This window comes from Microbacterium sp. ZXX196 (genome assembly GCF_009709595.1).
GTDB lineage: Bacteria > Actinomycetota > Actinomycetes > Actinomycetales > Microbacteriaceae > Microbacterium > Microbacterium excoecariae.
The window spans coordinates 224,944-279,013 of record NZ_WMEE01000003.1 but is presented as its reverse complement, the minus strand read 5'-3'; the positions used below and the strand labels follow the sequence as shown (position 1 = coordinate 279,013).

Here is a 54,070-nt window from a genome sequence, read left to right as displayed (position 1 = left end):
CACCTCGCGGTTGGACGGCAGCGAGCTCGTCTACAACCAGCCGAACCCGTACCTGCCGGATCTCGTGGTGTGCCGCCCCGAGATCCGCGACAGCGTCATGGACGCGATCGGCGCGGCGCTTGCGTCGCCGTCGGAGTGAAAGGAGTCACGTGTCCTCGTCAACGAGTTACTCGATTTCCCAGCTGAGGCAGTTGGAGGCGGAGTCGATTCATATCATCCGGGAGGTGGTGGCGCAGCTGTCGAAGCCGGCGTTGCTGTTCTCGGGGGGTAAGGATTCGCTGGTGATGTTGCATCTGGCGATGAAGGCGTTCGCGCCGGCGCGGTTGCCGTTTCCGGTGGTGCATATCGATACGGGTCATAACTTCGATGAGATTCTCGAGTTCCGGGATCGGTTTGTGGAGAAGCATGGGTTGCGGTTGATCGTGGGGTCGGTGCCCGAGGCGATCGAGTCGGGGCTGGTGCAGGAGGAGCCGAACGGTTCGCGGAACCGGATCCAGACGCCGGTGTTGCTGGACACGGTGGAGAAGCACGGGTTCAACGCGATGTTGGGTGGTGCTCGCCGGGACGAGGAGAAGGCGCGCGCGAAGGAGCGGGTGTTTAGTTTCCGGGACGAGTTCGGGCAGTGGGATCCGAAGAACCAGCGTCCGGAGATTTGGAATCTGTATAACGGGCGGGTGCATCAGGGCGAGTCGATTCGGGTGTTCCCGTTGTCGAACTGGACTGAGTTGGATATTTGGCAGTACATCCACGAGGACGGGGTGGAGATCCCGGATATTTATCTCGCGCGGGAGCGGGAGACGTTCGTGCGGGGCGGGATGGTGTTCGAGGCGAACCGGTTCTGTCAGCCGAAGGCGGGCGAGGAGGTCTCGACGCGTGTGGTGCGGTATCGGACGGTGGGGGATGCGACGTTGACGGCGGCGGTCGAGTCGGATGCGGACACGGTCGAGAAGGTGATTGCCGAGGTCGCGGCGACGCGGATCACGGAGCGGGGGGCGACGCGTGGGGATGACCGCGTGAGCGAGGCCGCGATGGAGGACCGGAAGAAGCAGGGGTACTTCTAAACCATGGATATGCTGCGTTTTGCGACCGCGGGGTCGGTCGATGATGGCAAGAGCACGCTGATTGGTCGGTTGTTGTTCGACTCGAAGTCGATCTTCGAGGATCAGTTGTTGAGCGTGGAGGAGACGAGTAAGTCTCGCGGGAACGAGTATGTGGATCTGTCGCTTCTGACGGATGGGTTGCGGTCGGAGCGGGAGCAGGGCATCACGATTGATGTCGCGTACCGGTACTTCGCGACGCCGAAGCGGAAGTTCATCATCGCGGACACGCCGGGGCATGCGCAGTACACGCGCAATATGGTCACGGGGGCGTCGACGGCGGATCTGGCGATCGTGTTGGTGGATGCGCGTAAGGGTGTGATCGAGCAGTCGCGGCGTCACGCGACGATCGCGTCGTTGTTGCGGGTGCCGCACGTGGTCCTCGCGGTGAACAAGATGGATCTCGTGGATTTTGACGAGAAGGTGTTCGAGGAGATCCGGCAGGATTTCCTGGATTTCTCGTCGAAGTTGAACATCACGGATATCACGGCGATTCCGATTTCGGCGTTGAACGGGGACAACGTGGTCTCGCGGAGCGAGAACACGCCCTGGTATCAGGGGCCGGCGTTGTTGCATCACTTGGAGACGGTGTATATCGGGGCGGATCGTAATCTGCAGGATGTGCGGTTCCCGGTGCAGTACGTGATTCGTCCGCAGCAGAAGGACGTGATCGATTACCGGGGGTTCGCGGGTCAGGTCGCGAGCGGGTTGATGAAGACCGGTGACGAGGTGGTCGTGTTGCCGTCGGGGCTGACGTCGACGATCGCGGGGATTGATACCGCGGACGGGGAGATCGAGGAGGCGTTCCCGCCGATGTCGGTCACGGTGCGGTTGGCGGACGAGATCGATATTTCGCGGGGGGATGTGATCGCGCGTCCGAATAATCAGCCGATCGTGTCGCAGGACATCGACGCGACGATCTGCTGGATGGATGATGCGCCCCTGGTGAAGGGGAAGAAGTACGCGGTGCTGCATAACTCGCGTGAGGCGCGGTGTGTGGTGAAGGAGTTGCAGTACGAGCTCGATGTGAACACGCTGCATCGTGATCAGGAGGCGACGCAGCTGGGGCGGAACGCGATCGGTCGGGTGACGTTGCGGATGACGACGCCGTTGGTCGTGGATCCGTATGCGAAGAATCGTGAGACGGGGTCGTTCGTGATGATCGACGAGGCCACGAACGCGACGGTCGCGGCCTGCACCATCAACAACGCCGAGTAACCGGCGGGAATCGACGCGGCCGGCGCCCCCACGGGGCGCCGGCCGCGTCGCCGTGTCAGCGCCCTTGGCGGGCGTATCGCTCTTCGGCGGCGAGCTTCGCGTCCCGCCACCACCCCTCGTGGTCGCGGTACCACCGGATCGTCTCGGCGAGGCCGTCCTCGAACGACGTGTGCCGCGGCGCCCACGCGAGCTCGGTCCGGAGGCGCGTCGCGTCGATCGCGTAGCGCAGGTCGTGGCCCGGGCGGTCGGGCACGTGGTCGTACGCGTCGCGGGGCTGACCCATGAGCTCGAGGATCGCCTCGACGACCGCGCGGTTGGACCGCTCGCCGTCGGCCCCGATGAGGTAGGTCTCGCCGACCCGTCCGCGCTCGAGGATCGCGCGCACCGCCGAGGAGTGATCGTCGGCGTGGATCCAGTCGCGCACATGCGCGCCGGACCCGTACACGCGCGGCCGCCGCCCGCACAGCACATTCGTGATCTGGCGGGGAATGAGCTTCTCGACGTGCTGGTACGGCCCGTAGCTGTTCGAGCAGTTCGAGATCGTGGCGCGCACGCCGTACGAGCGCACCCACGCGCGCACGAGCAGGTCGCTGGCCGCCTTCGTCGCCGAGTACGGCGAGGAGGGGCGGTAGGGCGACGACGGCGTGAAACGCTCCGTGCCCTCGAGGGGGAGGTCGCCGAAGACCTCGTCGGTGGACACGTGGTGCAGGCGGGTGCCGTGGCGGCGCACCGCCTCGAGCAGGGTGAAGGTCCCGACGACGTTGGAGTCGAGGAAGGGGCGCGGGTCGTCGAGCGCGTTGTCGTTGTGCGACTCGGCCGCGTAGTGCACGACCGCGTCGGCGGCGGCGACGAGCGGATCCACCGTGGCGTCGTCGGCGACGTCGCCGACGACGAGGGAGACGCGCTCGGGCGGCAGCTCCGCCAGGGCCTCGGGCGAGGCGGCGTAGGTCAGCGCGTCCAGGACCGTGACGACCGCATCGGTCTCGGCGACCAGATGTCGCACGAAGCTGGCGCCGAGGAAGCCGGCGCCGCCGGTGACCAGGATCCGCTGCATCGTGTGTCCTCTCCGCCCGGCGTCCGCGCGCGCACCTGCCAGAATAGGCGTCCGGGCGCGTCGGGCGCGGCGCTCGCCCGGCGCTTGCTGTGAGGTTGCTGGCGGGACGCGAGGATCCGCGTGATTCCGGGGCTCGCGGCGCGACACGCCCGGGTTGCGCGTCGGGGTCTGCGCCTGGCAGAATAGACCAGTTCCACATTTCGGCGCCCTGCGCTCGCGCACGCGGCCCGAATCACTGCATCGGCAGTGCACAGGCGGCGCCCACGGCGTCTCGGACCTGGGCCGCGGGCAGAGGAACACCTCACACACCTGCATCGCACGGTTCGCCGCGCGCCTGTGGGCCTGACATGTGAACAAGGCGCATCGCTGCGGGCGGATCCGGTGTGGATCTGCGCGGGAGTCGAGAAGGTGCCGACCCGAAGGGTGTCCGGAGGGTACGTGCGTCCAATGCCCGAGAGGTACGACGCGAAAAGAGAGTGAGCAGACAAATGGCGGGACAGAAGATCCGCATTCGCCTGAAGTCGTATGACCACGAGGTCATCGACACGTCGGCGCGCAAGATCGTCGACACCGTGACCCGCGCGGGCGCGCAGGTCGTGGGCCCGGTGCCCCTCCCGACGGAGAAGAACGTCGTGGCGGTCATCCGTTCGCCCCACAAGTACAAGGACAGCCGCGAGCACTTCGAGAAGCGCACCCACAAGCGCCTCATCGACATCGTTGACCCGACCCCCAAGGCGGTTGACTCGCTCATGCGCCTGGACCTTCCGGCCGACGTCAACATCGAGATCAAGCTCTGAGGTGCGACGTGGCTGACATCAACAACAAGATTTCGAAGGGCATGCTCGGCAAGAAGGTCGGCATGACCCAGGTCTGGAACGAGAGCGGCAAGCTCATCCCCGTCACGGTGATCGAGCTCGCTCCCAACGTGGTGACGCAGGTCCGCACGCCCGAGAAGGACGGCTACAACGCCGTGCAGATCGCGGCGGGCGAGGTCGACCCGCGCAAGGTCACGCAGCCCCTCACCGGCCACTTCGCCGCCGCGGGCGTGACGCCCCGTCGTCAGGTCACCGAGATCCGCACCGCCGACGCCGCGAACTACGAGGCCGGCCAGGAGATCACGGTCGACCAGACGTTCGAGGCGGGCCAGCTCGTCGACGTCGTCGGCACGAGCAAGGGCAAGGGCTTCGCCGGAACGATGAAGCGTCACAACTTCTCCGGCGTTGGCGCCTCGCACGGTGCCCACCGCAACCACCGCAAGCCCGGCTCGATCGGCGCCTCGGCGACGCCGAGCCGCGTCTTCAAGGGCACGCGCATGGCCGGCCGCATGGGCGGCGAGCGCGTGACCGTTCTCAACCTCACGGTGCACGCCGTCGACGCCGAGAAGGGCCTGATGCTCGTCAAGGGCGCGGTCCCCGGTGCGCGCGGCCGCGTCGTGTACGTCCGCAACGCAGTGAAGGGGGCCTGAGGCACATGGCTGACTCGACTCTCGCTCTCGACGTTCTCGGCACCGACGGCAAGAAGACCGGCACGGTCGAGCTTCCCGCTCAGGTGTTCGACGTCAAGACGAACGTTCCGCTGATCCACCAGGTCGTCGTCGCGCAGCTCGCGGCGGCTCGCCAGGGCACGCACTCGACCAAGCGTCGCGGTGAGGTCTCGGGTACCGGCGCCAAGCCGTTCAAGCAGAAGGGCACCGGCCGCTCGCGCCAGGGCTCGATCCGCCAGCCCGAGCACCGCGGCGGTGGCATCGTCCACGGCCCGAAGCCGCGCGACTACTCGCAGCGCACCCCCAAGAAGATGATCGCCGCCGCCCTCGCGGGCGTGCTCAGCGACCGCCTTCGCGGTGAGCGCATCCACGTGGTCGAGTCGTTCGGCGCCGAGGCGCCGTCGACCAAGGCCGCGGCGGGCTTCCTCGCCACGTTCACGTCGCAGAAGAACACGCTCATCGTGCTCGACCGCGACGACGAGGTCGGCTTCCTGAGCGTTCGCAACCTCGCGAACGTGCACGTGATCGCCGCTGACCAGCTCAACGCGTACGACGTCGTCACGAGCGACGACGTTGTCTTCACCCAGGCCGCCATCGACGCGTTCATCGCGATGAAGGCCGGCGCCAAGGAGGTCTCGGCATGACCGCGATCAACAAGGACCCGCGCGAGATCATCTTCGCGCCCGTGGTCTCGGAGAAGAGCTACGGCCTGATCGACGAGGGTAAGTACACGTTCATCGTGGACCCCCGCGCGAACAAGACCGAGATCAAGCTCGCGATCGAGAAGATCTTCGGTGTGAAGGTCGCCTCGGTGAACACCCTGAACCGTCAGGGCAAGTCCCGCCGTACCCGCTTCGGCACCGGCAAGCGCAAGGACACCAAGCGCGCCATCGTGACGCTGAAGTCGGGCACCATCGACATCTTCACGGCTGTCGCCTGATAGCTGGGAAGGATTAGAGGAACGAATATGGCTATTCGCAACTACAAGCCCACGACCCCCGGTCGCCGCGGCTCGTCGGTGGCCGACTTCGCCGAGATCACGCGCTCGACGCCCGAGAAGTCGCTGCTTCGCCCGCTCGCCAAGACGGGTGGCCGCAACAACCAGGGCCGCATCACGACGCGTCACATCGGCGGTGGCCACAAGCGCCAGTACCGCGTGATCGACTTCCGTCGCGCCGACAAGGACGGCATCGACGCGAAGGTCGCTCACATCGAGTACGACCCGAACCGCACGGCGCGCATCGCGCTGCTGCACTTCTTCGATGGCACCAAGCGCTACATCCTCGCTCCGGCGAAGCTGAAGCAGGGCGACATCGTCGAGTCGGGCCCCGGCGCGGACATCAAGCCCGGCAACAACCTGCCGCTGCGCAACATCCCCACGGGTACGGTCATCCACAACATCGAGCTCCGCCCCGGTGGCGGCGCGAAGATCGCGCGTTCGGCTGGCGCCTCGGTGCGTCTCGTCGCCAAGGACGGCCCCTACGCGCAGCTCCGCCTGCCGTCGGGCGAGGTCCGCAACGTCGACGCGCGCTGCCGCGCCACGATCGGCGAGGTCGGCAACGCCGAGCAGTCGAACATCAACTGGGGTAAGGCCGGCCGCATGCGGTGGAAGGGCGTCCGCCCGACCGTCCGTGGTGTCGTCATGAACCCGGTGGACCACCCCCACGGTGGTGGTGAGGGTCGTACCTCTGGTGGTCGTAACCCCGTGACCCCGTGGGGTCAGCCGGAGGGCCGCACCCGCCACGCCAACAAGGAAAGCGACAAGTACATCGTGCGTCGTCGCACCGCGGGCAAGAAGCGTAAGTAGGAGTTTGGGAAGATGCCACGCAGTCTGAAGAAGGGCCCCTTCGTCGACGAGCACCTGCTTCGCAAGGTTGTCTCGCAGAACGAGTCGGGGTCGAAGAACGTGATCAAGACCTGGTCGCGCCGCTCGATGATCGTCCCGGCCATGCTCGGCCACACGATCGCTGTCCACGACGGTCGCAAGCACATTCCTGTGTTCGTGTCCGAGTCGATGGTCGGCCACAAGCTGGGCGAGTTCGCGCCCACCCGTACCTTCCGCGGTCACGTGAAGGATGACAAGAAGGGCCGTCGCCGCTGACGCGGCGACTCGAGGAGGAGAGAGAAATGGTGGAGTCCATCGCACGCGTGCGACACATCCGCGTGACCCCTCAGAAGGCTCGTCGTGTCGTCGCGCTCATCAAGGGCAAGCAGGCCGATGAGGCCCTCGCGATCCTGAAGTTCGCCGCACAGGGCGCTTCGGAGCCCGTGTACAAGCTCGTGGAGTCGGCCAAGGCCAACGCACAGGTGAAGGCCGACGCCGCCGGCGAGTACCTCAACGAGCAGGATCTGTTCGTCAAGAACGCCTTTGTGGACGAGGGAACGACGCTCAAGCGTTTCCGCCCCCGTGCCCAGGGTCGCGCTGACCAGATCAAGAAGCGCACGAGCCACATCACGGTCGTGCTCTCGACGCCCGAGGTCGCCGATGCGGCCCAGGGCAGCAAGCAGAAGGCGAGCAAGTAATGGGACAGAAGATCAACCCTTACGGCTTCCGCCTCGGCATCACGACGGACCACACGTCCCGTTGGTTCGCTGACTCGACGAAGCCGGGCCAGCGGTACGCCGACTACGTTGCTGAGGACATCAAGATCCGTCAGCTGTTGCAGAAGAACCTCGACCGTGCCGGTGTGAGCCGTATCGACCTCGAGCGCACGCGTGACCGCGTTCGTGTCGACATCCACACCGCCCGTCCCGGCATCGTCATCGGTCGCCGCGGCGCGGAGGCCGAGCGGATCCGCACGGAGCTCGAGAAGCTCACGGGCAAGCAGATCCAGCTGAACATCCTCGAGGTCAAGAACCCCGAGGCTGACGCTCAGCTCGTCGCCCAGGGCGTCGCCGAGCAGCTCGCTGCGCGCGTGGCGTTCCGCCGCGCGATGCGCAAGGGGCTGCAGGGCGCCATGCGCGCCGGCGCCAAGGGCGTTCGGATTCAGGTCTCGGGCCGCCTCGGCGGCGCCGAGATGAGCCGCACGGAGTTCTACCGCGAGGGTCGTGTGCCGCTGCACACGCTGCGCGCGAACATCGACTACGGCTTCTACGAGGCGAAGACCACCTTCGGTCGTATCGGCGTGAAGGTCTGGGTCTACAAGGGTGACCTCACGAACAAGGAACTCGCTCGCGAGGAGGCTTCGAAGAAGCCGGCGCGCGACCGTGGTGGCCGTCGTGGGCCGCGTCGTAACGACGCCGCCGAGAAGAAGGCCCCGGAAGGAGCAACGGCGTAATGCTGATCCCCCGCAAGGTCAAGTACCGCAAGCAGCACCACCCCAAGCGCAGCGGCCAGGCGACGGGCGGCACCAAGGTGTCGTTTGGCGAGTACGGCATCCAGGCCCTGACCCCCGCTTACGTGACGAACCGTCAGATCGAGGCAGCTCGTATCGCGATGACGCGTCACATCAAGCGTGGCGGCAAGGTGTGGATCAACGTCTACCCCGACCGTCCGCTCACGAAGAAGCCCGCCGAAGTCCGCATGGGTTCGGGTAAGGGTTCGCCGGAGTGGTGGGTCTCTAACGTCAAGCCGGGCCGTGTCCTTTTCGAGGTCGCGGGCGTCAGCGAGGAGCTCGCCAAGGGCGCGCTCACCCGGGCAATGCACAAGCTGCCGCTCAAGGCACGCATCATCAAGCGCGAGGAGGGCGACGCGTAATGGCGATCGGCACCAAGGAGCTCGCCACGACCGAGCTCGACACGTTCGAAGACCAGCGCCTCGTCGAGGAGCTGCGTAAGGCCAAGGAAGAGCTGTTCAACCTGCGCTTCCAGTCGGCCACCGGCCAGCTGGAGAGCCACGGTCGCATCCGCGCCGTGAAGCGCGACATTGCGCGTCTCTACACCGTGATCCGCGAGCGCGAGCTCGGGATCCGCGCCACGCCGGAGCCCGCGGCCCCGAAGAAGGCCAAGAAGAGCAAGGCGAAGGGCGCCGACGAGTCGGCTCCCGCCGAGGGAGAGGCTGAGTGATGGCCACCGACAAGAAGGCTGAGGAGACCGCCGTCGAGCGCGGTTACCGCAAGTCCGCTCGCGGCTATGTCGTGAGCGACAAGATGGACAAGACGATCGTCGTCGAGGTCGAGGACCGCGTAAAGCACCCCCTCTACGGCAAGGTCATCCGTCGCACGAAGAAGCTCAAGGCGCACGACGAGCAGAACACCGCCGGCATCGGCGACCTCGTCGTGATCAACGAGACCCGTCCGCTGAGCGCCTCCAAGCGCTGGCGCCTGGTCGAGATCGTCGAAAAGGCCAAGTAAGCCCTCGGGCTCGCTTGAAGGAGTAACCAGTGATTCAGAACGAATCTCGCCTCAAGGTCGCCGACAACACCGGCGCGAAGGAGCTGCTCACGATTCGCGTGCTCGGTGGGTCGAACCGCCGTTACGCGGGCGTGGGTGACACCATCGTCGCCACCGTCAAGGACGCGATCCCCGGCGGCAACGTGAAGAAGGGCGACGTCGTCAAGGCGGTCGTCGTCCGCACCGTGAAGCAGACGCGCCGCGCTGACGGCTCGTACATCAAGTTCGACGAGAACGCCGCCGTGATCCTGAAGAACGACGGGGAGCCCCGCGGCACCCGTATCTTCGGCCCGGTCGGTCGTGAGCTTCGTGACCGCAAGTTCATGAAGATCGTCTCGCTCGCCCCGGAGGTGCTGTAAGCCATGGCCAAGATCAAGAAGGGCGACCTCGTCCAGGTGATCACCGGCGCCACGCAGGAGCGCGGCGGCGACCGCGGAAAGCAGGGCACGGTGCTCGAGGTTCTCGGGAACCGCGTCATCGTCGAGGGCGTCAACTACATCACCAAGCACAACCGCGTCGGTCAGACGCAGCGCGGCACCAAGACGGGTGGCATCGAGACCTTCGAGGCTCCGATCCACGTGTCGAACGTCGCGATCGTCGACCCCGAGACCAAGAAGCCGACCCGCGTGGGATACCGCGTGGAGGAGCAGGTCAAGGACGGCGTCAAGAAGACCGTGCGCGTTCGCGTCGCCAAGGGTTCGGGTACGGACATCCCCGACCCCAAGGGAAAGTAAGGGTTAGCACATGAGCACGGACACCGCCGCGCAGGCTGGCAAAATCCAGCCGCGCCTGAAGCAGGTCTACCGCAAGGAGATCCGCCAGAAGCTGCAGGATGAGTTCGGCTACGAGAACGTCATGCAGGTCCCGGGCCTGGTCAAGGTCGTCGTGAACACCGGTGTCGGCGAGGCAGCTCGCGACAGCAAGGTGATCGACGGCGCCGTGGCCGACCTGACGGCCATCACGGGCCAGAAGCCCGTCGTGACCAAGGCCAAGAAGTCGATCGCGCAGTTCAAGCTGCGCGAGGGTCAGGCGATCGGCGCGCACGTCACGCTTCGTGGCGACCGCGCGTGGGAGTTCCTGGACCGCCTGATCTCCCTGGCGCTGCCCCGTATCCGCGACTTCCGTGGCCTGTCGCCGAAGCAGTTCGACGGCAACGGCAACTACACCTTCGGTGTGACGGAGCAGTCGATCTTCCACGAGATCAACCAGGACAAGATCGACCGCGTTCGCGGCTTCGACATCACGGTCGTCACGACCGCGAAGACCGACGACGAGGGCCGGGCGCTGCTGACGCACTTCGGCTTCCCGTTCGTCAAGAACTCCTGATTCGGCCACGCCGAACCAGGTAAAACGCTGAGGATGCCGGATCCGGTTTGGCCGGGTCCGGCATCCTGGCGGACAATCGAATATTGGCTATCCACGTCGTGGAAGGTCGTCTGTCGTGTAACGGCAGCCGAAACCTCATGAACAAAGGACATTTCATATGACCATGACAGACCCGGTCGCAGACATGCTGACCCGTCTGCGCAACGCGAACTCGGCGCACCACGACCAGGTGTCGCTGCCGTCGAGCAAGCTCAAGACGCACATCGCGGACATCCTCCAGCAGGAGGGTTACATCACGGGTTGGGAGGAGTCGGACGCTCGCGTCGGCAAGACCCTCACCCTCACCCTCAAGTACGGCGCCAACCGTGAGCGCTCGATCGCGGGCATCAAGCGCGTGTCGAAGCCCGGCCTGCGCGTCTACGCCAAGTCGAACGAGCTCCCCAAGGTGCTCGGCGGCCTCGGCGTTGCCATCCTGTCCACCTCCAGCGGCCTCCTGACGGACCGCCAGGCCGAGCAGAAGGGCGTGGGCGGAGAAGTTCTCGCCTACGTGTGGTGATCGACAATGTCGCGTATTGGACGTCTTCCCATTGACATTCCCGCCGGCGTCGAGGTGAAGATCGACGGCCAGACGGTTGCGGTCAAGGGCCCCAAGGGCGAGTTCGCCCTCGAGGTCGCTGAGCCCATCCAGGCCAAGATCGAGGAGAACCAGGTTCTCGTCACCCGTCCCGACGACGAGCGCGAGTCGCGTGCCCTGCACGGCCTGACCCGCACGCTCATCAACAACAGCATCATCGGCGTGACGCAGGGCTACTCGAAGTCCCTCGAGATCGTGGGCACGGGTTACCGCGTCCAGCAGAAGGGCTCGAACCTCGAGCTCGCGCTCGGCTTCTCGCACCCCGTCGTGATCGAGCCCCCCGCAGGCATCACCTTCGCGGTCGAGGGCAACACGAAGATCACGGTCAGCGGCATTTCCAAGCAGGCCGTGGGCGAGTGCGCCGCCAACATCCGCAAGATCCGCAAGCCCGAGCCGTACAAGGGCAAGGGTGTGCGCTACGCCGGCGAGCAGGTCCGCCGCAAGGCCGGAAAGGCTGGTAAGTAATCATGGCTGTGAAGTCGAAGTCCGCCGCGCGTTCGCGCCGCCACACTCGCCTTCGCAAGAAGGTCGTGGGCACCGCAGAGCGTCCGCGTCTCGTCGTGACGCGCTCCGCCCGCCACGTCTTCGTGCAGATCGTCGACGACGCGCAGGGTCACACGCTGGCCTCCGCGTCGACGCTCGAGACCGAGCTGCGCTCGGCCGAGTCCGACAAGACCGCTAAGGCCCGCAAGGTCGGCGAGCTTCTCGCCGAGCGCGCGAAGGCCGCTGGCATCGAGGCCGTCGTGTTCGACCGCGGCGGTAACCGCTACGCCGGTCGCGTTGCCGCGATCGCCGAGGGCGCCCGCGAAGGAGGGCTGAGCCTGTGAGTGACAACAAGGAGACCGAAGTGACCACCGAAGCCGGTCAGGCTGCGCCCGAGCAGGCGCAGGCCGAGCAGCGCCAGGAGCGTCGCGGCAACGACCGCGGCGGCCGGGGTGGCCGCGGCGACCGTCGGGGCAACGACCGCAACAACGGTCGCGGCAACGACAGCCAGTTCCTCGAGCGCGTCGTCACGATCAACCGCGTGTCGAAGGTCGTCAAGGGTGGACGTCGCTTTAGCTTCACGGCGCTCGTCGTCGTGGGTGACGGCAACGGCCTCGTGGGCGTCGGCTACGGCAAGGCGCGCGAGGTTCCGCTCGCGATCTCGAAGGGCGTCGAGGAGGCGAAGCGCAACTTCTTCCGCGTTCCGCGCTCGGGCCAGTCGATCCCGCACCCCGTCCAGGGCGAGGCCGCTGCCGGTGTCGTCATGCTGCGTCCGGCCTCGGCCGGTACCGGTGTGATCGCCGGTGGTCCGGTTCGCGCCGTCCTCGAGTGCGCCGGTATCCACGATGTGCTCTCGAAGTCGCTCGGTTCGTCGAACACGATCAACATCGTGCACGCGACGGTCGCGGCCCTGAAGCAGCTCGAGGAGCCGCGTGCGGTCGCCGCGCGCCGTGGCCTCGACTTCGACCAGGTCGCGCCCGCCCGTCTCGTCCGTGCGGAGGCCGAGGCCGCCGCTGCTGCGAAGGTAGGTGCCTGATGGCCGCGCGTCTGAAGGTTACGCAGATCAAGTCCAAGGTGAGCGAGAAGCAGAACCAGCGTCACACGCTGCGCAGCCTCGGTCTCAAGCGCATCGGCGACCAGGTGGTCCGCCCCGATGACGCGCAGACCCGCGGCTACGTCCGTGCGGTTGCTCACCTCGTCAAGGTTGAGGAGATCGACTGATGGCTGAGAACAACGAGCGCCCCGGCGTGCTCAAGGCTCACCACCTCCGTCCCGTCCCCGGGGCCAACACGGCGAAGACCCGCAAGGGCCGCGGTGAGGGTTCGAAGGGTAAGACGGCCGGTCGTGGCACGAAGGGCACGCGGGCGCGTAACACCGTGCGCGTGGGCTTCGAGGGTGGCCAGATGCCGCTGCACATGCGCACGCCGAAGCTGCGCGGCTTCAAGAACCCGTTCCGCACCGAGTACCAGGTCGTGAACCTGGACAAGCTCGCTGAGGTCTTCCCCGAGGGTGGCGACATCACCGTCGCCGACCTCGTGAACAAGGGCCTCGTGCGCAAGAACCAGCTCGTCAAGGTTCTGGGCGACGGCGAGATCGCCGTCGCGCTGAACGTCGCGGTCGACAAGGTGTCGGCGTCGGCGAAGGCCAAGATCGAGGCCGCGGGCGGTTCGATCAAGTAACGCACCCCTGGTGCGTCATACCGGTAGGGCCGGGAGCGACAAGCTCCCGGCCCTTTTCCGTTAGTCTGGTGGCTGGTGTGCGCTCTCCGCGCGCGCACCGTCCGTTCTGGGAGGCAGTTTCTTGTTCAGCGCCATCGCGCGGATCTTCCGCACACCCGACCTCCGTCGGAAGATCGGCTTCACGCTCGGCATCATCGCCATTTATCGGTTTGGCGCGCACGTGCCGGCGCCGTTCATCAGCTACCCCAACGTCCAGAGTTGTCTCGACCAGACGGCCGGCGCGGGCGGCCTGCTCTCCCTCGTGAACCTCTTCTCCGGCGGCGCGCTCCTGCAGCTGTCGATCTTCGCGCTCGGCGTCATGCCGTACATCACGGCCACCATCATCACGCAGCTGCTGCGCGTCGTGATCCCGCACTTCGAGACGCTCCACAAGGAGGGCCAGGCGGGCCAGGCGAAGCTCACCCAGTACACGCGCTACCTGACGATCGCGCTCGCGCTCCTGCAGTCGACGACGCTCGTGACGGTCGCGCGCTCCGGTCAGCTGTTCGGCGTGACCGACATCGCGGAGTGCAACAACCTCCTGACGAACACCAGCTGGTTCACCCAGGCGATGATCATCATCACGCTGACCGCTGGTACGGGCCTCGTCATGTGGATGGCCGAGCTTGTCACGGAGCGCGGCATCGGCAACGGCATGTCGCTGCTGATCTTCACGTCGATCGCGGCGACCTTCCCCGGCGCCCTCGGCGCGATCTGGGCCGCGCGTGGCTTCGAGATCTTCCTCCTCGTGCTCGCGATCGGCATCGTCATCGTCGCGCTGGTCGTGTTCGTCGAGCAGTCCCAGCGCCGGATCCCCGTGCAGTATGCCAAGCGCATGGTCGGGCGCCGCACCTACGGCGGGACCAACACGTACATCCCCATCAAGGTGAACATGGCGGGCGTGGTTCCCGTGATCTTCGCGTCGTCGCTGCTGTACATTCCGGCGCTCATCGCCCAGTTCAACACCCCGACCGACGGATCCGCTCCGCCCGAGTGGGTCTCGTGGATCGGCCAGTACTTCACGACGGGCGACCACCCCCTCTACATGGCGGTGTACTTCCTCCTCATCGTCGGCTTCACGTACTTCTACGTCGCCATCACCTTCAACCCGGTCGACGTCGCGGACAACATGAAGAAGTACGGCGGATTCATCCCCGGCGTTCGCGCGGGGCGCCCGACGGCGGAGTACCTCGACTTCGTGCTCACGCGCATCACGTTCCCCGGGTCGATCTACCTCGGCCTCATCGCGCTCATCCCGCTCATCGCGCTGGCCACGGTGCAGGCGAACCAGAACTTCCCGTTCGGCGGCGCGTCGATCCTCATCATCGTGGGTGTGGGGCTCGAGACCGTCAAGCAGATCGATGCGCAGCTGCAGCAGCGCCACTACGAAGGGCTCCTCCGATGACCACCAGGCTCCTGATCGTCGGCCCGCAGGGTTCGGGCAAGGGCACGCAGGGCGTGCGCATCGCGGAGGCCTTCGGGATCCCCGTCGTCTCGACGGGCGACATCTTCCGCGCGAACATCGCGGGCGGCACGGAGCTCGGCAAGAAGGTCCAGGCGATCACCGACAACGGCGACCTGGTGCCGGACGAGGTCACGAGCGAGATCGTGCGCGATCGCCTCGCGCAGGACGACGCGGCGGGCGGGTTCCTCCTCGACGGCTACCCCCGCAACCGTGCGCAGGTCGCGCACCTCGACGAGTTCCTCGCGGGGCGGGGCGAGGCCCTCGACGCCGTGATCCTCCTGGACGTCCCGCGCGAGGAGTCGATCTCGCGCATCGTGCAGCGCGCGACCGAGCAGGGCCGCACGGACGACACGGAGGAGGCCGTCGCGCGCCGCCTGGCGATCTACGAGAGCGAGACCGCGCCGATCGTCGACACGTACGCCGAGCGCGGGATCGTCGACCGTATCGACGGCGTCGGGTCTCTCGACGAGATCACGGCGCGCGTGTTCGCCGCGCTCGAGGCCCGCGGCCTCGTCGGCACCGCGGCCTAAGGCCTTCCCGTGCGCCCCTTCCGTCGGTCGATCTACAAGAAGCCCGAGCAGCTGCGCGGCATGCGCGAGCCGGGGCGGATCACCGCCGAGGCGCTCGACGCCGTGGCCGCGGCGATCCGCCCGGGCATCACGACGCTCGAGCTCGATCGCATCGCGGAGTCCGTGATCGTCGCACAGGGCGCGCACTCGAACTTCCAGCTCGTCCCGGGGTATCGCCACACCGTGTGCGTCTCCGTGAACGAGCAGGTCGTGCACGGGATCCCGGGCGAGCGCGTGCTGGAGGCGGGCGACATCGTCTCCGTCGACTGCGGCGCCGAGACCGACGCGGGCTGGAACGGCGATTCTGCGCGCACCTTCATCGTGCCGGGGGAGGGGCAGGATCCGGAGCTCGTCCGTCAGCGCGAGGAGCTGAGCGACGTGACCCGCGGATCCATGTGGGCCGGCATCGCGGCGCTCGCCTCCGCGCAGCACCTCGGCCAGGTCGGCGCCGTGATTCAGGACTACATCGAATCGAATCCGCTGCCGTCGACGGGGCAGCCCGCCGGCATCCTCCGCGACTACGTCGGCCACGGCATCGGCCGCCGGATGCACGAGGATCCGACGCTTTTCCACTACGCCACGCCGGGTCGCGGCGCGGAGATCAAGCCGGGCCTGTGCCTGTGCGTCGAGCCGATGATGACGGCGGGGAGTGAGGACGTCTTCGTCGAGGACGACGACTGGACGATCACAACTCTCGATGGATCCAGCGGTGCCCACTGGGAACACAGCGTCGCCGTGCATGCTGGGGGCATCTGGGTGCTCACCGCCGCCGACGGCGGCGCCGCAGGCCTCGCTGACTTCGGCGTGACCCCCACCCCGATCCTTTAAACGGCACCCCGGAGAAGACAGACGAGATGATGGCAGCAGCAGGCAAGAAGAGTAACGGGTTCGCGATCGTGATCTCCGTGATCGTGGTCGTGGCGGTGGTCGTCGTCGGCGGCCTCGTCGTGTGGATGAACAACGCCGCGAGTGCGCCCGCCGAGGCGCCGGCCGCGGGCATCATCAACGAGGACACGGGCGCGATCGCGATCGGCGACGGCGACCAGACGGTCGACGAGTACGTCGACCTGATGTGCCCGTACTGCAGCCAGGCGTTCGAGGCGTACAGCGACACCGTGACGGAGCTGGTGGAGAGCGGCGAGATCACGCTGAACATCCACCCGATCTCAATCCTGGACAACGCCTCGCAGGGCACGCAGTTCTCGACCCGCGCCGCGAGCGCGGCGTATTGCGTGGCCGAGGACAACGGCGACGCCGTCTACCCGTTCTTCGACCTCATGTACCGCAACCAGCCGGCCGAGTCGACCGAGGGCCTGACCGACGACGAGATCGCGGGATACGCGGCCGACGCCGGCGCCGAGGGCGCCGCGGACTGCATCGCGAACGGCGAGTACATGGACTACGTCACCCAGATGACGCAGGAGACCCCGATCCAGGAGGGCGCCTCGGGGATCTCGACGCCCACCGTCGCGGTCAACGGCGAGCTGATCGCGGTCACGATGGATCCGCAGACCGACATCGTCGCGAACCTCGACTGACGCCATTAGCACGTCGCGACGCGCCCGGGTTGATCAACCCGGGCGCGTCGTCTACTATAGATCTTTGGTGCTTTGCGCCTGCGTTTACGCGCGCCGAAGCACCGCCCATCACATTCACCGCAGACCGGCCGGTCTGCCGAGAAGGTTAGCGAGTCTATGGCTAAAGACGGTGTCATCGAGATCGAAGGCACGGTGTCCGAGGCGCTGCCCAACGCGATGTTCCGCGTTGAGCTCACCAACGGGCACAAGGTGCTCGCGACGATCTCGGGCAAGATGCGACAGAACTACATTCGCATCATCCCCGAGGACCGCGTGGTCGTGGAGCTCAGCCCCTACGACCTCACCCGCGGGCGCATCGTCTACCGCTACCGCTGATCGGCCCGGCCGAGAAGTAACGGCCCGGGGCATCCCCCGGGCACGAAGACAGCGATAAGGAACATCATGAAGGTTCAGCCCAGCGTCAAGCGCATCTGCGAGAGCTGCAAGGTCATCCGCCGCAACGGCCGGGTCATGGTCATCTGCAAGTCCAACCCCCGCCACAAGCAGCGCCAGGGCTGACGGACCCGCTCCGGCGGATCCCTCAGGACGACAACTCCACATTTTCGGCAGGATCAGAACCCGCGATGCGCGGGGGACACCTCGGGGCGGAGGCCCGGGCACCGATCCTGCTCCACACCTCCACCAACACACAGGAGATATCGCATGGCACGTCTTGCCGGCGTTGACATCCCGCGCGACAAGCGCGTGGTGATCGCACTCACGTACATCTACGGCGTGGGACGCACCCGTTCGGGTGAGATCCTCGCAGCCACGGGCATCGACGAGAACATCCGCGTCAAGGACCTCTCGGACGACCAGCTCGTCGCACTCCGCGACCACATCGAGGGCACCTACAAGGTGGAGGGTGACCTCCGTCGCGAGGTCGCCGCCGACATCCGCCGCAAGGTCGAGATCGGCTCCTACGAGGGCATCCGCCACCGTCGCGGCCTGCCCGTGCGCGGCCAGCGCACCAAGACCAACGCGCGTAGCCGTAAGGGCCCGAAGCGCACGGTCGCCGGTAAGAAGAAGGCACGCTGAGCGCGTAAAGGTTTAGGAGAACACGATGGCTGCACCGAAGTCTGCCGCGCGCAAGCCGCGCCGCAAGGAGAAGAAGAACGTCGCGCTGGGCCAGGCCCACATCAAGTCGACGTTCAACAACACGATCGTTTCGATCACCGACCCGTCGGGCGCCGTGCTGAGCTGGGCGTCCTCGGGTGGCGTGGGCTTCAAGGGCTCGCGCAAGTCGACGCCGTACGCCGCTGGCATGGCCGCCGAGTCCGCTGCGCGCCAGGCGCAGGACCACGGCGTCAAGAAGGTCGACGTCTTCGTCAAGGGCCCGGGCTCGGGCCGCGAGACCGCGATCCGCTCGCTGCAGGCCGCGGGCCTCGAGGTCGGGTCGATCCAGGACGTGACGCCGCAGGCGCACAACGGCTGTCGCCCGCCCAAGCGTCGCCGCGTCTGAGCATGTTTTGCCGGGGTGTTGCGCGGCGAGCGCGGCGCCCCGGCGAACGTCGTTCCATCTGCGCGCAGTCCGCGCGCACGAGTCACAACTCAAGACCTCATTCACCAAGTGTCATATAGCGGTCACTTGATCGAAAGGAACACATAGTGCTCATCGCACAGCGTCCTACCCTCACCGAGGAGAAGATCTCCGAGTTCCGCAGCCGGTTCGTCATCGAGCCGCTCGAGCCCGGCTTCGGCTACACGATCGGCAACTCGCTGCGCCGCAGCCTGCTGTCGTCCATCCCGGGCGCGGCCGTCACGAGCGTCCGCATCGACGGCGTCCTGCACGAGTTCAGCACGATCCCGGGCGTCGTTGAGGACGTCACGCAGATCATCCTCAACATCAAGCAGCTGGTCGTCTCGAGCGAGCGCGACGAGCCCATCACGGCGTACCTGCGCAAGACGGGTGCGGGCGAGGTCACGGCGGCCGACATCTCGGCTCCCGCCGGCGTCGAGGTGCACAACCCTGAGCTCGTCATCGCCACGCTCAACGACAACGCGAAGTTCGAGCTCGAGCTCACGATCGAGCGCGGCCGCGGCTACGTCTCGGCCGGGCAGAACCGCAACGAGTACGCCGAGGCGGGCCAGATCCCGATCGACTCGATCTACTCGCCCGTCGTGAAGGTCGCCTACCGGGTCGACGCGACGCGTGCCGGCGAGCGCACCGACTTCGACAAGCTCGTGCTGGACGTCGAGACCAAGGCCTCCATCCTCCCGCGCGACGCGGTGGCCTCGGCCGGCCGCACGCTCGTCGAGCTCTTCGGGCTCGCGCGCGAGCTCAACGAAGAGGCCGAGGGCATCGAGATCGGCCCCGCGCCGGTCGAGCAGGTGCTCTCGAACGAGCTCTCGATGCCGATCGAGGACCTCGACCTGTCGGTTCGCTCGTACAACTGCCTCAAGCGCGAGGGAATCAACACGGTCAGCGAGCTCGTCGGCCTCTCGGAGACGCAGCTCATGAACATCCGCAATTTCGGACAGAAGTCGGTGGACGAGGTGCGCGACAAGCTCACCTCGCTCGGACTGTCGCTCAAGGATTCGGTGCCCGGTTTCGAGGGCTCGAACTTCTACGGCGGCTACGACGACGAGACGCTCTGATCCACCCGACTCTTCTGATACTGGAGTAACGAGATATGCCTAAGCCCACGAAGGGTGCCCGCCTCGGCGGCGGCGCCGCTCACGAGCGCCTCATCCTCGCGAACCTCGCGTCGGCGCTGTTCATCAACAAGTCGATCAAGACGACCGAGACGAAGGCCAAGCGCCTGCGTCCCGTCGCCGAGCGTCTCGTGACGTTCGGCAAGCGCGGCGACCTCGCCGCGCGCCGTCGCGCGCTGTCGATCCTCCGCAACAAGGAGGCCGTGCACGTTCTCTTCACCGAGATCGCGCCGCTGGTCGCCGAGCGCGAGGGTGGCTACACGCGCATCACGAAGATCGGCTTCCGCAAGGGCGACAACGCCCCCATGGCCGCGATCGAGCTCGTGCTCGACCCGGTGACGCCGAAGACCCCGGCCGCGCCGAAGGCGGAGGAGGCCCCCGCGGCCGTCGCCGAGGACGAGGTCGAGGTCGTCGAGACGCCCGCCGAGGAGACCGAGGCCCCGACCGAGGCGACGGGCGACGACGTCGCGCAGCCCCTCGAGGACGGCTCGGCCCCCGAGGGCTTCGACGTCAAGGGCAAGAACGCCACGAAGAAGTTCTACGCCCCGGGCGACAGCGGCTACGCGCAGGTCAAGGCCGACGTGTACTTCCGCTCGGCCGAGGCCGCCGAGGCCGCCGGCTTCGCGAACTAATCTCGCGCCACCACGAACGCCCCCGGGATGAGTCCCGGGGGCGTTCGTCGTTCCTCGGAGCGCGCCGCGGATCCGGGTGCAAAAAGGTCCTGAGCGCGACACCGTTCGAAAACGATGCCCCGCTCAGCAGGGCGTGACGGCGAGATTGCTGAAGCGGCAGTGGCTATCAGTATCAGATCGGATCAGGAGCTTGTATTCATCGATACGAAAAATTATCATCGCCGAATGACGATGATGGAAAGGGGAGCAAGGCAACTCGACGACGTGGCGACCGCCGTCTACTCACACCTGTTTCACGCGCTGGGTGAATCCACGCGTCTCGCGGTCCTTCAGCACCTCGCGTGGGGGGAGCACCGTGTGCGCGACCTGGTGGCGCACATCGGTCTGGCGCAGTCGACAGTGAGTAAGCACTTGCGTTTTCTTCTTGAATGTCGGCTTGTGACTGTCCGTCCGGATGGCCGGTCGTCTTGGTACGCGCTTTCCGATCCGGTGGCGATCTCAGGGCTTATCGCCGCGGCAGAGCGGTTTCTGGATGTAACGGGCACAACGGCGGAGCTGTGTGTGCATCTTCGTCATCCCGGGCACAGGAATGGCAATGGAACGGAGGGCGGCTGATGGGCGCAGGGCACAACCACGGTCCCACTGTGGATGAGAGCGTCGAACTGCCCGACGACTATCGCAGGAAACTCTGGATCGCCTTCGGCATCACCGCGACGATCGTGGTCGCGCAGGCCGTCGGCTCCGTCATGACGGGCAGTCTCGCGCTGTTGACGGATACGGCGCACGCGATCACCGATGCATCTGGCTTATTGGTCGCATTGATTGCGGCGACCCTGATGCTGCGCCCTCCGAACTCCAAGCGCACCTGGGGGTTCCGACGTATCGAGGTGATTGCCGCACTCGGCCAGGCGACACTATTGATCGTTGTCGGCTTCTACGCGGCCATCGAGGGAGTCCGGCGCCTGTTCGAGCCGCCAGGGGTTCCAGCCGCAGAGTTACTCATTTTCGGCATCGTGGGCCTGACCGCGAACATCATCGCGATCACGATCCTGTCCTCCAGTCGTGGTGCCAGTTTCAACATGCGCGCAGCTTTCCTTGAAGTCCTCAATGACGCCCTCGGCTCGCTCGGTGTCATCGTCGCCGCGATCGTGATCGCCACGACGGGGTTCCAACAGGCGGACGCCCTTGCCGGCCTGTTCATCGCTGCGCTGATCGTTCCTCGTGCCTTCACGCTGATGCGCGAAACGTTCAGCGTGCTCATGGAGTTCACTCCTCAGGGTCTCGATCTCGACAAGGTCCGCGAGCACATCCTCGAGCTAGAGCACGTCAAGGACGTCCACGACGTTCACGCGTCTACTGTCGCCACCGGACTGCCGACCCTTACCGCGCACGTCGTCGTCGAGGACGCCTGCTTCACTGACGGGCATGCCGCGGAGGTCCTCCATAACGTGAAGGACTGCGTAGCCGGGCACTTCGAGGTGGCCGTGCATCACTCGACCTTCCAAATCGAGACAGAACACATCAGCGAGCACGAGGCAGAAACAATCAAGCACGCCTGACGTGCTGTTGGGGGCCCGAGGCGTGTGACCCCTGATCCTGGACACGCTGATTCCCGCACGACTCCGGCACCGCGACCGCCGGAACGACAAAGCCCCCGGATTCCTCCGGGGGCTAAGTCTTTTTCACGTTTCCTGGATCCGCAGAAAGAGTAGTCTGCACAATCCCCGGTGGCGAGTGAGGGATTCGAACCCCCGAAGCATTCCGCGGCTGATTTACAGTCAGCTCCCTTTGGCCGCTCGGGCAACTCGCCAGGTACGCCCCCGCCCAACTTTTCCAGCCAACCGGATGCGCAAGAAACCATCATACGCACGGATCAGCGCCCGCGAAAATCGACACCGCCGGGCGTGGCAGGGGAGCTCTGCCCTCGCCACCGCGCGGCCGCGGTGGGAGGATGAGGCGAGTCGATTCCGAGGGGGAGACATGTCGACACCACAGCCGTATCCGCAGCCGGATCGACCCGGGGCAGCCGGGTCCTCGCCGATCTTGCGCGGCGTCATGTGGGTGGCGATCGGGGCGCTCATCGCCTCGGCAATCGTGTGCGTCGTCTGGGTGCTGCTCGCGCCCCAGGGCGACGTGATCCCGAAGGCCTTCCTGACCATCCTGCTGCTGGCGGGGTTCGCCGGCGCCGCGCTGCTCGACGCGAGCCTCGCGCCGGGGCGGGAGCCGTGGCTCGTGCTGGCGAGCATGGCGAGCTGGATCGTCGCACTCCTGTGCGGTCTCGCGCTCGTCTGGTCGCCGTGGGACACGTTCCGCGCCATGCTCTGGGTCGGCAACTTCGTGCTCATCGTCGTCCTCCTGCAGCTCACGCTCGTGCACCAGCGTCTGCTGTGGCGCGCGCACGCGAAGTACGTGCGTACCTTCACCCGGATCCTCGCGGTCGTGACGACCGCCCTCGTCGTCGCGCTTCTGGGGATGGCCCTCGTGCCGCTCGCCCTCCCGCGCGCGTTCGACTATCCCGACATCTACGGGCGCATCATGGTGTCGCTCGCGATCCTCGGGGCGGTCGGCACCGCGCTGGTCCCGCTGATCACCGCGCTGTTCGCTCCGCGGGCCGCATCGGTGCCGCCGGCGCCAGCCGCCCCCACTCCGGTGCCCGCCGCGTCCACGGCGCAGCCCGCGCCGGCGCCGGCTTCGCCCGTCTCCGCGCCTCCGGCCGCGCCCGCGGCGGCGGAGCCGCTCCCGTGGCCCACCTATTCCGACGGCGCGACGCCCCTGCCCATGCTCCCGGACGGGCAGCCGGACTTCGCGGCGCAGGCAACGGGCGTCCCCACGCCCGGCGCCCGCGAGTTCGGCCCGGCGCCGCAGGCCGCCCCGCACGCGCCCGGGGCCGGTGCGCCGCACCCCGCGCCGCCGCGGCCGGCTCCGCCCGCCTGAGCGACCGGTAGCGTGGGGGCATGACCCGCGACGAGAATCTCCGCGACCTGGCCCGTGACATCGCGCTCGAGGCGGGCGCACTCGCCGAGCGTCGCCGCGCGGAGGGCGTGCGGGTCGCGGCGAGCAAGACGACGCTCGCGGACATCGTCACGGAGGCCGATCGCGAGGTCGAGGCGCTCATCCGTGGCCGGCTGGCCGCCGAGCGACCCGACGACGGTTTCCTCGGCGAAGAGTCCGGCACGGCCGAGGGCCGCTCGGGCGTGACGTGGGTCGTGGATCCGATCGACGGCACCGTGAACTACGCGTCCGGCATGCCCAGCTATGGCGTGAGCATCGCGGCGGTCGAGGGCGGCGACACGCTCGCGACCTGGACCGCGCTCGCGGGCGTCGTGCACCACCCCGCGCTCGGCGAGACCTACACGGCGGCCCGCGGCAGCGGATCCGTGTGCGAGGCGGGAGAGCGCGCCCAGCGGATCCGCGTGGCCACGGAGTTCCCCGCCGGAGCGCTCGTGGCGACGGGCTTCGGATACGACCCGCGCACGCACGCCGGCGACATCGACACGGTGCGCAGCGTCATGCCGATCGCGCGCGACGTGCGCCGCATCGGCGCCGCCTCGATCGACCTCAGCTACGTCGCGGCGGGACGCATCGACGCCTACTTCGAGCGCGGGCTGCAGCCCTGGGACGTCGCGGCCGGCGCCCTGCTCGTGGTTGAGGCGGGCGGCGCGATCCGCGAGCTTCCGGCGGACCGGTTCGGCCGGCGCATGACGGTCGCCGGCGAGATTGGCCTCGTCGAGCGCATCGCCGACCGGATCTCGGGCGTCACGTCCGACGAGTAGCGTGTGCGGAACGTCCCGTGGGGGATCCCTGGGAGGGGCCGATCCGACTTGGTGATCCGAGCCTGGTCCGCTAGCGTGGTTACCAGTTCGTTACTTTGCTCCCCCGCAACGTGACACACCCGAGTTCGTGCTCCGTGTGGAGCGTGTCTGAAAGTGCGTTCGATTGACTCCTGATTCCCGTACGGCCGAGCCCGCGCCCTCGCGCCGCTCGCGCCGCGCCGCACAGGCGGCGGACGGGCGCGTCGACCGCGCCGCAGAGCGCCCCCTGAGCCGCCGCGAGGTCCGCGAGCGCGAGCAGGCCTCCGCGGCCGTTGCCGCCACGATCGACGAGGCGCGCGCCTCGGACTACGCCGCGCCGCTCGCGCGCGCCGTGCCCGCCCAGGACGGCGCCGAGGCGCCGCACGACGCGTTCGCTGCCGCCGCGGCAGCGCTGAACTTCACGGGCGAGCAGGCGCCGATCCGCGTGGAGGATGAGGCCGAGAAGGCCCCCGCGCCGACGCGTCGTTCCCACGCCTCCACCGCGCTGCGCACGCCCTTCCGGCGGTTCGCTGGCGCCACCGCGTCGCTCGCCTCGGTCGGAGTGGTGGCCCTGCTCGCGGTGGGCACGGCCCTCCCGCTCGCGGCGTCGGCGCTGGAGCCGGCCGCCACGACCGAGACGGCCGCCGCGGAGACGGATCCCGTCGCCTCGGCCGAAAGCGAGCTGCAGGCGTACGTGTCGAGCGAGGATGTCGCCGAGGCGCAGCTGATGCGCGTCGAGGGCTACGAGGCCGCGACGTTCTCGGAGATGGCGGAGGATGACGGCATCAGCACGTCCGGTGCGTTCTTCGAGAACGACCCGACGGCCGACATCCAGTGGCCGTTCGCGGTGGGAACGAGCATGAGCTCGCCATACGGATACCGGTGGGGGCGCCTCCACGAGGGCATCGACTTCACGCCCGGCGACGGCGCGCCCGTGCAGGCGGTCGCCGACGGCGTCGTGCGGATCGCCACTGAGGCGGGCGGGGCGTACGGCGTCAACGTGTACATCGACCACGTCATCGACGGCCAGGTCGTCACCAGCCACTACGCGCACATGCAATACGGATCGCTGCGCGTCACGGCCGGGCAAACCGTCGAGGTGGGCGACGTCATCGGGCTCACCGGAAACACCGGCCGCTCGTATGGTGCCCACATGCACTTCGAGATTCGCATCGGCGGCACCGCGATCGACCCGCTGCCATGGCTCGAGACGTACGCGAACACGCACTACAGCGACGACGAAGCAGCCGAAGTCGCGACGGCCGAGGCGGACCAGCTCGGCGCCGAGGTGACCGAGGCGGAGTGACGCGGATCCGCAACGCCCGGCGGTGACGGGATTCGAGGATCTCGCGCTGGTTTGGTATCCTTTTTCAGTTGCCCTTTACGGGCATCGCGCCCCGATAGCTCAGTGGTAGAGCACTTCCATGGTAAGGAAGGGGTCGTCAGTTCAATCCTGACTCGGGGCTCGCATCGTCGAGAGACGTGCCGCGGCAGGGTAGCTCAGTTGGTGAGAGCGCACGACTCATAATCGTGAGGTCGCGGGTTCAAGCCCCGCTCCTGCTACAGAACAAAACCCCCGGTTATCCCGGGGGTTTTCGCTTGTCCGGGTACCGTCGAGGTGCCAGCAAAGAGGCGGATCCGTGCAGTAGAGATTTCATCCCGCCCGCTGGGACCGGACGATCGAAGTGACGCGGCCTAAACCGATCCTGTCACCAGTTCGTTCTTCACGCCCGACACACCCTCATCGGACGCCGATCGCAGTGAAAACGACGACACAAAGCGAAGCTGCTCACAGGTCAGTATGATCCGGTCATGACTTCGTCTGATCCTTCGCCCGCCGCCGACGCGCAGGTTCGGATCTCGGGTGCTCGGGAGCACAACCTGCGGAATGTGGACCTCTCCGTTCCGCGGGACTCTTTGGTGGTGTTCACGGGTGTGTCGGGTTCCGGGAAGTCATCGTTGGCGTTTGGGACGCTGTACGCGGAGTCGCAGCGACGGTATTTGGAGTCGGTGGCGCCGTACGCTCGCCGTCTGATCGAGCAGGCAGGCGTTCCCGATGTTGACTCCATCACCGGGATGCCGCCGGCCGTCGCGTTGCAGCAGCAGCGTGGAGGACGCAGTGCCCGGTCCACGGTGGGAAGCATCACCACAGTGTCCAGTCTCGTGCGGATGCTGTACTCCCGCGCCGGGGACTATCCGGATGAGCAGCCGATGCTCTACGCGGAGGATTTTTCTGCGAACACGGTGCAGGGGGCCTGTCCGGAGTGTCACGGCATTGGTCGTGTCTACGCGGTGCCCGAGGAGCGGATGGTGCCGGATCCGTCGCTCACGATCCGGGAGCGCGCGATCGCGTCCTGGCCGACGGCATGGCACGGACACCAGCTTCGCGACGTGTTGGTGGCCCTCGGCTATGACGTTGACGTGCCATGGAAAGATCTGCCACGAAAAGACCGGGACTGGATCCTCTATACGGATGAGACCCCGTTCGTTCCGGTCCACTCCCGGATGACGCTTGCTGAGGCTCGCGCCGCGACGAAGGCCGGGGTCGAGCCGAGCTACTCGGGCACCTTCGTCGGAGCCCGCCGGTATGTGTTGGACACATTCGCGAACTCGAAGAGCGCGTCGATGAAGCGTCGCGTCTCGCAGTACCTCGACGTTGCCCTATGCCCGGTCTGTCACGGGAAGCGGCTGAAGCCTGAAGCGCTCTCGGTCACGTTCGAGGGCCTGGACATCGCGGAGTTCTCGCAGTTGCCGCTTCGAGAGCTTGCTGACATGCTCTCCGACGTTGTTGCGGGAGTACAACAGGCCGAGACAGCTCCGAATGGTGCTGTGCCGAATGCCAATTCCCGTCGCGCAGCCACGGAGCAGCGCGTCGCCGCCGGAGGGTCCGCGCACGCCGCCGCACCCGATGTGCGCCGCACCGCAAACCGTTCGCCGGAGAAGCGCGCTGCTGCGTCCCGGCTCGCTTCCGGGCTGATCGAGCGACTCCGCCCACTGACCGATCTTGGCCTCGGGTATCTGTCGTTAAGTCGAACCACCCCGACCCTGTCGGGTGGCGAGTTGCAGCGAATCAGGCTCGCCACACAGCTCAGCTCCGACCTGTTCGGCGTCGTGTATGTCCTCGATGAACCATCCGCAGGCCTTCACCCACAAGACGTGACGGCGCTCTTGAAGATCCTCGACGGGCTGAAGAGAAGCGGAAACAGCCTGTTCGTCGTCGAACACTCCGTCGATGTTATGCGGCACGCGGACTGGCTCGTGGACATCGGCCCCGGCGCGGGCGAGCATGGCGGCCGCGTTCTCTACAGCGGCCCTACCGATGGGCTTGCCGACGTCAAGGACTCAGTGACACGCGGCTACCTCTTCGGTGGCAGTGGACTGCCCCCGCACATCCCTCGCGACCCGCGCGGGTGGCTCCACCTGAAGGACGTGACTCGTAACAACCTGCGCGGCGTCTCCATCGACGTTCCCATGGGTGTTTTCACCGCGGTCACCGGAGTCTCGGGTTCCGGCAAGTCGAGCTTGGTCAGCCAGGCCCTCCCGGCTCTCGTCGGTGACCGCCTCGGTCACAGCATTCCGGCGGAGGACCAACCGACCGGCGACGAGCTGCTCCTTGCCGATACCCCAGAGCGGCTCGACGGTGTCCTCGACGGCTCTCTCGAGGGGGTCCGGCGGGTTGTCAACATCGATCAACGACCCATCGGCCGAACCCCCCGGTCGAACGTTGCAACATATACAGGCTTGTTCGACCACGTCCGTCGACGCTTCGCTGAGACGCCCGAGGCTCGCTCGCGTGGGTACAAGCCCGGCCGTTTCTCCTTCAATGTCTCCGGCGGCCGCTGCCCCACTTGTGAGGGCGAAGGGTCCGTGATGGTCGAGCTACTCTTCCTCCCATCCGTGTACACCGAATGCCCCGACTGTCACGGGACCCGGTACAACGCCTCGACGCTCGAGATCACGTGGCGGGAGCGCACCATCGCTGACGTGCTCGCGATGAGCGTTGAGGAAGCCCTCCCGTTCTTTGACGGTGAAGACGACGTCACCCGCTCACTAGCTGCCCTCTCAGACGTGGGTCTCGGATACTTGCGACTCGGACAACCGGCAACCGAGCTCTCTGGAGGTGAGGCACAACGCGTGAAGCTCGCAAGCGAGCTACAGCGCGCACAACGAGGGGACACCTTGTATGTTCTTGACGAACCAACTTCGGGCCTGCACTGCGCTGACGCTGACCGGCTCGTGACGCATCTGCAAACCCTCGTCGACGCAGGGAACACGGTCGTCGCGGTGGAACTTGACATGCGGGTGGTCGCAGCAGCCGACTACGTCATCGACCTCGGACCCGGCGCCGGCGATGATGGCGGCGCAGTTGTCGCCGCTGGAACTCCTGCACAAGTTGCCGAGAACGGCGTCGGCGCGTCCGCGGAATACCTTGCCGCGGCGATCAAACTGATTGATTCGCCCTGAGTTTCGTTCCGTCCTTTCCTTTTGGAGTGTGATGTATCAGGACTTTGGTGACGAAAGTGCATCAGCAGATCGGTGACACTTCATGTGTCAGGACTTCGGTAACGCTCACGCTCGCGGGGTCGTTCGAGGGCCGCGGGGCCTGCCGTTGCTGACGTAGCGGACGCCGGGCTCGGGCCAGGGGTGTTCGATGAGGAGTTCGCCGGTTGCGACGTCGTAGAACGCGATGCTGGTGGCGTCTCGGACGATGGTGACGAGGGTTCCGGCGAGGTGACTGCCGATCTGGAACTTCACTCCCTTGACCTTGATCCCGCCACTGACGGTGACTCGGCGGGTGTTTTCGGGGAGCAGCGCGCCTGCAGCCGCGACGGGTGAAGGGGACGGAGTCGCAGAGGCGAGCGACCGAGGCGGTTCCGCGACTGGTGTCGCGTCCCATGCCTGCTGCGGGGTGACGTGCCCGGACAGTCCTTGGTGAGGGCGTTCGGTGTTGTAGATCTGGTCGAACTCGTCGACCTGCGTCTGGAGCTCGCCGAGCGTCGCGGCGATCGGCTGCTTGTCGAGGAACCGGAACAGGGCCTGGTGGAAGCGTTCGTTCTTGCCCTGCGTGGTCGGCTTGTAGTTCTTCCCTGTGATCGGTGTCACACCGAGCCGGGTGACGTAGTCGACGAGCTGCCCGACGATCCCTCGCCGGGATGGGTTCAGCGCGACACCGTTGTCAGTGAGTAGTCGCTGCGGGACACCGTGCGCGGCGATACCCTTCGCGACGACATGGACTGCCGCGTCAGAGGTCTCACCTGCGGCGACGTGGGAGGCGACAGCGAGACGGGAGTGGTCGTCGATGAGCTGGAAGATCACGCATTTGCGACCGCGTGTGAGGACGTATTCGGTCGCGTCCAACTGCCAGCATGCGTTCGGCGCGGGGTAGACAAACCTGCGGTATGCGGCGCGTGGCTTCTTCTTCGGCTCGGCGCGTGAGACGCCCGCTTCCCGAAAGATGCGCGCCAGCGACGCGGTCGATGGCACCGGGTCCATGCCCAGCGACCGCATCTTCTCGTGCACGCTGATCGGCCCGTGGTCTAGCCCGGATTGCTCCAACGCGGCCCCCACGCCGATGGCCTGCCGTTTCATCTCGTCGCTGAGCTTCGAGGGGCTCGACTTCGGGCGACGCGACTTCGGCTCGAGCGCCGCTGCAGGCCCTTCCTCGACGACGCGCTTGCGGATCGCGTAGAACGTCTTGCGAGAGGTGCCGTGCTCGGCGCAAAACGTGCTCACCGACCCGCGAGGGGCATCATCGGGCCACTGCGTGATGGCGAGACGGACACGGGGGTCTTGACCCGTGATCGTGGACACGGTGTCGTTTCGGTTATGCCGCTTCCGCGAGGGTAGTCGAGTACGCGGCTTCATAGGTGTTCGGGGCGATGTTGCCGATCGCTGAGTGGCGTCGGCGGGTGTTGTACCGGTTCGCCCACCGGAACGCGGTCCGGTACGCCGACGCCTGGTCGGCGAACGCTGGCGCGCCGGCCAGGAGCTCGCGTTTCAGGGACGCGTTGAACGATTCCGCCAACGCGTTGTCCGCTGACGAGCCGATCGCGCCCATCGACTGCGTGACGCCGAAGTCGGTGCAGAGGCGGACGTAATCCTTCGACGTGTAGGTCGAGCCGTGGTCTGAGTGGAACACCGCGCTACGCAGCGAACCGCGTTCGGCGCGGGCGGCCTTGAGTGCGTCCTCGACGAGCGCGGTGCGCATGTGGTCGGCCACCGCCCATCCGGCCAGCTTCCGCGAGCACAGGTCGATCACTGTCGCCAGGTACAGGTTCGTGCCGTGCGCGATCGGCAGATATGTGATGTCGCCGACGTACCGCAGGTTCGACGCCGACGCCGTGAAGTCGCGTTGCAACAGATCGGGGAACTTGCGCCCTGACTGATCTGGGACCGTTGTCTTGACCCGGCGTCGCAGCCGGATGCCGGCCAGGTCGTGCTCGCGCATCACTCGGGCGACGCGCTTGCGGTTCACCGGCTTCGCACCGGGCGTCGACTCGTTGAGTTCCGCGGTGATCCGCGGCGACCCGTACGCCCGGTCGCCGCCCTGCTCAGGGTCCTGCAGCACCCGGATTCGGTCGGCCAGTTCGGCATCCGCCGCCCCCCCGCGCGGCACGCCTGGGCGCCGCCGCGACCCAGGCGTAGAACGAGGATCGCGACACGTCGATGACTTCGCACAACCGCTTCACGCCGTAGGCGCCCTGGTGGTCCTGGACGAACTGGAAGCGGTTCACCTGTTCGTCTCCCCGGCGAAATACTTCGCCGCCTAACGGAGGATGTCCCGCTCCGTCTCGAGCTTGACCTGCTCCGCTTTCAACGTCGCGTTCTCGGCCTCCAGCCGGAGGATCTTCGCTGCCGGTGACTCCGACCGGCCCGGCGCGCGCGTCGGTGTCGTCCCGGCGGTCGTGGTCGCGGAACCATGCTTGTCGACCCACTCCTTCAGAGCCCCGCGGGAGATCCCGAGGTCCGCCGCGATGCCCTTCAACGTCGTGCTCGGGGTGGACTCGCACAAGTCCACTGCACGCTGCCGGAACTCGTCCGTGTAGTTCTTCCTTGCCATCCCTTGGACGCTCGCTTCTCAGCGGCGTGCTGGAATCAGCGTGTCCAAGATCAGGGGTTAAGCGCCGGAATCCGCATACATCTGTATTGTTGACCGGTGCCCGATCTTCCCCCGCGCCTCCATGTCACCCGTGCCCTCCTGGCCGTTCTCGCGGACGCGGGCATGGACGGGGTGAGCGTCCGGCGCGTGGCCGCCCGCGCGGGTCTGTCGATCGGGGCCGTGCAGCACCACTTCGCGACCAAGGCCGCGATGCTGGCCGCGGCCGCAGCCGTGCTCCACGCCGCCGACGAAGAGAGGGACCTCCCTGCCGCACCCCGCGAACGTCTCGCGGCGCTCCTCGACGCGCGGATCCCCGCCAGCAGCGTGGATCCGCTCGCCCGCGTGTGGCTGGCGCTCGCCGGGCACGCCGCCGTCGACGACGCGACGAACGACGCGATCGTTGGGCTGGCCTCCAACCGCCGGCGGCAACTCGCGGAGACCCTCGACGCCTGCGGTGCATCGACCGCCGCCGCGCGCCGCGGGGCGACCGAGCTGAACGCGCTCGCCGACGGCCTTGCCGTTCAAGTCGTGTCGGAGCGCGGGGCGCTCCCGCCCGCGATCGCGCGCGAGGTTCTCCGCGCGCGTGCCGCGGCCCTCACGCCCTGACCGATATACCTACACGCTGCCGTTCCGATGGGCAAAAGCGGGGCATTGGGGCGCTAGCGTCGTGGGTGGGGAGGACGTATGCGGAGGTTCACGGGACTCGCGATCATCGGGGTCACTCTGGCGGCGGCGGTCGCGCTCCTGGTCGTGATCGCGCTCGGCGCTCCGCGGCCGCTCTGGCGGCCCGAGATGCTCGAGATTTGGGGCGTGGACGTCTGGTATGACGCGCACGCCCCGGCGCTGTGGATCATCGTGGCCGCGGTCGTCCTTGCGGTGGCCGCCGGGACGAGTGTCGCGTGGTATGAGGCGCGCACGGCGAATCGCTCGCGCACGGCGGATCCGACCCGCGTCGATAGGCCGCTCTCGCCTCGCCGCATCATGGCGGCCACACGCGGCGTGTTCGCCGGCGAGGTGACCGTGACGGCGCTCATCCCCGCGCACAACGAGGAGGACAACCTCTCCGCCACGCTCGCGTCCCTCGCGGCCCAGACGACGCCGCCCGAGCGGATCATCGTCATCGCCGACAACTGCACCGACAGGACGGTCGAGATTGCGCGCGCGGCGGGGGTCGAGGTGCTCGAGACGGTCGACAACACGGCGAAGAAGGCGGGCGGTCTCAATCAGGCGCTCGCGCGGATCCTGCCCGAGCTCGGCGACAACGACGGCGTCCTCGTGATGGACGCGGACACGAGCTTCGCGAGCGCGACCTTCCTCGAAACGGCCAGGGCCCGGATGACCTCCGACCGCGCCCTCATGGCCGTGGGTGGACTGTTCCTCGGCGACGAGGGCGGCGGTCTCCTCGGCCAGTTCCAGCGCAACGAGTACACCCGCTACTCCCGCGAGATCGAGCGCCGCCGCGGGCGTGTGTTCGTTCTGAGCGGCACCGCTTCGGTCTTCCGGCCCGCGGCACTGCGCGCCGTCGCGGCGGCGCGCGGCGACCTTATCCCCGGCATCCCCGGCGACGTGTACGACACCGTGGCGCTGACGGAGGACAACGAGATCACGATCGCGATCAAGAGCCTCGGCGGGCTGATCGTGTCGCCGACGAGCTGCACGGTCACGACCGAGATCATGCCGTCGTGGCGCATGCTGTGGAAGCAGCGGCTCCGGTGGCAGCGCGGCGCGGTCGAGAACCTGGGGGCCTACGGCATCACGGCGACCACGACCCGGTACTGGGCGCAGCAGATCGGCATCGGATACTCGGTCATCGCGCTCGCGAGCTATTTCCTCTTCGTCTTCCTGTTCCTCGTCTCGATCGACCAGTGGGTCTGGTTCACGTTCTGGCTGATCATCGGCGCCGTGTTCGTGCTGGAGCGCCTCGTCACCGTCTGGGCCGGGGGCTGGCGGGCGCGGGTGGTCGCGCTGCTCGTGTTCCCCGAGCTGCTCTACGACCTGTTCATCGACATCGTCTTCGTGAAGGGCATCATCGACATGACGTTCGGGCGCGAGGCCACCTGGTCGCACCTGCCCCCGGCCGACGCCGAGGGAGCGACCTCGTGATCGCGCCGCTCCCCGCGGGGCTCCTGTTTCCCGTCGAGCTCCTGCAGAGCGGCTGGGTCGCCGTGCTCGCCTCGTTTGTCGCCGTCAACACGATCCTCTACATGGCGCTCGCGCTCCTGAAGATCTTCCCCGCGCCGCGCCTCACGCACCGCGGCCGCTCACGCCGCGCTGAAACGCGCAGCATCCACCCCGACGACCCGGTGTGATCAGACGGGCCGCGGCCGGCCGTAGAGGTATCCCTGGCCGTGGGTCGCGCCGTGCGAGACCGCCGTCTCCTGGTGCGCCGTGGTTTCGATGCCCTCCACGACCACCGTGGCGCCGACGTCGCGCGCCGCGCGGGAGAACGCATCGAGTTCCGCGGATCGCCGCGGATCGCCCTCCGCCGCGCCCCAGACGACGGCGCGGTCGATCTTCACGATGTCGGGCCGGATCGTGCGGATCCATTCCTCGCCCGCGTTCGCGGCCCCCACGTCGTCGAGCAGTAGCTCCGCGCCGACCGCGTGACACACGACGAGCAGGTCGGTCTCCGGCGGCAACGACGAGGTCTCGGACAGCTCGATCCCCCAGCGCCGGCCATCGGGGAACGGGCGGCCCAGCTCCGGGGCGACGAGAGTGTCGGCCGACGCGTTGACGGTCACGATCATGTCCGCCGGCAGGTGCTCGGCCGCGGCGACCGCGCTGCGGAGCAGCCGAAGCTCGAGGGCGCGCCGCCGGTGCTCGGCCGCGGCCTGTTCGAGGTGCTCGGGCGGGATCCGCCCGTCCTCGAAGCGGGCGAGCGCCTCGTAGCCGCGCACCTCGCCGGTCGCGAACTCCACGAAGGGCTGGAACACGATGCGATGCGCGTCGCCATCGCGGCGCGGCGCGTGCCGTTCCGCGTGCGTCGGGGCCTCGGGTGACGTGTCCATATCGGGCCAACGTACTGCCGCGCGGGCCGTCTGCCTATGCCTCGCCTTGAGACGCGCCGGTAGGCTAAGCGAAATACCGCGAGGGGAGACGACGTGGCGCGATCGACCGACCGGGCCGGAAGTCGCGTGCTGTCCGCCCTGCGCTCGTTCGGTCGTCGGCAATCGACCTCCTCCGCGATGACCGCGATCGGGTGCGCGTTCGTGGGCATCGTGATCGCGACGCTGCTCCCGGTGAGCCCCGCGGGCGCCGAGCGCATCGCCGAGGTCGGCGCAGCGTGGTTCGCGATCCTCGTGTGCCTCACGATCGTGGTCGGCGCGCTGTTCGCCGGCCGGCGCTTCTCGGATATGGCGGGCGCGATCGGCATCGTCGCGATGGCGGGCGCCATCGGCGTGGGGCTAGCCGCCGTGACGAACCTCACAGACTTCGTGACCCCCGTCCTCCTCGTGCCGATCGCCTCGGCCTACGCGGGGTGGACGTTCTCGCCGTGGCGAGCGCGGGCGCTGGCGGGTGCCGTGCTCGTGATGATCACCGTCGGTCTCCTCGCGAACTCGACGTTCCGCGAGGCGCTCGCCGCGTACCCGTGGGGCATCGCGTTCGGGTACGTCGTGAGCTTCATCATCGCCGAGTTGTCGATCGCGCTGGCGGAAGACATGCGCGCCTACTCGCTCGTGGATCCGCTCACGGGAGCGCTGAACCGGCGCGGCCTCACCCGCCGCATGCGGGAGCTGCGGCGGCGCCCGGGCCAGGCCTGGGTCGTCGCGGCCGACCTCAACGGCCTCAAGGCCATCAACGATCGCCTGGGCCACGCCGAGGGCGACCAGGTGCTGCGCGAGAGCGTCGAGGGATGGGCGCGCGCCCTGCCCGACGGCGGGCTCGTGACGCGGTGGGGCGGCGACGAGTTCGTGCTCGTGTTCCCGGCCGCGGACGAGGCCGCTGCGCGCGCCGTGATCGTCGACCTGCGCCGCGCCTGCCCGCACGCGTTCGCCGCCGGGCTGGCGCCGCTCGACGGCGCGCTCGATGATGCCGTGCTCGCGGCCGACCCCGAGCTCTATGCCGACAAGCGCCGCACGGCGCCCGTCGCCGCGGCGGTCGAAACACCGCGCGACGAGTTCTCCACCGGGCGGCTCGGCGTACTCGCCCGGCAGACGACCTACACGCGGGTGTGGATCCTCGCCGGTCTCGCCTTCGCCGCGAGCGCGTACACGGCGGCCCTCGTCACGATCAGCCCCGTGGGCGCAGCGATCTCGGCGGTGAACGGATCCGTGAGCGTCGCCTTCGCGATCGCGGCGGGTCTCGCCGGGAGCCGGTTCCCGCGCGGCGCGGTGCTCGCGTGGATCACCGTCCTCGCCGCGGCCGCGATGGCGCACGCCGTTTTCACGGATCAACCCGGCGCGCTCTTCCAGGCGATGTTCGGCATGCCCCTCGTGGCTGTCGTCCTCGCGACGTTCTACCCTCCCCGGGCGGCACGGGGGATCGCGGCGGCTTTTCTGGCCGCGTTGTCGGGCGCCGTCCTCATCGCGCCGACGCTCGTGCCGGCCGTCGGCGTGGCGCCGCTCGTCGTCTCCGCGGCGACCGCGTGGCTCCTCCTCGAGGTGGTCGTCGCCTCGAGCGCGAGCCTGCGGCGCACCGCTAGCAGCGACCCGTTGACCGGCGCGCTGAACCGCCTGGGGCTCGCGCACGCCCTCCCGCGCCTCGAGGCGCGGGCGCGGCGGCGCCGGGCGCCGCTCTCCGTCGCCGCGATCGACTTCGACCACTTCAAGGTGCTGAACGACACGCACGGGCACGCGCGCGGAGACGCCGCGCTGCGCGGCGCGGTCGCCCAGTGGCGGGCGGATCTGCGCGCGGGGGACCTCATCGCGCGCGTCGGCGGCGACGAGTTCGTCGTCGTCCTGCCCGGAACCGACGCGGAGGCGGCCGGCCACCTCATGGCGCGCCTGCGCGACGGCGCGGCGGATCCGTGGACGTGGGGCATCGCCGAGGTCTCGTGCGGCGAGGGCGTGGACCACGTGCTGCACCGCGCGGACCAGGCGCTCGGCGCGCGGAAGGCGCTCCGCGGCACGGCCCGTCCCTCTACGCGGGAGGGATAACCCCCGGCGAGCCCGGAGGATCGCCCCGCTGTGTGCGCGCTGCGCCCCGCATACGTTGGAGGCATGACCTCGCAGACCGCCCCTCCCGTCGCGCCGCCGCCGCTGTCCTCGCCGCTGCGGCTGATCGGCGCCATCGCGCACCTCGGCTTCATGGCGTTCTACGGCGCCGCGTGCTTCACGGTGCTGGGGACGCTCCTGACGACCGGCGTGGGCGGCCTCGCGGCCTTCGGCCTCGGCGTCCTCCTGCTCGTCGCCATGGTCTACGCGCTCTTCGCCGCGGCCTTCCTCGAGACGGCCCGCGTCGAGGGGCTCTACGGCTTTGGGATGCCGATGCTGCGGGCGAGGCGCTCGCCGAAGGGCGGGTTCGTCGGATTCCTCCACACCATCTGGCTCCAGTTCATCGACGGCGGCATGTGGCGCGCGATCGCCCACCTCGCGATCGCGACCGTCCTCGGCTGGATCGCCGTGGCGCTCGTCGCGGCGCTCGTGGCGGCCGTTGCGGCGGCGTTCGCGCCGCTCTACGCGCCGCCGAACGCGCGCGTGCTGTGGGACCTCTTGCCCCTGGAATCGGGGTGGGCGCCGGTCGCGGGCATCGTCGTCGCGGCGCTCGCGCTCGCCGCGCTCATCGGGGTCGCCCTGCTCCACGGCGTGCTCGCCCGCGTGCTGATCGCCCCCATCCGCGAGGCCCAGCTCGCCGCCCAGGCCCGCGACGCCGTGAACCAGCGCCACGAGGCGATCCGCGCGAGCGACGTAGAACGCAGCCGCATCGAGCGCGACCTGCACGATGGCGTCCAGCCGCGGCTCGTCTCCGTCGGCATGACCCTCGGGCTCGCGCAGCAGAAGATCGACACGGATCCGGAGCGCGCGAAGGAGCTGGTCGCGGAGGCGCACACCTCGACCAAGGCGGCCATCACCGAGCTGCGGCAGCTTGCGCGCGGGATCCACGCCTCGGTCCTCGACGACCGTGGTCTCGACGCGGCGCTCAGCGCCCTCGCGAGCCGCTCGCACATCCCCGTCACCCTGGACGTCCGCATGTCGCAGCGCGCCGGGCGAGACGCGGAGGCCGCCGTCTACTTCGCGATCGCCGAGAGCCTCACGAACGCCGCGAAGCACTCGCGCGCGAGCGCCGCCCGCGTCGTGGTGCGCGACCGCCCCGACGCGGGCGCGCTGTGGGCGCGCGTCGAGGACGACGGCGTCGGCGGGGCCCGGGTCATCCCCGGCGGCGGCATCGACGGCATTCAGAACCGCATCGCGGCCCTCGGGGGAACGGCACGGCTCGACAGCCCCGCCGGCGGGCCCACGTCCCTGGAGGTGAGCGTCCCGTGCGCATCCTGATCGTCGAGGACTCCGTCCTCCTGCGCGAGGGCATCTCGCGCCTGCTGGCCGACGCCGGCCACGAGGTGGTCGCGGCCCTGCCCGACGCCTCGCGCCTGCTCGCCGCGGCCGCCGACCTGGCGCCCGACCTCGCGATCGTCGACGTGCGTCTCCCGCCGACGTTCACGGACGAGGGGATCCGCGCGGCCCTCGCCCTCCGGCGGCAGGATCCCGCGCAGGCGGTCCTCGTCCTCTCCCAGTACGTGGAGGAGCGCTACGCGAGCGACCTCATCGCGCAGGCCGGGGGCGCCGTGGGGTACCTCCTCAAGGACCGCGTGACGGACGTCGCCGACTTCCTCGAGGCGATCGAGCGGATCCGCTCCGGCGCGAGCGTGCTGGATCCGGAGGTCGTCGCCCAGCTCTTCGCGCGCCGTTCGCGGGACGCGCGCATGCAGCGCCTCACCGAGCGGGAGCGGGCCGTGCTGTCCCTCATTGCGGAGGGCAAGAGCAACGGCGCGATCGCCCGGATCCTCTTCGTGAGCGAGGGGGCGGTCGAGAAGCACATCACCTCGATCTTCTCCAAGCTCGACCTCGAGCAGGACCAGCACGGCAACCGCCGCGTGCTCGCCGTGCTCGCCCACATCGACGCGACGGCCGAACCCGGGCCCGTCACCCCCACGCAGAACGGATACGAGCGATGACGCAGGAAGACGAGACCCCGCGCACGGGCGCGGGGCCCACGCAGAGCGACGCGGCCCGATCTGGCGCACGGGCGCTCGCGATCACCATCGGGGTCCTGGGTGCCGGGGCGCTCGCGCTGTCGGGCGTGGGCGTTGCCTTCGCCGCGGTCGGCAGCTCGGTCGCTTCGTCCCTCACGGGTGAGGCGACCACCTCCGTCGGCGCGGCCGGCGCGACCGCCGTGGAGGCGGACGTCGCCGCCGGGGAGCTGCGCGTGGAGTTCGGGCCCGTGAGCGAGGCCGTGCTCGAGGCCGAGGACGGCGGCGCGTCCTGGACGCTGGACCGGGACGGCGACGCCATCGTCGTCGGATCCGAGGACCGCTTTGGATGGCCCGTCACGTGGGGTCGCGGCACGTCCGCGACGCTGACCCTCCCGGCCTCGCTCGCGGGCGTCGACCTCGACGCCCAGGTCGACGCGGGCCGCCTCGTCGCGGAGGGCGACTTCGGGGATGTCACGGCCGCCATGAGCGCGGGATCCACGGAGATCGAGGGTACGGCCCGGTCGGTCGATGCGGAGATGTCGGCCGGTCGCGGCGTGCTCGCGCTCGCCGACGTCGGCACCGCCGACCTCGAGGTCACCGCCGGCCGCCTCGACGCGGCGTTCGCGGGGGAGGCGCCCGGCGCGGTCGCCGTGCGCGCCACGGCCGGATCCGTCTCCCTCACGCTCCCCGACGTGCCGTACGACGTGCGCACCTCGCGCGACGCGGGCGAGATCACGAGCCGCATCGCGCACGACCCCGCGGCCGACCGCACACTCGACATCGCGATCACCGCCGGCAGCGTCGAGGTGTTCGCCGAATGAGACCCCGCCCGGTGCGCGCGCGGGGGCACGCGTGCCGGGCGGATCCGGGGGCGCCGCGCGGCGCGGGTAAGGTGGGGCGGGTGATTCGCGCATGATCTCCGACGTCCGGTCCCGCGGGGCCCGCACGCTCCTCACCTTCCTCGCCATCGGCCTCGTCTCGGGCTTCATGTCCGGGCTCTTCGGGGTGGGCGGCGGCACCGTCATCGTCCCGCTGCTCGTCACCTTCGCGGTGTTCGGACAGAAGCTCGCCTCCGGCACGTCCGGCGCCTCGATCATCGTCACGGCGGCGGTCGGCGTCGTCGCCTACGCGTCCCAGGGCCAGGTCGACTGGATCGCCGCGCTGCTTCTCGCGGTCGGCGGCGTCATCGGCGCGCCGATCGGCGCGCAGCTCCTGCATCGCCTGAGCGAGGCGACCCTGCGGTGGTGCTTCGTGGGCTTCCTCGTCGTCGTGATCGTGAGCCTGTTCTTCATCGTTCCGGACCGCGACGCGGGCGTGCCCCTCAATGTGTGGCTCGGCATCGCGCTCGTCGCGGTGGGCGTGGTCACGGGGATCCTGTCGGGCCTCATCGGCGTCGGCGGCGGCATCATCGTCGTGCCCGTGCTGATCCTCCTGTTCGGGTCAAGCGACCTCGTCGCGAAGGGCACGTCGCTGCTCATGATGATCCCCACGACGATCTCGGGCGCGATCCGCAACGCGCGCAATCACAACGTCGACTTCGTCGCGGCCGGCGTCATCGCCGCCGCCACCATCCTCACGACCCCGCTCGGCGCGCTCGTCGCGGGGCTCGTGGATCCGTTCATCGCGAACATGCTCTTCGCCGCCTTCCTCGTTGTCATCGGCGCACAGATGGCGCAGAAGGCGATTCGCGCGCGCCGTACCCGAGAGGACTGATCATGCCCGTGGATCCCGACCTCGCCGCGCGCGAGTTCCCGCCGACCGAGCCATACCTCGTGGGCCGCGAGAAGGTGCGCGAGTTCGCGCGCGCCGTGTTCGCGACCGCGCCGCAGCACACGGACGTCGCGGCCGCCCGCGCGCTCGGCCACGCCGACGTCGTCGCGCCGCCGACCTTCGCGATGGTGATCGCCGACCAAACGCTCCAGCAGCTGCTCGCGGATCCGTCGACGGGCGTCGTGCTCGAGCGCGCGCTCCACACGGACCAGCAGTTCCGCTACTCGCGGCCGATCGTCGCGGGCGACGAGCTGACGGGGAAGCTGACCGTCACGCGCGTGCGGCAGATGGGCGCGGGCGCCATGGTCTCCAGCGAGACCGAGGTGACGGACGCGACCGGCGCGCACGTGGTCACGGCCGCGTCGACGCTGTTGATCGGATCGGGGGACGAGTGATGAGCGTGCTGGACGGTCTCGAAAAGGGCCAGGTGGTCGCCGAGCGCACGGTGCACCTCACGCGCGAGTCGCTCGTGCGGTACGCGGGCGCGTCGGGCGACTTCAACCCGATCCACTACCGCGACGCGGTGGCCGAGCGAGTGGGCCTTGCCGGCGTGCTGGCGCACGGCATGCTGACGATGGGCATCGGCGCCTCCGTCGTGTCGGAATGGCTGGGGTCCGACGGCGAGATCGCGTCGTACGTCGTGCGCTTCACGAAGCCCGTCGTCGTCGACGCCGAGGCGGGGGCCGACGTGGCGATCCGCGCCACCGTAGGCGCCGTGAACGACGACGGCACGGCGCGCATCGACCTCGCCGTCACGCACGGCGAGACGAAGGTGTTCGGGAAGGCGCAGGCGGTCGTCGCGGGGCGCGCGTGAGCGAGATCGCCCCGCGCACCCTGGCCGAGCTGACGACGCTCGGCGTCGGCGCCGCGCCGCTGCGCATGCGCGAGGCGACGACGCCGGAGGAGCTCGTCGCCGAGCTGCGCGCCGTGTGGGAGGCGGGGGACGACTGGTTTGTCCTCGGCGGCGGGTCGAACCTGCTCGCGGGCGACGAGCCCTTCGACGGTACGGTCGTCCTCGTGCGAACCGCGGGCTTCGCGGAGGTTCCGGGCGCGCCCGAGGGATCCCGGCGGATCCGTGTCGAGGCGGGACAGGACTGGGACGCGCTGGTTGCGTGGACGGTTGAACACGGGCTCGCGGGCATCGAGGCGATGAGCGGGATCCCCGGCACGGCGGGCGCCGCGCCGATCCAGAACGTCGGCGCGTACGGCCAGGAGATCGTGCAAACCCTCGTGTCGGTCGAGCTCCTCGACGAGGGCGCCGACACGGTCGTGGAGGTCCCCGCCGGCGAGCTGGGCCTGGGGCCGCGCACGTCGGTGCTCAAACGGCACTACGGCGCGGAGCCCGAGCGTTCGGCCGTCGTCGTCGCGCTGACGCTCGAGCTGAGGGAGGTGGGCGCGGATCCGCGCCCCCTCGAGGATCCGCGCCTGCGGCAGGCCCTGGGCCTCGACGGCGCGCGGGCCGACGGCGAGGACGGGGCCGGTCGCGTGTCGCTCTCTTGGATCCGCCGCACGGTGCTCGCGATCCGCGGGTCGAAGGGCATGGTCCTCGACGCGGACGATGCGGACACGCGCAGCGCGGGATCCTTCTTCAACAACCCGATCCTGTCGGACGCGGACGCGCGCGCCCTCCCGGCGGAGTGCCCCCGGTGGCCGATCGAGTCGGAGGCGGACCGGCCGCAGGTCTTCGCGCTCGACACGTGGGACGGGGTCGTTCGGCCGCCCGCGCCGTCGGCGCCGCCCGTGAAGGTCAGCGCGGCGTGGCTCATCGAGCACGCGGGGCTGGGGCGCGGGTACGGCCTGCCGGGATCCCGCGCGACGCTCTCGACGAAGCACACGCTCGCGCTGACGAACCGCGGCGGCGCGACGGCGGAGCAGGTCGCGGAGCTCGCGCGCTTCTGCCGCACCCGCGTCGCCGCCGAGTACGGGGTCGACCTCAACCCCGAGCCGGTGTTCGTCGGCGTCAGCCTCTAATTGGGGCTACGCGAATAGGGCCTGGAGGCGGCGGACGCCCTCCAGCAGCTGGTCGTCCGCGAGCGCGTAGCTGAGACGCAGGTAGCCGCTCGGGCCGAAGGCCTCGCCCGGCACGACCGCGACCTCGGCCTCGTCCAGGATGAGGTCGGCGAGCTCGAGCGAGGTCTCGATCCGCCGGCCGCGCCACTCGCGGCCGAGCAGGCCCGACACGTCGGGGTACACGTAGAACGCGCCCTGCGGCACGGGGACTGTCACGCCGTCGATCTTCGACAGCTCCTCGACCATCGTCCGACGGCGCCGGTCGAACGCCTGTCGGAACGCCTCCGCGTCGTCCTGCGGGCCCGCGAGCGCGGCCACGGCCGCCTTCTGCGCGATGTTGTTCACGTTGCTCGTGAGGTGCGACTGCAGGTTCGCGGCCATCTTCATCGCGTCGGCCGGGCCGACCATCCAGCCCACGCGCCATCCCGTCATCGCGTACGTCTTGGCGACGCCGTTGAGGAGGATCGTCTGGCCGGCCACCTCGGGCACCGCCTCGACGACCGACACGGCGCGCACGCCGTCGTAGGTGAGGTTCTGGTAGATCTCGTCGGTCACGATCCACACCCCGTGCTCGAGGGCCCAGCGCGCGATCGCGGCCGTCTCCTCCTCGGTGTACACGGATCCCGTGGGGTTCGAGGGCGACACGAAAACGACGGCCTTCGTCTGCGGCGTGCGGGCGGCCTCGAGCTGCTCGACGGTCACCTTGTACTCCTGCTCCGCGCCCGCGAACACCGCCACGGGTGTGCCGTCGGCGAGCTGGATCGCCTCGGGGTAGGTCGTCCAGTACGGCGCGGGCAGCAGCACCTCATCGCCCGGGTTCAGGAGCACCTGGAAGGCCTGGTAGACGGCCTGCTTGCCGCCGTTGGTCACGACGACCTGGTTCGGGGCGACCTCGAGGCCCGAGTCGCGCCGCGTCTTGTCGACGATCGCCTGCTTGAGGTCGGCGAGGCCCGCAGCGGGGGAGTACCGGAAGTTCGCGGGGTTCTCGAGGGCCTCGCGCGCGGCGTCCACGGCGCCGGCGGGCGTCGCGAAGTCCGGCTCGCCCGCGGCGTACGAAATCACGGGGCGTCCCTCCGCTTTAAGGGCCTTGGCCTTCGCGTCGACCTTGAGGGTGGCCGATTCGGCGATGGCGGAGATCTTGCGGGAGAGCGGGGCGCGTTCAGTCACGCGTCCAGATTAACGAGCCGGGCGGATCCGCGGGAACAGGCGGGCGGATCCGCCGACGCGCGCCGTCACCTGCGCGGCGCCGCGCGCAGCGCCGCCCACATGACGGCCTTGTCCTCGAACCGCGAGAGATCGCGCCCGAGCAGAGTCGAGGCCTGCGCGAGCCGGGCGCGGAGCGTGTGGCGATGGACGCCGCGGGCCTCAGCGGCGCGGTCCGCGACGCCGTCGTGGGCGAAGAAGGCCGCGAGGTCACCCTCGAGGTCGGATCCTCGGGCCGCGTCGTGCGCGCGCAGCGGCGCCAGGAGCGCGCGGGCCGCCGCCGCCAGGTCCGCGCCCGGCGCGCGAAACAGGTCGCTCGCGCCGGGGGCGTACACGGCGATGCCCCGCGCGGGCACTGCGGCGCGCGCCTCGTCGAGCGCGGCGGCGAGCGCGCGGTAGGAGGCGGGGCGGGATCCGCCAGCGCGGGCCCCGAAGCGCTCCGCGAGCGCGCGGGCGGGATCCGCGTCGGCCGCGGCCAGCAGGACGGTGTCGCCCTCGCCATCGGGCGCGAAGAATGTCTCTCCCGGCGCCTGCCCGGCGCGGACCTCCAGCGCGGCGAGGAGGTCGGCGCCGTCGCCGCGCACGACCCAGGCGCGCAGCGGCTCCGCGGGGAGCCCGCCCCACGCGGCGCGCGCGATGTCCGCCGCGAGCGCGGTATCCCCCGAGACCAGCGCGCGAAGAGCGCCCGCGCGCAGGGCCGCCTGGCCGCGGGCGAGGTCGACGGCTCGCTCGAGCGCGAACCCCGCCATCGCGACCACGGTCGTCACGACGCCGCGGGCCTCCTGGTCGAGGGAGGCGCCCTCGACGACGAGCACGCCGCGGAGGGCCCCGCCGCGCCCGAGGGTCTGCAGGGTGAACGGCCGGCCCGCGACGACGATCGTGTCGGCCGCGCGCACGCCGCGGTCGAGCAACCCCGACGCGGTTTCCGTCAGCGCGGCTGCGGTGTCGGCATCGAGCGGCGCGGGGCGCGCCACCGCGAGGGCTCCCATGGCGTCGAAGAGGCCCGTCCAGGCGCCGAGCTGGTGCGCGAGCTCGGCTATCGCGGCGGGGAGTGGATCCGATCGCAGCGCCGCGAGCGACACGGCGCGCTGGGCCGCGAGCGCCCAGCTGCGTCGCGCGAAGGCGTGGGCTGCGAGGGCGTCTGCGGTGGCCCGAGCGACCGCGAGGAACGGGGTGCCAAGCGGGACCTCGAATAGCGGCAGCCCCGTGTGCTCGCACGCGGCGCGGAGGTCGTCCGGGACGCCGGGGTGGACGACGCCGACGCCGTATCCGAGGCCGGCGAGCCCGCGCGCGACGAGGCGCTCGACGTACGCGTCGGCCGGCTCGCCCCGGGCGAACTGCGCGCCCGTGGTGAGGAGCGCGATGCCCGCGTCGAGGAACGGGGTCGGATCCGCGAGGTCCGAGCTGTGCACGCCCGAAAGCGGCGCGTCGAGCCGTTCGCGGCCGATCGCGGTGACGGCCCGCAGGCCCAGCTCGCGCCGCGCGAGGAGGGCGCCCAACGTCGGGGGTGCGGCCACGCGTCGCCTCCGAAATGTACGTCATGGACAGGATTTCAGAACGGAATCGCCGTTCAGTATAGGAGGCGCACCGCCGCCGCGCCGTACGGTCGCCCCATGGCCTCCTCCATGCTCCCGCTCCTCGTCGGCGGCCCGGACCTTCCGCAGGAGCGGTGCATCGCCACCGGCACGCTCCCGGGGCCCGCATCGCGCGCGATCCTCGCCCGCCGCGAGCGGGCCGTCTCGTCCGCCCTCGCGACCGCGATGCCGTTCGCGGCGGTGGCGGCAGGCGGCGGCGTCGTGATCGACGCCGACGGCAACTCGCTGATCGATCTCGGATCCGGGATCGCCGTCACAAGCGTCGGGAACGCGGATCCGGCCGTCGCGCGGGCGGTCGCGGAGCAGGCCGCGCGCCTGACGCACGCGTGCGCGATGCTGTCGCCGTACGAGTCGTACGTCGCCGTGGCGGAGGCCCTCAATCGGCTGACGCCGGGGGAGCACGACAAGCGCACCGTACTGTTCTCGACGGGCGCCGAGGCCGTCGAGAACGCCGTCAAGGTGGCGCGCGCATACACGGGGCGCTCCGCCGTCGTGGCGTTCGAGAACGCCTACCACGGCCGCACGAACCTCACGATGGCGCTGACGGCCAAGGCGCGGCCGTACAAGGCCGGGTTCGGCCCGTTCACCCCCGACGTGTACCGCGCCCCCGCGTCGGATCCGTTCCGAGACGGCCTTACCGGTGCCGATGCGGCGGCGCGCGCGATCGACCACATCGAGCGGCACGTCGGTGTCGAGGACCTCGCCGCCGTCGTCATCGAGCCGATCCAGGGCGAGGGTGGATTCATCGTGCCGGCGCCCGGATTCCTGGAGGCGCTCGCCGCGTGGTCTCGCGCGCAGGGCGTGGTGTTCATCGCCGACGAGGTGCAGACCGGCTTCGCGCGCACCGGCACAATGTTCGCGTCCGAGCAGTTCGGTATCGTGCCTGACGTGATCGCGACGGCGAAGGGGATCGCGGGCGGCTTGCCGCTCGCCGCCGTCACCGGACGTGCCGAGATCATGAACGCGCCCGCGGCGGGCGGCCTCGGCGGCACCTTCGGCGGCAACCCCGTCGCGTGCGCCGCGGCCCTGGCGACGATCGATGCCTACGAGACCGGCGGGCTCGCGGACCGCGCCCGCGAGATCGGGGCGCTCCTCGAGGAGCGCCTCGCCGCGATCTCGTCCCGGGATCCGCGCATCGGCGACATCCGCGGGCGCGGCGCCATGATCGCGGCCGAGCTCGTCGACCCCGCGACGGGAGCTCCCGACGCGGCCCTGGCGAAGCGCCTCGCGGCGGCCTGCGTGCAGCGCGGGGTCATCCTCCTCACGTGTGGGACGTACGGCAACGTGATCCGCTTCCTCCCGCCCCTGACCATCGGCGACGAGCTGCTCGACGACGCACTCGACGTCATCGCCCGAGAACTCACGTCACTCTGACCGCAAAGGAGCCCTCATGCAGGACAACGAGAAGTCCCTGATTGCCTCGATCCCGCCGCAGCTGTTCATCGGCGGAGAGTGGGTCGACGCGACCGGCGGCGGCACGCTCGAGGTGCGCGACCCCGCCACCAACGAGGTCATCGCCCGCGTTGCCGACGCGACGGCGGAGGACGCGACGGCCGCGCTCGACGCCGCCGTCGCCGCGCAGGCGGACTGGGCCGCCACGCCCCCGCGCCGTCGCAGCGAGATTCTGCGCCGGGCGTGGGAGCTCGTGCAGGAGCGCAAGGAGGACCTCGCGCTCGTCATGACCCTCGAGATGGGCAAGCCGGTCCAGGAGTCGCTCGGCGAAGTCGCCTACGGCGGGGAGTTCCTCCGCTGGTTCAGCGAGGAGGCCGTGCGTATCTCGGGGCGCTACGGATCCAACCCCGAGGGCACGGGCCAGATGATCGTGTCGCAACGCCCCGTGGGGCCGTGCTTCTTCATCACGCCGTGGAACTTCCCGCTCGCCATGGCCACGCGCAAGATTGCCCCGGCGCTCGCCGCGGGCTGCACGAGCGTCATCAAGCCCCCGCAGCTCACGCCGCTCACGACCATGCTGTTCGTGCGGATCCTCGAGGAGGCGGGCCTGCCGAAGGGCGTCGTGAACGTCGTCACCTCCTCGTCGTCGAGCCGCGTGTCCGAGCCGATCATCGGCGACGGCCGGCTCCGGAAGCTGTCGTTCACGGGATCCACGGGCGTCGGCAAGCGGCTCATCGCGCAGGCGGCCGAAAACGTGCTGCGGGTCTCGATGGAGCTCGGCGGCAACGCCCCGTTCGTCGTCTTCGAGGACGCGGACCTCGACAAGGCCGTCGACGGCGCGCTCGCCGCGAAGTTCCGGAACATCGGGCAGGCGTGCACGGCGGCCAACCGGATCATCGTGCACGAGGACGTCGCCGAGGCGTTCACGGCCAAGGTCGCGGAGCGCGTGGCGGCGATGAAGATCGGCCGCGGCACCGAGGAGGGGGTCCAGATCGGCCCGCTGATCGATTCCGACGCGGTCGACAAGGCCGACGAGCTCGTCCGGGACGCCGTCGCCAAGGGCGCCACGCTCGTCCACGGCGGGCGCCGCATCGAGGGCGCCGGCAGCTTCTACGAGCCGACCGTGGTCACGGGCCTGAGCCGCGACGCCGCGATCATGTCGGAGGAGATCTTCGGGCCCGTGTTCGCCGTCGTCACGTTCGCCACGGAGGACGAGGCGGTCGAGATCGCCAACGACACGGAATACGGCCTCGTGTCCTACGTCTTCACGGAGGACCTCGCGCGCGGGCACCGCATGATCGAGCGCCTGGAGACGGGGATGATGGGCCTCAACGCCGGCGTCGTCTCCAACGCGGCGGCCCCGTTCGGCGGCGTCAAGCAGTCCGGGATGGGCCGCGAGGGCGGGCTCGAGGGGGTCCACGAGTACCTCTCGACGAAGTACACGCTGCTGCCGAACGCGTAGCGGATCCGCGCCGGCGCCCCCTCCTCTCGGAACGGGGCGCCGGCCTCTGGCATTTATCCAGGCCGGCCGGGGAGAATAGCCGAATGCGCCTTTCCCGCCTTGCCCTCGTTCCCGCCGTCGCCGCCGCCTCGGCCCTCGCCCTCGCCGGGTGCTCCTCCTCCGACGAGGAGGCCGCCCCCGCGTCGTCGATCGCCGTCGACGACGACGCGGCCGCCCTCGTGCCGGAAGACGTTCGCGACGCCGGCGTCGTGACGGTCGGCACGGAGGCGCAGTACCCGCCCTACGAGTTCGTCGACCCCTCCGACGGCGAGACGATCACGGGGCTCGACATCGACCTCCTTGAGGCGGCGACCGCGAAGCTCGGGCTCGACTACGAGCTGCAGAACGTCGCGTTCGACACGCTCCTGCCCTCGCTCGACTCCGAGCGCTACGACCTCGTCGTCGCGGGCATCACGGACAGCGTCGAGCGCCAGGCGAACTACGACTTCGTCGACTACTTCTCGGCCGACCAGGCGATTATCGTCCCGGCCGGCAACCCCGAGGGGATCTCCGAGATGGGCGACCTGTGTGGCCTGACCGTGGCCGTCCTCGTCGACACGACCCAGCAGGCGCTGCTCGAGGACGCCAACGCCGACGCGTGCGCGGGCGACGAGATCGACATCCTCACGCAGCAGACCGACACCGAGGCGCTCACGCAGGTGCAGGGCGGCCGCGCCGCGGCCACGCTGACGCAGGAGGCGGTCGGCGTCTACAACGCGGCCCAGATCCAGGGCGGCGAGGCGTTCTCGGTCGCCAACGACGGGCCCATCAGCGGCGAGCCGCTCGGCTTCGTGTTCGCGAAGGGCGACGACGAGCTCCGCGACGCGTTCCAGGCCGCGCTCCAGTCGCTCGTCGAGGACGGGACGTACGACGAGATCCTGTCCTCGTGGGACGTCTCGCTCGGAGCCCTCGACGAGATCGTCGTCAACGGCGCGCAGTGACCGGCACCTCGGCGCGGGGCGCGGGCGGCCGGCGGGTCGTCCCCGTCCGCCACTACGGGCAGTGGGTAGGCATCGCGGTCATCGCGGCGCTCGCGGCTCTCCTCGTGTGGCAGGTCGCCCTGAACAGCGTGATCCGCTGGGATCTCGTGTTCTCGCGCCTCGGCGCGGAGGCGATCATGGAGGGCGCGCTCGTCACGGTCGTCCTCACCGTCATCGCGATGGTCCTCGGCGTGGCGCTCGGCGTCGTCGTCGCGGTCATGCGCATCTCGGGCAACCCGGTACTCGCGACGGTCGCGTGGGTGTTCGTGTGGGTGTTCCGCGGCACGCCGCTCCTCGTCCAGGTCCTCGTCTGGTTCAACCTCGCGCTCTTCCTGCCCGAGATCGGCGTCGGGTCCTTCTCGATCCCGCTCAACACGATCTCGCCCTTCGCGGCAGCGCTCATCGCGCTCACGCTCAACGAGGCGGCCTACATGTCCGAGATCGTGCGCGGCGGGCTGCTGTCGGTGGATCCGGGCCAGCAGGAGGCGGCCGGGGCGCTCGGCATGACGCCCGCGCAAACCCTGCGGCGCGTGGTGCTGCCCCAGGCGATGCGCGCGATCCTGCCGCCCACGGGCAACGAGCTCGTGACGCTGCTGAAGGAGACCTCGCTCGTGTCGGTCATTGGCGCGGGCGACCTGCTCTACCGCGCCCGCCAGATCGGCGCCGCCGACTTCAGCCTCATGGAGATGCTGCTCGTCGCGAGCGTCTGGTACCTCGCACTGACCTCCGTGGCGAGCGTGCTCCAGGCCTGGCTCGAACGCCGCTTCGACCCCGGAGCGCGCGCAAGCGGATCCGGCTTCGCCGCCCGCATGTTCGGGTTCCGCAACACGGAGCGGGCCGCCGCGCCCGCCGAGAAGACGGGAGAGCACGCGTGAGTTCCTCGACTCCGGAGGCGGATCCGCTCGTCCGGATTGCCCACGTCGGCAAGTCCTTCGGCCAGACCCCCGTCCTCCGCGACGTGTCCCTCGACGTCCGGCGTGGCGAGGTCGTGGGGATCCTCGGCCCGTCCGGATCCGGAAAGTCCACGCTCCTGCGCCTCATCAACCACCTCGAGGAGCTGGACGCGGGCGAGATCCGCGTCGACGGCGTCCTCGTCGGATACCGCGAGCACAGGGGGAGGCTCTACGAGCTGCGCCCGCGCGAGGTGGCGGCCCGGCGCCGCGACCTCGGCATGGTGTTCCAGCGCTTCCACCTGTTCGGGCACATGACGGCGCTCGAGAACGTCGCGGAGGCGCCGATCCGCGTGCTCGGGACGCCCCGGCACGAGGCGCGCGCCGACGCCCTGCGCCTGCTGGAACAGGTCGGACTCGCCGACCGCGCGGGGGTGTACCCCGCGCAGCTGTCGGGCGGCCAGCAGCAGCGGGTCGCGATCGCCCGCGCCCTCGCGATGCGCCCGAAGGTGATGCTCTTCGACGAGCCGACGAGCGCGCTGGATCCGGAGCTCGTCGGTGAGGTGCTGGGCGTCATGCGCCGGCTCGCGGAGGAGGGTATGACGATGATCGTCGTGACGCACGAGATCGCGTTCGCGCGCGAGGTCTGCGATCGGGTCGTCTTCATGGCCGACGGCGTGGTGGTCGAGGAGGGCGCGCCCGAGCGCGTCATCGACGCCCCGCAGCACGAGCGCACGCGGGCTTTTCTTCAGCGGATCGCGGGCTGATGCGGCGCGCGCGAGGGGCGGCCCGGTTCGCGCCTCGCGAGTGCATGCCGTATGATCGATAGAGCAGTCGTTCACTGCATCCTTCGCCGTGCCTCGTGTATCGGTGGGGGATTCGGGAGCGATCCTCGAGGCCGCAGCGCCTCTAGGGCGGTAGCTCAATTGGCAGAGCAGCGGTCTCCAAAACCGCAGGTTGCAGGTTCGATTCCTGTCCGCCCTGCGCGTCAGCGGCACGCTGACCCACGAAAGGTGACGAATGTCTCAGGATGCAGCAGGCGGAATGGCCGCCAGCGCAAAGGGCACGAGCGCCGCGAAGAAGCCGAACTTCTTCGCTCGCATCGTGACCTTCTTCCGTGAGGTCATCGCGGAGCTCCGCAAGGTCGTCACGCCGACCCGCAAGGAACTGGTCAAGTTCACGGCCGTCGTCCTCGGCTTCGTCGTCGTGATGATGGCCCTGATCCTCGGGCTCGACACGGTCTTCTCGTGGGTGGTGAACGTCGTCTTCGGCGTTCCGAACTGATTCGAAAGAGGCAACACGTGTCCGAGAAGCACCTCGACGACGCTGACTGGGCTCCCGCGGCGGAGCAGTCCAGCGAAGACGACGAGGCCCAGACGGGCAACACGCTCGCGGGCAACGAGAACGCCAGCGCGGCCGCAGAGGCCAAGGCGATGCACGTCGACGACGGCAGCGGAATCGCCGACAGCGAAGAGATCTCCATCGCAGACCCGGAGGCAGACGCGATCGTGAACGACGCACTGAACATCGACGAGGCCGCCGAGGCCGAGGCAGCGGCCGAGGTCCTGAACGACGAGGCCGAGGAGCAGGCGGCCGAGGTCGAGGCGGATCCGTACGACGAGTTCCGCGCCGAGCTGCGCTCGCTCGAGGGCAAGTGGTACGTCATCCACTCCTACGCGGGCTTCGAGCGCAAGGTGAAGACCAACATCGAGCAGCGCAAGCAGACGCTCGAGGTCGAGGAAGACATCTACCAGGTCGAGGTCCCGATGGAGGACGTCGTCGAGATCAAGAACGGCCAGCGCAAGATGGTCACGCGCGTCCGGATTCCGGGCTACGTGCTCGTGCGCATGGAGCTCAACGAGGACACCTGGTCGGTCGTGCGTCACACGCCGGGCGTGACGGGCTTCGTGGGTAACGCCCACAACCCGACCCCGCTGCGCTTCGAGGAGGCCTTCAACATGCTGAAGCCTCTCGCCGAGATCAAGGAGGCCGAGAAGGCCGCCGCGGGCGACAAGAAGGCCAAGGGTGCCACGGCGTCGCGCTCGATCCCGGCCGAGGTCGACTTCGAGATCGGCGAGACGATCACGATCAAGGACGGCTCCTTCGCGGGCCTGCCCGGCTCGATCAGCGAGATCAGCCCCGCGAGCGGCAAGCTCACGGTGCTCGTGTCGCTCTTCGAGCGCGAGACGCCGGTCGAGCTGTCGTTCGACCAGGTCTCGAAGATGTCCTGACCCCGTTCGGGGTCTGGCGGGACACGCTCAGCTTTCTCCGGTATATTTACGGAGTTTGCGCGCCTCGGCGCGCACATTGCCACCACCCCCTCGCGGGCGTGGGAGAGGGCACGCACACGGCGTGCGCTCGACGAAAGGAAGAAACATGGCACCGAAGAAGAAGGTCTCGGGGCTCATCAAGCTCCAGATCCAGGCCGGCCAGGCCAACCCGGCGCCGCCGATCGGCCCGGCCCTGGGTCAGCACGGCGTCAACATCATGGAGTTCTGCAAGGCGTACAACGCCGCGACGGAGCAGCAGCGCGGCAACGTCGTGCCCGTGGAGATCACGGTCTACGAGGACCGCAGCTTCACCTTCGTCCTCAAGACGCCGCCGGCGGCTGAGCTCATCAAGAAGGCCGCGGGCGTGAAGTCCGGTTCGGCCACGCCGCACACGGTCAAGGTCGCGAAGATCACGAAGGCCCAGGTCGAGGAAATCGCCAAGACCAAGGAGCCGGACCTGAACGCGAACGACCTCGAGGCCGCGTCGCGCATCATCGCGGGCACCGCCCGTTCCATGGGCATCACGGTCGAGGGCTGAGGGGGATAACGAAAATGGCGAAGTCCAAGGTTTACACCGCCGCAGCCGCGAAGATCGAGGAGGGGCGCTTCTACACGCCCACCGAGGCCGTCGCGCTTGCCAAGGAGACCGGTTCGAAGAAGTTCGACGCGACCATCGAGGTCGCGCTGAAGCTGGCCGTCGACCCGCGCAAGGCCGACCAGATGGTCCGCGGCACGGTCATGCTGCCGCACGGAACGGGTAAGACCGCCAAGGTCATCGTGTTCGCGACGGGCCCCGCGGCCGAGGCCGCGATCGCGGCCGGCGCCGACGAGGTCGGCGGCGCCGAGCTCATCCAGAAGGTCGCCGACGGCTGGACCGACTTCGACTCGGCCGTGGCCGTTCCGGAGCTCATGGGCCAGGTCGGTCGTCTCGGTAAGGTCCTCGGCCCCCGCGGCCTGATGCCGAACCCGAAGACCGGCACCGTCACGCCGAACCCCGCGAAGGCCGTCGAGGACATCAAGGGCGGCAAGATCGACTTCCGCGTCGACAAGCACGCCAACCTCCACTTCATCGTGGGCAAGGCCTCGTTCGACGCTGAGAAGCTGAACGAGAACATCGCCGCCGCCCTCGACGAGGTCGTGCGCCTGAAGCCGGCCAGCTCGAAGGGTCGCTACATCCAGAAGGGCGCCGTGTCGACCACGTTCGGCCCGGGCATCCCGCTCGACGTCAGCTCGATCGCTGCCGCCAGCTGAGCCTGACGCGTTCTCGAAGCCCCCGTCGCCGATTTCGGCGGCGGGGGCTTTTCGCGTCAGGCGGCGACGGAGAGGACGATGCGGCCGCGCGTGTGACCCTCGTCGAACCGGGCGTGGGCGGTGGCGGCGTCGGCGAGCGGGAGCACGCTGTCGACGAAGACGCGGATGGATCCATCGTCGAGCAGGCGCCCGAGGGTCGCGAGCGTCTGGCCGTCCGGGGAGAAGCGGAAGTCCGTCGCCCGGATCCCGCGCCCCTCGGTGTCGTGGGCGTAGCCCGCCCACGGGTGCATCGCGATGAGGAGGCCGCCCGGGCGAAGGACGTCGAGGGAGCGCGAACCCGCCCCGTTCGGGCGATCGCCCACGGGGTCGATGACGACGTCGACGTCGGGGAGGACGTCCTCGAACCTCGTCGTGTCGGTGTCGACGACGACGTCGGCGCCGAGCTCGCGCATCCATGCCGCGCCCGCGCCGGACGCCGTGGTCGTCACGTGCGCGCCGAGGTAGGCGGCAATCTGGACGGCGAGGTGCCCGATCCCGCTCGCGCCGTCGTGGACGAGGATCCGCTGCCCGCGGTGCGCCTGCGCGACCTCGACGACGGCCTGCCACGCGCTGAGCCCCGCGACGGGCACGGCGGCCGCCTCGACGAGCGAGAGCGAGTCGGGGCGGACGGCGAGGGATCCGGGCGGCACCACGGCGTACTCGGCGTAGGCGCCGGGCACGCGGGGGTAGGGGACGACGCCGTGGACCTCGGTGCCGACGGCGAGCGGGTGGGCATCGTAGGGCGCGCGGACGACGACGCCGGCCACGTCGAGCCCGGGGGTCGAGGGCGCCGCGGAGGTCGGATCCGCGAGCGTGCCCGCGTCGGTGCCGCAGACGCCGGCGGCGTGGACCCGCACGAGCACCTCGTCGCCGACGGGGACGGGCGTGGGGATCTCGGCGATCTCGAG

The 54,070-nt window shown here is 69.2% G+C and carries 64 protein-coding genes, 4 tRNA genes and 2 pseudogenes (2 of these 70 running past the window's edge); 62 read left to right on the top strand and 8 right to left on the bottom strand.

Going from position 1 to position 54,070, the window contains the following annotated elements:
* The 3 genes in view from GJQ66_RS04770 to cysN are tightly spaced (at most 10 nt apart) and all read left to right on the top strand, a layout consistent with a single transcriptional unit that may run on beyond the window.
* Window positions 1-139, top strand: the 3' portion of a protein-coding gene (locus tag GJQ66_RS04770; protein ID WP_368732667.1) for a 3'(2'),5'-bisphosphate nucleotidase CysQ. The gene continues 629 nt to the left of window position 1, outside the view; 139 of the gene's 768 nt are visible here — the last part of the coding sequence; its start codon lies off the left edge, out of view; its stop codon occupies window positions 137-139.
* Between the two features lie 10 nt (window positions 140-149).
* Entirely contained in the window at window positions 150-1,061 is a 912-nt protein-coding gene (gene cysD / locus GJQ66_RS04765; protein WP_368732666.1) for a sulfate adenylyltransferase subunit CysD, read from the top strand.
* Between the two features lie 3 nt (window positions 1,062-1,064).
* A complete protein-coding gene (gene cysN, locus GJQ66_RS04760) occupies window positions 1,065-2,315 on the top strand; it encodes a sulfate adenylyltransferase subunit CysN (protein ID WP_155048177.1) in 1,251 nt (416 codons plus the stop codon).
* A gap of 55 nt (window positions 2,316-2,370) precedes the next feature.
* Here cysN and rfbB read toward each other — a convergent pair whose 3' ends face one another.
* Window positions 2,371-3,369 carry a dTDP-glucose 4,6-dehydratase gene (gene rfbB / locus GJQ66_RS04755; protein ID WP_155048176.1) on the bottom strand — a complete coding sequence of 333 codons (999 nt, stop codon included), beginning with the start codon at window positions 3,367-3,369 and terminating at the stop codon, window positions 2,371-2,373.
* 488 nt (window positions 3,370-3,857) lie between these two features.
* Here rfbB and rpsJ point away from each other — a divergent pair, with 488 nt between their 5' ends.
* The 32 genes from rpsJ (at window position 3,858) to GJQ66_RS04595 (ending at window position 21,801) form a co-directional block, all read left to right on the top strand.
* A complete protein-coding gene (rpsJ, locus tag GJQ66_RS04750; protein ID WP_110589670.1) occupies window positions 3,858-4,166 on the top strand; it encodes a 30S ribosomal protein S10 in 309 nt (102 codons plus the stop codon).
* A gap of 8 nt (window positions 4,167-4,174) precedes the next feature.
* A complete protein-coding gene (rplC, locus tag GJQ66_RS04745; protein WP_166319888.1) occupies window positions 4,175-4,834 on the top strand; it encodes a 50S ribosomal protein L3 in 660 nt (219 codons plus the stop codon).
* Window positions 4,835-4,839: 5 nt separating this feature from the next.
* A complete protein-coding gene (gene rplD, locus GJQ66_RS04740) occupies window positions 4,840-5,496 on the top strand; it encodes a 50S ribosomal protein L4 (RefSeq protein ID WP_155048175.1) in 657 nt (218 codons plus the stop codon).
* Window positions 5,493-5,792 carry a 50S ribosomal protein L23 gene (gene rplW / locus GJQ66_RS04735; RefSeq protein WP_155048174.1) on the top strand — a complete coding sequence of 100 codons (300 nt, stop codon included), beginning with the start codon at window positions 5,493-5,495 and terminating at the stop codon, window positions 5,790-5,792. The genes rplD and rplW overlap by 4 nt, the downstream gene beginning before the upstream one ends.
* A 27-nt stretch (window positions 5,793-5,819) precedes the next feature.
* Entirely contained in the window at window positions 5,820-6,659 is an 840-nt protein-coding gene (rplB, locus tag GJQ66_RS04730) for a 50S ribosomal protein L2 (RefSeq protein ID WP_155048173.1), read from the top strand.
* A gap of 12 nt (window positions 6,660-6,671) precedes the next feature.
* Window positions 6,672-6,953 (top strand): 30S ribosomal protein S19, encoded by a 282-nt coding sequence (rpsS, locus tag GJQ66_RS04725; protein WP_105566341.1) that lies wholly within the window; start codon window positions 6,672-6,674, stop codon window positions 6,951-6,953.
* Between the two features lie 26 nt (window positions 6,954-6,979).
* Window positions 6,980-7,375, top strand: coding sequence for a 50S ribosomal protein L22 (gene rplV / locus GJQ66_RS04720; protein WP_155048172.1), 396 nt, complete (start codon window positions 6,980-6,982; stop codon window positions 7,373-7,375).
* Window positions 7,375-8,130 (top strand): 30S ribosomal protein S3, encoded by a 756-nt coding sequence (gene rpsC / locus GJQ66_RS04715; protein ID WP_155048171.1) that lies wholly within the window; start codon window positions 7,375-7,377, stop codon window positions 8,128-8,130. Before rplV ends, rpsC begins: the two co-directional genes overlap by 1 nt.
* Window positions 8,130-8,549, top strand: a complete 420-nt coding sequence (gene rplP, locus GJQ66_RS04710) for a 50S ribosomal protein L16 (RefSeq protein ID WP_155048170.1) — start codon at window positions 8,130-8,132, stop codon at window positions 8,547-8,549. Before rpsC ends, rplP begins: the two co-directional genes overlap by 1 nt.
* Complete coding sequence (rpmC, locus tag GJQ66_RS14625; protein ID WP_155048169.1) at window positions 8,549-8,857, top strand: 50S ribosomal protein L29; 309 nt, start codon at window positions 8,549-8,551, stop codon at window positions 8,855-8,857. The genes rplP and rpmC overlap by 1 nt, the downstream gene beginning before the upstream one ends.
* Window positions 8,857-9,144 (top strand): 30S ribosomal protein S17, encoded by a 288-nt coding sequence (rpsQ, locus tag GJQ66_RS04700; RefSeq protein WP_155048168.1) that lies wholly within the window; start codon window positions 8,857-8,859, stop codon window positions 9,142-9,144. The genes rpmC and rpsQ overlap by 1 nt, the downstream gene beginning before the upstream one ends.
* A 29-nt stretch (window positions 9,145-9,173) precedes the next feature.
* The gene (gene rplN, locus GJQ66_RS04695) at window positions 9,174-9,542 is read left to right on the top strand and encodes a 50S ribosomal protein L14 (protein WP_166319896.1); all 369 of its coding nucleotides are present in this window, start codon (window positions 9,174-9,176) and stop codon (window positions 9,540-9,542) included.
* A 3-nt stretch (window positions 9,543-9,545) separates the two neighbouring features.
* Window positions 9,546-9,917: a 50S ribosomal protein L24 gene (rplX, locus tag GJQ66_RS04690; RefSeq protein ID WP_155048167.1), complete on the top strand. Its 372-nt coding sequence runs from the start codon at window positions 9,546-9,548 to the stop codon at window positions 9,915-9,917.
* A gap of 10 nt (window positions 9,918-9,927) precedes the next feature.
* Complete coding sequence (rplE, locus tag GJQ66_RS04685; protein ID WP_155048166.1) at window positions 9,928-10,509, top strand: 50S ribosomal protein L5; 582 nt, start codon at window positions 9,928-9,930, stop codon at window positions 10,507-10,509.
* 157 nt (window positions 10,510-10,666) lie between these two features.
* On the top strand, window positions 10,667-11,065 hold the full coding sequence (rpsH, locus tag GJQ66_RS04680; RefSeq protein ID WP_155048165.1) for a 30S ribosomal protein S8: 399 nt from the start codon (window positions 10,667-10,669) through the stop codon (window positions 11,063-11,065).
* A 6-nt stretch (window positions 11,066-11,071) separates the two neighbouring features.
* Complete coding sequence (gene rplF / locus GJQ66_RS04675) at window positions 11,072-11,608, top strand: 50S ribosomal protein L6 (RefSeq protein ID WP_155048164.1); 537 nt, start codon at window positions 11,072-11,074, stop codon at window positions 11,606-11,608.
* Between the two features lie 2 nt (window positions 11,609-11,610).
* The gene (gene rplR, locus GJQ66_RS04670; protein WP_155048163.1) at window positions 11,611-11,970 is read left to right on the top strand and encodes a 50S ribosomal protein L18; all 360 of its coding nucleotides are present in this window, start codon (window positions 11,611-11,613) and stop codon (window positions 11,968-11,970) included.
* Entirely contained in the window at window positions 11,967-12,662 is a 696-nt protein-coding gene (rpsE, locus tag GJQ66_RS04665) for a 30S ribosomal protein S5 (protein ID WP_338100813.1), read from the top strand. The genes rplR and rpsE overlap by 4 nt, the downstream gene beginning before the upstream one ends.
* Window positions 12,662-12,847, top strand: a complete 186-nt coding sequence (rpmD, locus tag GJQ66_RS04660; RefSeq protein WP_155048162.1) for a 50S ribosomal protein L30 — start codon at window positions 12,662-12,664, stop codon at window positions 12,845-12,847. Before rpsE ends, rpmD begins: the two co-directional genes overlap by 1 nt.
* The gene (gene rplO / locus GJQ66_RS04655; protein ID WP_155048161.1) at window positions 12,847-13,305 is read left to right on the top strand and encodes a 50S ribosomal protein L15; all 459 of its coding nucleotides are present in this window, start codon (window positions 12,847-12,849) and stop codon (window positions 13,303-13,305) included. Before rpmD ends, rplO begins: the two co-directional genes overlap by 1 nt.
* 121 nt (window positions 13,306-13,426) lie before the next feature.
* Window positions 13,427-14,749, top strand: a complete 1,323-nt coding sequence (secY, locus tag GJQ66_RS04650) for a preprotein translocase subunit SecY (RefSeq protein WP_155048160.1) — start codon at window positions 13,427-13,429, stop codon at window positions 14,747-14,749.
* Window positions 14,746-15,339 carry an adenylate kinase gene (locus tag GJQ66_RS04645; RefSeq protein WP_155048159.1) on the top strand — a complete coding sequence of 198 codons (594 nt, stop codon included), beginning with the start codon at window positions 14,746-14,748 and terminating at the stop codon, window positions 15,337-15,339. Before secY ends, GJQ66_RS04645 begins: the two co-directional genes overlap by 4 nt.
* Before the next feature lie 9 nt (window positions 15,340-15,348).
* Window positions 15,349-16,206: a type I methionyl aminopeptidase gene (map, locus tag GJQ66_RS04640; protein WP_368732665.1), complete on the top strand. Its 858-nt coding sequence runs from the start codon at window positions 15,349-15,351 to the stop codon at window positions 16,204-16,206.
* Between the two features lie 26 nt (window positions 16,207-16,232).
* Window positions 16,233-16,916: a thioredoxin domain-containing protein gene (locus GJQ66_RS04635; RefSeq protein WP_196215813.1), complete on the top strand. Its 684-nt coding sequence runs from the start codon at window positions 16,233-16,235 to the stop codon at window positions 16,914-16,916.
* A 156-nt stretch (window positions 16,917-17,072) separates the two neighbouring features.
* Window positions 17,073-17,291 (top strand): translation initiation factor IF-1, encoded by a 219-nt coding sequence (gene infA, locus GJQ66_RS04630; protein WP_029151296.1) that lies wholly within the window; start codon window positions 17,073-17,075, stop codon window positions 17,289-17,291.
* A 66-nt stretch (window positions 17,292-17,357) separates the two neighbouring features.
* A complete protein-coding gene (gene rpmJ, locus GJQ66_RS04625; RefSeq protein WP_155048158.1) occupies window positions 17,358-17,474 on the top strand; it encodes a 50S ribosomal protein L36 in 117 nt (38 codons plus the stop codon).
* 144 nt (window positions 17,475-17,618) lie between these two features.
* Window positions 17,619-17,993, top strand: a complete 375-nt coding sequence (rpsM, locus tag GJQ66_RS04620; RefSeq protein WP_155048157.1) for a 30S ribosomal protein S13 — start codon at window positions 17,619-17,621, stop codon at window positions 17,991-17,993.
* A gap of 25 nt (window positions 17,994-18,018) precedes the next feature.
* Window positions 18,019-18,417: a 30S ribosomal protein S11 gene (rpsK, locus tag GJQ66_RS04615; RefSeq protein ID WP_110589697.1), complete on the top strand. Its 399-nt coding sequence runs from the start codon at window positions 18,019-18,021 to the stop codon at window positions 18,415-18,417.
* A gap of 146 nt (window positions 18,418-18,563) precedes the next feature.
* Entirely contained in the window at window positions 18,564-19,553 is a 990-nt protein-coding gene (locus tag GJQ66_RS04610; protein ID WP_368732664.1) for a DNA-directed RNA polymerase subunit alpha, read from the top strand.
* 35 nt (window positions 19,554-19,588) lie between these two features.
* Window positions 19,589-20,242 carry a 50S ribosomal protein L17 gene (gene rplQ, locus GJQ66_RS04605; protein ID WP_155048156.1) on the top strand — a complete coding sequence of 218 codons (654 nt, stop codon included), beginning with the start codon at window positions 19,589-19,591 and terminating at the stop codon, window positions 20,240-20,242.
* A 225-nt stretch (window positions 20,243-20,467) separates the two neighbouring features.
* Window positions 20,468-20,857 carry a helix-turn-helix transcriptional regulator gene (locus GJQ66_RS04600; RefSeq protein WP_230379263.1) on the top strand — a complete coding sequence of 130 codons (390 nt, stop codon included), beginning with the start codon at window positions 20,468-20,470 and terminating at the stop codon, window positions 20,855-20,857.
* Entirely contained in the window at window positions 20,857-21,801 is a 945-nt protein-coding gene (locus tag GJQ66_RS04595) for a cation diffusion facilitator family transporter (protein ID WP_155048155.1), read from the top strand. Before GJQ66_RS04600 ends, GJQ66_RS04595 begins: the two co-directional genes overlap by 1 nt.
* Before the next feature lie 169 nt (window positions 21,802-21,970).
* Here the strand turns inward: GJQ66_RS04595 and GJQ66_RS04590 are convergent.
* A tRNA-Tyr gene (locus GJQ66_RS04590) sits at window positions 21,971-22,052 on the bottom strand.
* A 170-nt stretch (window positions 22,053-22,222) separates the two neighbouring features.
* On the opposite strand from GJQ66_RS04590, the gene GJQ66_RS14065 reads away from it, so the two are divergent.
* The 6 genes from GJQ66_RS14065 (at window position 22,223) to GJQ66_RS04560 (ending at window position 28,497) form a co-directional block, all read left to right on the top strand.
* A complete protein-coding gene (locus tag GJQ66_RS14065; RefSeq protein ID WP_196215812.1) occupies window positions 22,223-23,176 on the top strand; it encodes a hypothetical protein in 954 nt (317 codons plus the stop codon).
* A 20-nt stretch (window positions 23,177-23,196) separates the two neighbouring features.
* Entirely contained in the window at window positions 23,197-24,015 is an 819-nt protein-coding gene (locus GJQ66_RS04580) for an inositol monophosphatase family protein (protein ID WP_155048154.1), read from the top strand.
* 163 nt (window positions 24,016-24,178) lie between these two features.
* Window positions 24,179-25,339, top strand: coding sequence for a M23 family metallopeptidase (locus GJQ66_RS04575; protein WP_155048153.1), 1,161 nt, complete (start codon window positions 24,179-24,181; stop codon window positions 25,337-25,339).
* A gap of 88 nt (window positions 25,340-25,427) precedes the next feature.
* A tRNA-Thr gene (locus GJQ66_RS04570) sits at window positions 25,428-25,499 on the top strand.
* Between the two features lie 23 nt (window positions 25,500-25,522).
* Window positions 25,523-25,596, top strand: a tRNA-Met gene (locus GJQ66_RS04565).
* A gap of 249 nt (window positions 25,597-25,845) precedes the next feature.
* Window positions 25,846-28,497, top strand: a complete 2,652-nt coding sequence (locus GJQ66_RS04560) for an excinuclease ABC subunit UvrA (protein ID WP_155048152.1) — start codon at window positions 25,846-25,848, stop codon at window positions 28,495-28,497.
* A gap of 61 nt (window positions 28,498-28,558) precedes the next feature.
* Here the strand turns inward: GJQ66_RS04560 and GJQ66_RS04555 are convergent.
* Both GJQ66_RS04555 and GJQ66_RS04550 read right to left on the bottom strand, forming a co-directional pair.
* Window positions 28,559-29,766 (bottom strand): annotated as a pseudogene (locus GJQ66_RS04555) (integrase core domain-containing protein).
* 91 nt (window positions 29,767-29,857) lie between these two features.
* Window positions 29,858-31,093, bottom strand: a pseudogene (locus GJQ66_RS04550) (IS3 family transposase).
* A 96-nt stretch (window positions 31,094-31,189) separates the two neighbouring features.
* On the opposite strand from GJQ66_RS04550, the gene GJQ66_RS04545 reads away from it, so the two are divergent.
* The 3 genes from GJQ66_RS04545 to GJQ66_RS04535 all read left to right on the top strand — a co-directional run bounded on the left by GJQ66_RS04545 (window position 31,190) and on the right by GJQ66_RS04535 (window position 33,441).
* Entirely contained in the window at window positions 31,190-31,738 is a 549-nt protein-coding gene (locus tag GJQ66_RS04545) for a TetR/AcrR family transcriptional regulator (protein ID WP_155048151.1), read from the top strand.
* 78 nt (window positions 31,739-31,816) lie between these two features.
* A complete protein-coding gene (locus tag GJQ66_RS04540; protein WP_155048150.1) occupies window positions 31,817-33,235 on the top strand; it encodes a glycosyltransferase in 1,419 nt (472 codons plus the stop codon).
* Window positions 33,232-33,441, top strand: coding sequence for a hypothetical protein (locus tag GJQ66_RS04535; RefSeq protein ID WP_155048149.1), 210 nt, complete (start codon window positions 33,232-33,234; stop codon window positions 33,439-33,441). The genes GJQ66_RS04540 and GJQ66_RS04535 overlap by 4 nt, the downstream gene beginning before the upstream one ends.
* Here the strand turns inward: GJQ66_RS04535 and GJQ66_RS04530 are convergent, their stop codons facing one another.
* Window positions 33,442-34,140: an EAL domain-containing protein gene (locus tag GJQ66_RS04530; RefSeq protein ID WP_155048148.1), complete on the bottom strand. Its 699-nt coding sequence runs from the start codon at window positions 34,138-34,140 to the stop codon at window positions 33,442-33,444. It lies immediately after the preceding gene.
* A 93-nt stretch (window positions 34,141-34,233) separates the two neighbouring features.
* Between GJQ66_RS04530 and GJQ66_RS04525 the strand changes: the two genes are divergently transcribed.
* The 8 genes from GJQ66_RS04525 (at window position 34,234) to GJQ66_RS04490 (ending at window position 42,002) form a co-directional block, all read left to right on the top strand.
* Entirely contained in the window at window positions 34,234-36,228 is a 1,995-nt protein-coding gene (locus GJQ66_RS04525; protein ID WP_155048147.1) for a GGDEF domain-containing protein, read from the top strand.
* 63 nt (window positions 36,229-36,291) lie between these two features.
* Window positions 36,292-37,563 carry a sensor histidine kinase gene (locus tag GJQ66_RS04520; RefSeq protein ID WP_155048146.1) on the top strand — a complete coding sequence of 424 codons (1,272 nt, stop codon included), beginning with the start codon at window positions 36,292-36,294 and terminating at the stop codon, window positions 37,561-37,563.
* Entirely contained in the window at window positions 37,551-38,243 is a 693-nt protein-coding gene (locus GJQ66_RS04515; RefSeq protein WP_368732663.1) for a response regulator, read from the top strand. The genes GJQ66_RS04520 and GJQ66_RS04515 overlap by 13 nt, the downstream gene beginning before the upstream one ends.
* Window positions 38,240-39,082, top strand: coding sequence for a hypothetical protein (locus GJQ66_RS04510; RefSeq protein ID WP_155048145.1), 843 nt, complete (start codon window positions 38,240-38,242; stop codon window positions 39,080-39,082). Before GJQ66_RS04515 ends, GJQ66_RS04510 begins: the two co-directional genes overlap by 4 nt.
* Window positions 39,083-39,173: 91 nt before the next feature.
* Window positions 39,174-39,974 carry a sulfite exporter TauE/SafE family protein gene (locus GJQ66_RS04505; protein ID WP_155048144.1) on the top strand — a complete coding sequence of 267 codons (801 nt, stop codon included), beginning with the start codon at window positions 39,174-39,176 and terminating at the stop codon, window positions 39,972-39,974.
* 2 nt (window positions 39,975-39,976) lie between these two features.
* Complete coding sequence (locus GJQ66_RS04500; RefSeq protein WP_155048143.1) at window positions 39,977-40,426, top strand: MaoC family dehydratase N-terminal domain-containing protein; 450 nt, start codon at window positions 39,977-39,979, stop codon at window positions 40,424-40,426.
* Window positions 40,426-40,845 (top strand): MaoC/PaaZ C-terminal domain-containing protein, encoded by a 420-nt coding sequence (locus GJQ66_RS04495; protein ID WP_155048142.1) that lies wholly within the window; start codon window positions 40,426-40,428, stop codon window positions 40,843-40,845. Before GJQ66_RS04500 ends, GJQ66_RS04495 begins: the two co-directional genes overlap by 1 nt.
* Window positions 40,842-42,002 carry a UDP-N-acetylmuramate dehydrogenase gene (locus tag GJQ66_RS04490; protein ID WP_368732662.1) on the top strand — a complete coding sequence of 387 codons (1,161 nt, stop codon included), beginning with the start codon at window positions 40,842-40,844 and terminating at the stop codon, window positions 42,000-42,002. The genes GJQ66_RS04495 and GJQ66_RS04490 overlap by 4 nt, the downstream gene beginning before the upstream one ends.
* Window positions 42,003-42,008: 6 nt before the next feature.
* Here GJQ66_RS04490 and GJQ66_RS04485 read toward each other — a convergent pair whose 3' ends face one another.
* Both GJQ66_RS04485 and GJQ66_RS04480 read right to left on the bottom strand, forming a co-directional pair.
* Window positions 42,009-43,208: a pyridoxal phosphate-dependent aminotransferase gene (locus GJQ66_RS04485; protein WP_368732661.1), complete on the bottom strand. Its 1,200-nt coding sequence runs from the start codon at window positions 43,206-43,208 to the stop codon at window positions 42,009-42,011.
* A gap of 65 nt (window positions 43,209-43,273) precedes the next feature.
* Entirely contained in the window at window positions 43,274-44,761 is a 1,488-nt protein-coding gene (locus GJQ66_RS04480; RefSeq protein ID WP_368732660.1) for a PucR family transcriptional regulator, read from the bottom strand.
* Between the two features lie 96 nt (window positions 44,762-44,857).
* On the opposite strand from GJQ66_RS04480, the gene gabT reads away from it, so the two are divergent.
* The 10 genes from gabT to rplA all read left to right on the top strand — a co-directional run bounded on the left by gabT (window position 44,858) and on the right by rplA (window position 53,123).
* On the top strand, window positions 44,858-46,213 hold the full coding sequence (gene gabT, locus GJQ66_RS04475) for a 4-aminobutyrate--2-oxoglutarate transaminase (protein ID WP_155048141.1): 1,356 nt from the start codon (window positions 44,858-44,860) through the stop codon (window positions 46,211-46,213).
* 16 nt (window positions 46,214-46,229) lie between these two features.
* Complete coding sequence (locus GJQ66_RS04470) at window positions 46,230-47,693, top strand: NAD-dependent succinate-semialdehyde dehydrogenase (protein ID WP_155048140.1); 1,464 nt, start codon at window positions 46,230-46,232, stop codon at window positions 47,691-47,693.
* Between the two features lie 83 nt (window positions 47,694-47,776).
* Window positions 47,777-48,673: an ABC transporter substrate-binding protein gene (locus GJQ66_RS04465; protein WP_155048139.1), complete on the top strand. Its 897-nt coding sequence runs from the start codon at window positions 47,777-47,779 to the stop codon at window positions 48,671-48,673.
* Window positions 48,670-49,587: an amino acid ABC transporter permease gene (locus GJQ66_RS14620; protein WP_155048138.1), complete on the top strand. Its 918-nt coding sequence runs from the start codon at window positions 48,670-48,672 to the stop codon at window positions 49,585-49,587. Before GJQ66_RS04465 ends, GJQ66_RS14620 begins: the two co-directional genes overlap by 4 nt.
* The gene (locus tag GJQ66_RS04455) at window positions 49,584-50,369 is read left to right on the top strand and encodes an amino acid ABC transporter ATP-binding protein (protein ID WP_368732659.1); all 786 of its coding nucleotides are present in this window, start codon (window positions 49,584-49,586) and stop codon (window positions 50,367-50,369) included. Before GJQ66_RS14620 ends, GJQ66_RS04455 begins: the two co-directional genes overlap by 4 nt.
* Before the next feature lie 144 nt (window positions 50,370-50,513).
* Window positions 50,514-50,586, top strand: a tRNA-Trp gene (locus GJQ66_RS04450).
* Between the two features lie 36 nt (window positions 50,587-50,622).
* Window positions 50,623-50,886: a preprotein translocase subunit SecE gene (secE, locus tag GJQ66_RS04445; RefSeq protein WP_155048137.1), complete on the top strand. Its 264-nt coding sequence runs from the start codon at window positions 50,623-50,625 to the stop codon at window positions 50,884-50,886.
* A 17-nt stretch (window positions 50,887-50,903) separates the two neighbouring features.
* Window positions 50,904-51,833 (top strand): transcription termination/antitermination protein NusG, encoded by a 930-nt coding sequence (gene nusG, locus GJQ66_RS04440; protein ID WP_368732658.1) that lies wholly within the window; start codon window positions 50,904-50,906, stop codon window positions 51,831-51,833.
* A 145-nt stretch (window positions 51,834-51,978) separates the two neighbouring features.
* Window positions 51,979-52,410, top strand: coding sequence for a 50S ribosomal protein L11 (gene rplK, locus GJQ66_RS04435; protein WP_155048136.1), 432 nt, complete (start codon window positions 51,979-51,981; stop codon window positions 52,408-52,410).
* A gap of 14 nt (window positions 52,411-52,424) precedes the next feature.
* Window positions 52,425-53,123 carry a 50S ribosomal protein L1 gene (gene rplA, locus GJQ66_RS04430; protein WP_155048135.1) on the top strand — a complete coding sequence of 233 codons (699 nt, stop codon included), beginning with the start codon at window positions 52,425-52,427 and terminating at the stop codon, window positions 53,121-53,123.
* Window positions 53,124-53,179: 56 nt separating this feature from the next.
* On the opposite strand, the gene GJQ66_RS04425 is transcribed toward rplA, so the two are convergent.
* Window positions 53,180-54,070 carry the 3' portion of an NADP-dependent oxidoreductase gene (locus GJQ66_RS04425; RefSeq protein ID WP_155048134.1) on the bottom strand. Its footprint extends 84 nt past the window's final position, so 891 of the gene's 975 nt are visible here — the last part of the coding sequence; the start codon falls outside the window, past its right edge — the gene reads right to left on this strand; its stop codon occupies window positions 53,180-53,182.

Coding starts and splice junctions, on each gene's coding strand:
- cysN (WP_155048177.1), top strand. CDS start 1,065: ATGGATATGCTGCGTTTTGCGACCGCGGGGTCGGTCGATGATGGCAAG.
- rfbB (WP_155048176.1), bottom strand. CDS start 3,369: ATGCAGCGGATCCTGGTCACCGGCGGCGCCGGCTTCCTCGGCGCCAGC.
- rpsJ (WP_110589670.1), top strand. CDS start 3,858: ATGGCGGGACAGAAGATCCGCATTCGCCTGAAGTCGTATGACCACGAG.
- rplD (WP_155048175.1), top strand. CDS start 4,840: ATGGCTGACTCGACTCTCGCTCTCGACGTTCTCGGCACCGACGGCAAG.
- rplW (WP_155048174.1), top strand. CDS start 5,493: ATGACCGCGATCAACAAGGACCCGCGCGAGATCATCTTCGCGCCCGTG.
- rplB (WP_155048173.1), top strand. CDS start 5,820: ATGGCTATTCGCAACTACAAGCCCACGACCCCCGGTCGCCGCGGCTCG.
- rpsS (WP_105566341.1), top strand. CDS start 6,672: ATGCCACGCAGTCTGAAGAAGGGCCCCTTCGTCGACGAGCACCTGCTT.
- rplV (WP_155048172.1), top strand. CDS start 6,980: ATGGTGGAGTCCATCGCACGCGTGCGACACATCCGCGTGACCCCTCAG.
- rpsC (WP_155048171.1), top strand. CDS start 7,375: ATGGGACAGAAGATCAACCCTTACGGCTTCCGCCTCGGCATCACGACG.
- rplP (WP_155048170.1), top strand. CDS start 8,130: ATGCTGATCCCCCGCAAGGTCAAGTACCGCAAGCAGCACCACCCCAAG.
- rpmC (WP_155048169.1), top strand. CDS start 8,549: ATGGCGATCGGCACCAAGGAGCTCGCCACGACCGAGCTCGACACGTTC.
- rpsQ (WP_155048168.1), top strand. CDS start 8,857: ATGGCCACCGACAAGAAGGCTGAGGAGACCGCCGTCGAGCGCGGTTAC.
- rplX (WP_155048167.1), top strand. CDS start 9,546: ATGGCCAAGATCAAGAAGGGCGACCTCGTCCAGGTGATCACCGGCGCC.
- rplE (WP_155048166.1), top strand. CDS start 9,928: ATGAGCACGGACACCGCCGCGCAGGCTGGCAAAATCCAGCCGCGCCTG.
- rpsH (WP_155048165.1), top strand. CDS start 10,667: ATGACCATGACAGACCCGGTCGCAGACATGCTGACCCGTCTGCGCAAC.
- rplF (WP_155048164.1), top strand. CDS start 11,072: ATGTCGCGTATTGGACGTCTTCCCATTGACATTCCCGCCGGCGTCGAG.
- rplR (WP_155048163.1), top strand. CDS start 11,611: ATGGCTGTGAAGTCGAAGTCCGCCGCGCGTTCGCGCCGCCACACTCGC.
- rpmD (WP_155048162.1), top strand. CDS start 12,662: ATGGCCGCGCGTCTGAAGGTTACGCAGATCAAGTCCAAGGTGAGCGAG.
- rplO (WP_155048161.1), top strand. CDS start 12,847: ATGGCTGAGAACAACGAGCGCCCCGGCGTGCTCAAGGCTCACCACCTC.
- GJQ66_RS04645 (WP_155048159.1), top strand. CDS start 14,746: ATGACCACCAGGCTCCTGATCGTCGGCCCGCAGGGTTCGGGCAAGGGC.
- GJQ66_RS04635 (WP_196215813.1), top strand. CDS start 16,233: ATGATGGCAGCAGCAGGCAAGAAGAGTAACGGGTTCGCGATCGTGATC.
- infA (WP_029151296.1), top strand. CDS start 17,073: ATGGCTAAAGACGGTGTCATCGAGATCGAAGGCACGGTGTCCGAGGCG.
- rpmJ (WP_155048158.1), top strand. CDS start 17,358: ATGAAGGTTCAGCCCAGCGTCAAGCGCATCTGCGAGAGCTGCAAGGTC.
- rpsM (WP_155048157.1), top strand. CDS start 17,619: ATGGCACGTCTTGCCGGCGTTGACATCCCGCGCGACAAGCGCGTGGTG.
- rpsK (WP_110589697.1), top strand. CDS start 18,019: ATGGCTGCACCGAAGTCTGCCGCGCGCAAGCCGCGCCGCAAGGAGAAG.
- rplQ (WP_155048156.1), top strand. CDS start 19,589: ATGCCTAAGCCCACGAAGGGTGCCCGCCTCGGCGGCGGCGCCGCTCAC.
- GJQ66_RS04600 (WP_230379263.1), top strand. CDS start 20,468: ATGACGATGATGGAAAGGGGAGCAAGGCAACTCGACGACGTGGCGACC.
- GJQ66_RS04595 (WP_155048155.1), top strand. CDS start 20,857: ATGGGCGCAGGGCACAACCACGGTCCCACTGTGGATGAGAGCGTCGAA.
- GJQ66_RS14065 (WP_196215812.1), top strand. CDS start 22,223: ATGTCGACACCACAGCCGTATCCGCAGCCGGATCGACCCGGGGCAGCC.
- GJQ66_RS04580 (WP_155048154.1), top strand. CDS start 23,197: ATGACCCGCGACGAGAATCTCCGCGACCTGGCCCGTGACATCGCGCTC.
- GJQ66_RS04560 (WP_155048152.1), top strand. CDS start 25,846: ATGACTTCGTCTGATCCTTCGCCCGCCGCCGACGCGCAGGTTCGGATC.
- GJQ66_RS04540 (WP_155048150.1), top strand. CDS start 31,817: ATGCGGAGGTTCACGGGACTCGCGATCATCGGGGTCACTCTGGCGGCG.
- GJQ66_RS04530 (WP_155048148.1), bottom strand. CDS start 34,140: ATGGACACGTCACCCGAGGCCCCGACGCACGCGGAACGGCACGCGCCG.
- GJQ66_RS04520 (WP_155048146.1), top strand. CDS start 36,292: ATGACCTCGCAGACCGCCCCTCCCGTCGCGCCGCCGCCGCTGTCCTCG.
- GJQ66_RS04510 (WP_155048145.1), top strand. CDS start 38,240: ATGACGCAGGAAGACGAGACCCCGCGCACGGGCGCGGGGCCCACGCAG.
- GJQ66_RS04505 (WP_155048144.1), top strand. CDS start 39,174: ATGATCTCCGACGTCCGGTCCCGCGGGGCCCGCACGCTCCTCACCTTC.
- GJQ66_RS04500 (WP_155048143.1), top strand. CDS start 39,977: ATGCCCGTGGATCCCGACCTCGCCGCGCGCGAGTTCCCGCCGACCGAG.
- GJQ66_RS04495 (WP_155048142.1), top strand. CDS start 40,426: ATGAGCGTGCTGGACGGTCTCGAAAAGGGCCAGGTGGTCGCCGAGCGC.
- gabT (WP_155048141.1), top strand. CDS start 44,858: ATGGCCTCCTCCATGCTCCCGCTCCTCGTCGGCGGCCCGGACCTTCCG.
- GJQ66_RS04470 (WP_155048140.1), top strand. CDS start 46,230: ATGCAGGACAACGAGAAGTCCCTGATTGCCTCGATCCCGCCGCAGCTG.
- GJQ66_RS04465 (WP_155048139.1), top strand. CDS start 47,777: ATGCGCCTTTCCCGCCTTGCCCTCGTTCCCGCCGTCGCCGCCGCCTCG.
- secE (WP_155048137.1), top strand. CDS start 50,623: ATGTCTCAGGATGCAGCAGGCGGAATGGCCGCCAGCGCAAAGGGCACG.
- rplK (WP_155048136.1), top strand. CDS start 51,979: ATGGCACCGAAGAAGAAGGTCTCGGGGCTCATCAAGCTCCAGATCCAG.
- rplA (WP_155048135.1), top strand. CDS start 52,425: ATGGCGAAGTCCAAGGTTTACACCGCCGCAGCCGCGAAGATCGAGGAG.